Origin of the sequence: Halalkalibacter akibai JCM 9157 (genome assembly GCF_000513135.1) — a bacterium.
GTDB classification, from domain to species: Bacteria; Bacillota; Bacilli; order Bacillales; family Bacillaceae_D; genus Halalkalibacter; species Halalkalibacter akibai.
In genome coordinates, this window is sequence record NZ_BAUV01000004.1 from 1 (window position 1) to 57,671 (window position 57,671).

Annotated in this window: 58 protein-coding genes and 6 pseudogenes (1 of these 64 running past the window's edge); 47 read left to right on the forward strand and 17 right to left on the reverse strand. The window is 36.6% G+C overall.

The annotated features are described in order from the left end of the window. The 4 genes from JCM9157_RS03600 to JCM9157_RS03615 all read left to right on the forward strand — a co-directional run. Window positions 1–257, forward strand: a 257-nt coding sequence (locus JCM9157_RS03600) for a CheR family methyltransferase (RefSeq protein WP_035662279.1), incomplete at its 5' end; no start/stop codon positions are given. A gap of 57 nt (window positions 258–314) precedes the next feature. After that, window positions 315–1,862 (forward strand): response regulator, encoded by a 1,548-nt coding sequence (locus tag JCM9157_RS03605; protein WP_035662280.1) that lies wholly within the window; start codon window positions 315–317, stop codon window positions 1,860–1,862. Between the two features lie 70 nt (window positions 1,863–1,932). Then, entirely contained in the window at window positions 1,933–2,160 is a 228-nt protein-coding gene (locus JCM9157_RS03610) for a YozQ family protein (RefSeq protein ID WP_035662282.1), read from the forward strand. A 232-nt stretch (window positions 2,161–2,392) separates the two neighbouring features. After that, window positions 2,393–2,689, forward strand: a complete 297-nt coding sequence (locus tag JCM9157_RS03615; RefSeq protein ID WP_052012931.1) for a YckD family protein — start codon at window positions 2,393–2,395, stop codon at window positions 2,687–2,689. A gap of 48 nt (window positions 2,690–2,737) precedes the next feature. On the opposite strand, the gene JCM9157_RS24860 is transcribed toward JCM9157_RS03615, so the two are convergent. Further along, entirely contained in the window at window positions 2,738–2,881 is a 144-nt protein-coding gene (locus JCM9157_RS24860; protein WP_162831749.1) for a hypothetical protein, read from the reverse strand. A 119-nt stretch (window positions 2,882–3,000) separates the two neighbouring features. Here JCM9157_RS24860 and JCM9157_RS03620 point away from each other — a divergent pair, with 119 nt between their 5' ends. The 11 genes from JCM9157_RS03620 (at window position 3,001) to JCM9157_RS03665 (ending at window position 12,791) form a co-directional block, all read left to right on the forward strand. Continuing rightward, window positions 3,001–3,237, forward strand: coding sequence for a YtxH domain-containing protein (locus JCM9157_RS03620; protein WP_035662284.1), 237 nt, complete (start codon window positions 3,001–3,003; stop codon window positions 3,235–3,237). A gap of 95 nt (window positions 3,238–3,332) precedes the next feature. Then, on the forward strand, window positions 3,333–4,478 hold the full coding sequence (locus JCM9157_RS03625) for a mechanosensitive ion channel family protein (RefSeq protein WP_035662287.1): 1,146 nt from the start codon (window positions 3,333–3,335) through the stop codon (window positions 4,476–4,478). A 112-nt stretch (window positions 4,479–4,590) separates the two neighbouring features. Then, window positions 4,591–6,084, forward strand: a complete 1,494-nt coding sequence (locus tag JCM9157_RS03630) for a glycine betaine uptake BCCT transporter (RefSeq protein ID WP_035662288.1) — start codon at window positions 4,591–4,593, stop codon at window positions 6,082–6,084. 147 nt (window positions 6,085–6,231) lie between these two features. Further along, entirely contained in the window at window positions 6,232–6,771 is a 540-nt protein-coding gene (locus JCM9157_RS03635) for a hypothetical protein (RefSeq protein WP_148296801.1), read from the forward strand. Window positions 6,772–7,044: 273 nt separating this feature from the next. Further along, window positions 7,045–8,337, forward strand: coding sequence for an isocitrate lyase (gene aceA / locus JCM9157_RS03640; RefSeq protein ID WP_035662291.1), 1,293 nt, complete (start codon window positions 7,045–7,047; stop codon window positions 8,335–8,337). A gap of 243 nt (window positions 8,338–8,580) precedes the next feature. Beyond that, window positions 8,581–8,907, forward strand: a complete 327-nt coding sequence (locus JCM9157_RS25970) for an AEC family transporter (RefSeq protein WP_052012932.1) — start codon at window positions 8,581–8,583, stop codon at window positions 8,905–8,907. Window positions 8,908–8,969: 62 nt separating this feature from the next. Further along, a complete protein-coding gene (locus JCM9157_RS25975) occupies window positions 8,970–9,134 on the forward strand; it encodes a hypothetical protein (RefSeq protein ID WP_156321470.1) in 165 nt (54 codons plus the stop codon). 100 nt (window positions 9,135–9,234) lie between these two features. Beyond that, window positions 9,235–9,957 carry a 2,3,4,5-tetrahydropyridine-2,6-dicarboxylate N-acetyltransferase gene (dapD, locus tag JCM9157_RS03650; protein ID WP_035662293.1) on the forward strand — a complete coding sequence of 241 codons (723 nt, stop codon included), beginning with the start codon at window positions 9,235–9,237 and terminating at the stop codon, window positions 9,955–9,957. An 81-nt stretch (window positions 9,958–10,038) separates the two neighbouring features. Beyond that, a complete protein-coding gene (locus JCM9157_RS03655) occupies window positions 10,039–11,256 on the forward strand; it encodes an aspartate aminotransferase family protein (protein ID WP_081734031.1) in 1,218 nt (405 codons plus the stop codon). Further along, on the forward strand, window positions 11,243–12,367 hold the full coding sequence (locus JCM9157_RS03660; protein ID WP_035662296.1) for an N-acetyldiaminopimelate deacetylase: 1,125 nt from the start codon (window positions 11,243–11,245) through the stop codon (window positions 12,365–12,367). The genes JCM9157_RS03655 and JCM9157_RS03660 overlap by 14 nt, the downstream gene beginning before the upstream one ends. A gap of 178 nt (window positions 12,368–12,545) precedes the next feature. Further along, complete coding sequence (locus JCM9157_RS03665) at window positions 12,546–12,791, forward strand: YkuS family protein (protein ID WP_035662298.1); 246 nt, start codon at window positions 12,546–12,548, stop codon at window positions 12,789–12,791. A gap of 50 nt (window positions 12,792–12,841) precedes the next feature. Here JCM9157_RS03665 and JCM9157_RS03670 read toward each other — a convergent pair whose 3' ends face one another. Further along, a complete protein-coding gene (locus JCM9157_RS03670; protein WP_035662301.1) occupies window positions 12,842–13,681 on the reverse strand; it encodes a mechanosensitive ion channel family protein in 840 nt (279 codons plus the stop codon). A gap of 342 nt (window positions 13,682–14,023) precedes the next feature. Between JCM9157_RS03670 and JCM9157_RS03675 the strand changes: the two genes are divergently transcribed. The 4 genes from JCM9157_RS03675 (at window position 14,024) to JCM9157_RS03690 (ending at window position 18,578) form a co-directional block, all read left to right on the forward strand. Then, a complete protein-coding gene (locus JCM9157_RS03675; RefSeq protein WP_035662304.1) occupies window positions 14,024–14,569 on the forward strand; it encodes a peroxiredoxin in 546 nt (181 codons plus the stop codon). An 82-nt stretch (window positions 14,570–14,651) separates the two neighbouring features. Next, window positions 14,652–15,104: a TlpA disulfide reductase family protein gene (locus JCM9157_RS03680; protein WP_035662308.1), complete on the forward strand. Its 453-nt coding sequence runs from the start codon at window positions 14,652–14,654 to the stop codon at window positions 15,102–15,104. 95 nt (window positions 15,105–15,199) lie between these two features. Further along, window positions 15,200–16,435 (forward strand): peptidoglycan recognition protein family protein, encoded by a 1,236-nt coding sequence (locus JCM9157_RS23225; protein WP_052012933.1) that lies wholly within the window; start codon window positions 15,200–15,202, stop codon window positions 16,433–16,435. A 160-nt stretch (window positions 16,436–16,595) separates the two neighbouring features. Then, the gene (locus tag JCM9157_RS03690) at window positions 16,596–18,578 is read left to right on the forward strand and encodes an electron transport protein (protein ID WP_052012934.1); all 1,983 of its coding nucleotides are present in this window, start codon (window positions 16,596–16,598) and stop codon (window positions 18,576–18,578) included. Between the two features lie 64 nt (window positions 18,579–18,642). On the opposite strand, the gene rnjA is transcribed toward JCM9157_RS03690, so the two are convergent. From rnjA to JCM9157_RS25170, 4 genes and pseudogenes are all read right to left on the reverse strand, one after another. Further along, on the reverse strand, window positions 18,643–20,310 hold the full coding sequence (gene rnjA, locus JCM9157_RS03695; protein ID WP_035662309.1) for a ribonuclease J1: 1,668 nt from the start codon (window positions 20,308–20,310) through the stop codon (window positions 18,643–18,645). A gap of 3 nt (window positions 20,311–20,313) precedes the next feature. Then, window positions 20,314–20,526, reverse strand: coding sequence for a DNA-dependent RNA polymerase subunit epsilon (locus JCM9157_RS03700; RefSeq protein WP_035662310.1), 213 nt, complete (start codon window positions 20,524–20,526; stop codon window positions 20,314–20,316). A gap of 421 nt (window positions 20,527–20,947) precedes the next feature. Beyond that, window positions 20,948–21,487 (reverse strand): peptide deformylase, encoded by a 540-nt coding sequence (gene def, locus JCM9157_RS03705; protein WP_035662313.1) that lies wholly within the window; start codon window positions 21,485–21,487, stop codon window positions 20,948–20,950. A gap of 235 nt (window positions 21,488–21,722) precedes the next feature. Beyond that, window positions 21,723–21,800 (reverse strand): annotated as a pseudogene (locus tag JCM9157_RS25170) (YjcZ family sporulation protein); the annotation flags it as partial. Window positions 21,801–22,181: 381 nt separating this feature from the next. On the opposite strand from JCM9157_RS25170, the gene JCM9157_RS03715 reads away from it, so the two are divergent. The 5 genes and pseudogenes from JCM9157_RS03715 to lpdA all read left to right on the forward strand — a co-directional run bounded on the left by JCM9157_RS03715 (window position 22,182) and on the right by lpdA (window position 28,108). Next, window positions 22,182–22,829: a YkyA family protein gene (locus JCM9157_RS03715; protein WP_158318611.1), complete on the forward strand. Its 648-nt coding sequence runs from the start codon at window positions 22,182–22,184 to the stop codon at window positions 22,827–22,829. A 409-nt stretch (window positions 22,830–23,238) separates the two neighbouring features. Then, window positions 23,239–24,324 carry a pyruvate dehydrogenase (acetyl-transferring) E1 component subunit alpha gene (gene pdhA, locus JCM9157_RS03720; RefSeq protein WP_035662318.1) on the forward strand — a complete coding sequence of 362 codons (1,086 nt, stop codon included), beginning with the start codon at window positions 23,239–23,241 and terminating at the stop codon, window positions 24,322–24,324. A gap of 3 nt (window positions 24,325–24,327) precedes the next feature. Continuing rightward, complete coding sequence (locus JCM9157_RS03725; RefSeq protein ID WP_035662320.1) at window positions 24,328–25,305, forward strand: alpha-ketoacid dehydrogenase subunit beta; 978 nt, start codon at window positions 24,328–24,330, stop codon at window positions 25,303–25,305. Window positions 25,306–25,397: 92 nt separating this feature from the next. Then, window positions 25,398–26,696, forward strand: coding sequence for a dihydrolipoamide acetyltransferase family protein (locus JCM9157_RS03730; protein WP_035662322.1), 1,299 nt, complete (start codon window positions 25,398–25,400; stop codon window positions 26,694–26,696). Window positions 26,697–26,699: 3 nt separating this feature from the next. Beyond that, window positions 26,700–28,108 (forward strand): annotated as a pseudogene (gene lpdA, locus JCM9157_RS03735) (dihydrolipoyl dehydrogenase). Window positions 28,109–28,182: 74 nt separating this feature from the next. On the opposite strand, the gene JCM9157_RS03740 reads toward lpdA, so the two are convergent. The 3 genes from JCM9157_RS03740 to JCM9157_RS03750 all read right to left on the reverse strand — a co-directional run bounded on the left by JCM9157_RS03740 (window position 28,183) and on the right by JCM9157_RS03750 (window position 31,503). Next, window positions 28,183–28,608 carry a hypothetical protein gene (locus JCM9157_RS03740; RefSeq protein WP_035662323.1) on the reverse strand — a complete coding sequence of 142 codons (426 nt, stop codon included), beginning with the start codon at window positions 28,606–28,608 and terminating at the stop codon, window positions 28,183–28,185. Window positions 28,609–28,752: 144 nt separating this feature from the next. After that, window positions 28,753–30,369: a glycine betaine uptake BCCT transporter gene (locus tag JCM9157_RS03745; RefSeq protein ID WP_035662326.1), complete on the reverse strand. Its 1,617-nt coding sequence runs from the start codon at window positions 30,367–30,369 to the stop codon at window positions 28,753–28,755. Between the two features lie 87 nt (window positions 30,370–30,456). Continuing rightward, on the reverse strand, window positions 30,457–31,503 hold the full coding sequence (locus JCM9157_RS03750) for an FUSC family protein (RefSeq protein WP_035662327.1): 1,047 nt from the start codon (window positions 31,501–31,503) through the stop codon (window positions 30,457–30,459). A gap of 121 nt (window positions 31,504–31,624) precedes the next feature. Between JCM9157_RS03750 and JCM9157_RS03755 the strand changes: the two genes are divergently transcribed. The 4 genes from JCM9157_RS03755 to JCM9157_RS23830 all read left to right on the forward strand — a co-directional run bounded on the left by JCM9157_RS03755 (window position 31,625) and on the right by JCM9157_RS23830 (window position 34,532). Next, window positions 31,625–32,467, forward strand: a complete 843-nt coding sequence (locus tag JCM9157_RS03755; RefSeq protein ID WP_035662328.1) for a polysaccharide deacetylase family protein — start codon at window positions 31,625–31,627, stop codon at window positions 32,465–32,467. A 132-nt stretch (window positions 32,468–32,599) separates the two neighbouring features. Further along, on the forward strand, window positions 32,600–33,673 hold the full coding sequence (locus tag JCM9157_RS03760; RefSeq protein WP_035662330.1) for a M23 family metallopeptidase: 1,074 nt from the start codon (window positions 32,600–32,602) through the stop codon (window positions 33,671–33,673). A 108-nt stretch (window positions 33,674–33,781) separates the two neighbouring features. Next, complete coding sequence (locus JCM9157_RS03765) at window positions 33,782–34,240, forward strand: hypothetical protein (protein WP_035662332.1); 459 nt, start codon at window positions 33,782–33,784, stop codon at window positions 34,238–34,240. A 172-nt stretch (window positions 34,241–34,412) separates the two neighbouring features. Continuing rightward, on the forward strand, window positions 34,413–34,532 hold the full coding sequence (locus tag JCM9157_RS23830) for a GapA-binding peptide SR1P (RefSeq protein ID WP_081734032.1): 120 nt from the start codon (window positions 34,413–34,415) through the stop codon (window positions 34,530–34,532). Between the two features lie 55 nt (window positions 34,533–34,587). Here JCM9157_RS23830 and JCM9157_RS03770 read toward each other — a convergent pair. Beyond that, window positions 34,588–36,062: pseudogene (locus tag JCM9157_RS03770) on the reverse strand (aminotransferase class I/II-fold pyridoxal phosphate-dependent enzyme). 172 nt (window positions 36,063–36,234) lie between these two features. Here JCM9157_RS03770 and JCM9157_RS03775 point away from each other — a divergent pair. Together JCM9157_RS03775 and JCM9157_RS03780 are read left to right on the forward strand one after the other, a co-directional pair. Then, entirely contained in the window at window positions 36,235–37,188 is a 954-nt protein-coding gene (locus tag JCM9157_RS03775) for an NAD(P)H-dependent flavin oxidoreductase (protein WP_035662334.1), read from the forward strand. Window positions 37,189–37,203: 15 nt separating this feature from the next. Next, the gene (locus tag JCM9157_RS03780; protein WP_035662336.1) at window positions 37,204–37,470 is read left to right on the forward strand and encodes a UPF0223 family protein; all 267 of its coding nucleotides are present in this window, start codon (window positions 37,204–37,206) and stop codon (window positions 37,468–37,470) included. 95 nt (window positions 37,471–37,565) lie between these two features. Here JCM9157_RS03780 and JCM9157_RS03785 read toward each other — a convergent pair. Beyond that, window positions 37,566–38,188, reverse strand: a pseudogene (locus JCM9157_RS03785) (YktB family protein). Between the two features lie 264 nt (window positions 38,189–38,452). On the opposite strand from JCM9157_RS03785, the gene JCM9157_RS03790 reads away from it, so the two are divergent. The 3 genes from JCM9157_RS03790 (at window position 38,453) to JCM9157_RS03800 (ending at window position 40,583) form a co-directional block, all read left to right on the forward strand. After that, window positions 38,453–38,641: a YkzI domain-containing protein gene (locus JCM9157_RS03790; protein WP_035662339.1), complete on the forward strand. Its 189-nt coding sequence runs from the start codon at window positions 38,453–38,455 to the stop codon at window positions 38,639–38,641. Between the two features lie 250 nt (window positions 38,642–38,891). After that, window positions 38,892–39,692, forward strand: a complete 801-nt coding sequence (locus tag JCM9157_RS03795) for an inositol monophosphatase family protein (RefSeq protein ID WP_035662340.1) — start codon at window positions 38,892–38,894, stop codon at window positions 39,690–39,692. A gap of 3 nt (window positions 39,693–39,695) precedes the next feature. Continuing rightward, the gene (locus JCM9157_RS03800; protein ID WP_035662342.1) at window positions 39,696–40,583 is read left to right on the forward strand and encodes an NAD(P)-dependent oxidoreductase; all 888 of its coding nucleotides are present in this window, start codon (window positions 39,696–39,698) and stop codon (window positions 40,581–40,583) included. An 82-nt stretch (window positions 40,584–40,665) separates the two neighbouring features. Here the strand turns inward: JCM9157_RS03800 and JCM9157_RS03805 are convergent, their stop codons facing one another. After that, window positions 40,666–40,851 (reverse strand): DUF5325 family protein, encoded by a 186-nt coding sequence (locus JCM9157_RS03805; RefSeq protein WP_035662345.1) that lies wholly within the window; start codon window positions 40,849–40,851, stop codon window positions 40,666–40,668. A 251-nt stretch (window positions 40,852–41,102) separates the two neighbouring features. Between JCM9157_RS03805 and typA the strand changes: the two are divergent. Together typA and JCM9157_RS03815 are read left to right on the forward strand one after the other, a co-directional pair. After that, window positions 41,103–42,937 (forward strand): annotated as a pseudogene (gene typA / locus JCM9157_RS03810) (translational GTPase TypA). Window positions 42,938–42,950: 13 nt separating this feature from the next. Next, window positions 42,951–43,283 (forward strand): YlaH-like family protein, encoded by a 333-nt coding sequence (locus JCM9157_RS03815; protein WP_035662347.1) that lies wholly within the window; start codon window positions 42,951–42,953, stop codon window positions 43,281–43,283. A gap of 39 nt (window positions 43,284–43,322) precedes the next feature. Here the strand turns inward: JCM9157_RS03815 and JCM9157_RS03820 are convergent, their stop codons facing one another. Beyond that, window positions 43,323–43,526, reverse strand: a complete 204-nt coding sequence (locus JCM9157_RS03820; protein ID WP_035662350.1) for a YlaI family protein — start codon at window positions 43,524–43,526, stop codon at window positions 43,323–43,325. A gap of 152 nt (window positions 43,527–43,678) precedes the next feature. Here JCM9157_RS03820 and JCM9157_RS03825 point away from each other — a divergent pair, with 152 nt between their 5' ends. Together JCM9157_RS03825 and JCM9157_RS03830 are read left to right on the forward strand one after the other, a co-directional pair. Continuing rightward, window positions 43,679–44,134, forward strand: coding sequence for a pyridoxamine 5'-phosphate oxidase family protein (locus JCM9157_RS03825; RefSeq protein ID WP_035662352.1), 456 nt, complete (start codon window positions 43,679–43,681; stop codon window positions 44,132–44,134). A gap of 176 nt (window positions 44,135–44,310) precedes the next feature. Further along, window positions 44,311–45,642 carry a PhoH family protein gene (locus JCM9157_RS03830; protein ID WP_035662355.1) on the forward strand — a complete coding sequence of 444 codons (1,332 nt, stop codon included), beginning with the start codon at window positions 44,311–44,313 and terminating at the stop codon, window positions 45,640–45,642. A gap of 53 nt (window positions 45,643–45,695) precedes the next feature. Here JCM9157_RS03830 and JCM9157_RS03835 read toward each other — a convergent pair whose 3' ends face one another. Beyond that, window positions 45,696–46,211, reverse strand: coding sequence for a hypothetical protein (locus JCM9157_RS03835; protein ID WP_035662358.1), 516 nt, complete (start codon window positions 46,209–46,211; stop codon window positions 45,696–45,698). 157 nt (window positions 46,212–46,368) lie between these two features. On the opposite strand from JCM9157_RS03835, the pseudogene glsA reads away from it, so the two are divergent. Together glsA and JCM9157_RS03845 are read left to right on the forward strand one after the other, a co-directional pair. Beyond that, window positions 46,369–47,297, forward strand: a pseudogene (gene glsA / locus JCM9157_RS03840) (glutaminase A). Between the two features lie 101 nt (window positions 47,298–47,398). Then, complete coding sequence (locus JCM9157_RS03845) at window positions 47,399–47,680, forward strand: Fpa/YlaN family protein (protein ID WP_035662366.1); 282 nt, start codon at window positions 47,399–47,401, stop codon at window positions 47,678–47,680. A gap of 155 nt (window positions 47,681–47,835) precedes the next feature. On the opposite strand, the gene JCM9157_RS03850 is transcribed toward JCM9157_RS03845, so the two are convergent. After that, the gene (locus tag JCM9157_RS03850; protein WP_035662369.1) at window positions 47,836–48,732 is read right to left on the reverse strand and encodes a COX15/CtaA family protein; all 897 of its coding nucleotides are present in this window, start codon (window positions 48,730–48,732) and stop codon (window positions 47,836–47,838) included. 295 nt (window positions 48,733–49,027) lie between these two features. Here JCM9157_RS03850 and cyoE point away from each other — a divergent pair, with 295 nt between their 5' ends. From cyoE to JCM9157_RS23230, 7 genes are all read left to right on the forward strand, one after another. Beyond that, window positions 49,028–49,963 carry a heme o synthase gene (gene cyoE / locus JCM9157_RS03855; RefSeq protein ID WP_035662370.1) on the forward strand — a complete coding sequence of 312 codons (936 nt, stop codon included), beginning with the start codon at window positions 49,028–49,030 and terminating at the stop codon, window positions 49,961–49,963. 86 nt (window positions 49,964–50,049) lie between these two features. Then, the gene (coxB, locus tag JCM9157_RS03860) at window positions 50,050–51,075 is read left to right on the forward strand and encodes a cytochrome c oxidase subunit II (protein ID WP_035662371.1); all 1,026 of its coding nucleotides are present in this window, start codon (window positions 50,050–50,052) and stop codon (window positions 51,073–51,075) included. Window positions 51,076–51,104: 29 nt separating this feature from the next. Continuing rightward, window positions 51,105–52,973, forward strand: a complete 1,869-nt coding sequence (gene ctaD / locus JCM9157_RS03865; RefSeq protein ID WP_035662373.1) for a cytochrome c oxidase subunit I — start codon at window positions 51,105–51,107, stop codon at window positions 52,971–52,973. A 3-nt stretch (window positions 52,974–52,976) separates the two neighbouring features. Beyond that, window positions 52,977–53,597, forward strand: coding sequence for a cytochrome (ubi)quinol oxidase subunit III (locus JCM9157_RS03870; RefSeq protein ID WP_035662374.1), 621 nt, complete (start codon window positions 52,977–52,979; stop codon window positions 53,595–53,597). A 1-nt stretch (window position 53,598) separates the two neighbouring features. After that, window positions 53,599–53,943: a cytochrome C oxidase subunit IV family protein gene (locus tag JCM9157_RS03875; RefSeq protein ID WP_035662375.1), complete on the forward strand. Its 345-nt coding sequence runs from the start codon at window positions 53,599–53,601 to the stop codon at window positions 53,941–53,943. A gap of 165 nt (window positions 53,944–54,108) precedes the next feature. Further along, entirely contained in the window at window positions 54,109–54,663 is a 555-nt protein-coding gene (locus JCM9157_RS03880; protein WP_035662376.1) for a DUF420 domain-containing protein, read from the forward strand. Between the two features lie 245 nt (window positions 54,664–54,908). Next, window positions 54,909–55,652 (forward strand): FixH family protein, encoded by a 744-nt coding sequence (locus JCM9157_RS23230; RefSeq protein WP_052012936.1) that lies wholly within the window; start codon window positions 54,909–54,911, stop codon window positions 55,650–55,652. Window positions 55,653–55,696: 44 nt separating this feature from the next. Here the strand turns inward: JCM9157_RS23230 and ytvI are convergent, their stop codons facing one another. Beyond that, window positions 55,697–56,755: a sporulation integral membrane protein YtvI gene (gene ytvI, locus JCM9157_RS03890; protein ID WP_035662377.1), complete on the reverse strand. Its 1,059-nt coding sequence runs from the start codon at window positions 56,753–56,755 to the stop codon at window positions 55,697–55,699. Between the two features lie 163 nt (window positions 56,756–56,918). Here ytvI and JCM9157_RS03895 point away from each other — a divergent pair, with 163 nt between their 5' ends. Beyond that, a complete protein-coding gene (locus JCM9157_RS03895; RefSeq protein WP_035662378.1) occupies window positions 56,919–57,362 on the forward strand; it encodes a TcaA NTF2-like domain-containing protein in 444 nt (147 codons plus the stop codon). 32 nt (window positions 57,363–57,394) lie between these two features. Here JCM9157_RS03895 and JCM9157_RS03900 read toward each other — a convergent pair whose 3' ends face one another. Continuing rightward, on the reverse strand, window positions 57,395–57,671 hold the 3' portion of the coding sequence (locus JCM9157_RS03900) for a YugN family protein (RefSeq protein ID WP_035662379.1). 74 nt of this gene lie beyond the right edge of the window; the window shows 277 of its 351 coding nt (coding positions 75–351); its start codon lies off the right edge, out of view; the stop codon is at window positions 57,395–57,397.

Here is a 57,671-nt window from a genome sequence, read left to right on the forward strand (position 1 = left end):
AGAAAAATATCATTTTTGCTCATCATAATTTAGTGACAGACCACTCTTTTAATGAATTTCAAGTAATTATTTGTAGAAATGTACTAATTTATTTTAATAAACAGTTAACCAACAGAGTATATGATCTGTTTTATGATAGTCTGAGTGACAATGGGTATTTAGGGTTAGGGAGTAAGGAATCAATAAATTTATACAATTCTTCGAATACATATCAAGAAATAGATCTTGTTGAGAGAATTTACAAAAAGATTAAATAAGATAAACTTTATTCTTTCTTTACATGAAGTAGGACAGAACAGATTGAGGGGATTTTGATGAAACAAAAGAATAAGGTGAATATTCTTATCGTTGATGATCGACCAGAGAATATAATGGCTTTGGAGGCTGTTTTAGATTTTAAAGATTATAATCTATTTGCTGCTTACTCTGGAGAAGAAGCGCTTAAGTATGTGTTACAGCATGAATTTGCTGTTATTTTATTGGATGTACAAATGCCAGGATTAAATGGTTTTGAGACAGCAGAGATTATCAAAAAGAGGAAACAGTCGAGCCATACACCAATTATATTTGTAACAGCGTTAAGTAAGGCAACTGAGCATGTTTCTACTGGTTATTCAACAGGAGCAATTGATTATATCTTTAAGCCATACAACCCGATTGTACTAAGAAGTAAAGTTGAGGCGTTTGTACAAATTTATAAAAAGCAAATTGAAATAAATCAAAAAAATCAATTACTAGAGAAACAAGCAACAGAGTTAAAAGAAAAACAAAATAACTTAGAGTTAATTGTGAAAGAAAAAACAGCGGAATTAGTAAAGAAAAATTCAGAACTTCAAATTTCTGAAGAAAGATTCAAAAAGATATTTAGGTATAGTCCAAATTTAATGGCCATTAGAATGCTAAAAGATAAGAAGTACATAGCGGTTAATGAGACTTGGACTTTGCTGACTGGTTACACTAGTCAAGATTTAGAGAACTTACCAGAAGACATTTTACATATAAGAGAAACAAATCATTCAACAAATTTACCCTACACAATCCCATATGATTTGAGGATTGGGGTTTATAATGTAGAAATTACATATGAAACAAAGAATCAAGAAGTTAGATCAGGGTTGATTTCTACTGAAACAGCCAACATTAATGGTGAAGACTGCATTATCAGTACAATTACAGATGTGACTGAACGTGTACAACTAGAAAAAGAAATCACCCGGCTAGATCGTCTAAATCTTGTTGGTGAAATGGCGGCGGGTATTGCTCACGAAATTCGTAATCCGATGACAACTGTACTTGGTTTTCTGCAATTAGCCAAAAATCAGAAAACACCTCAACCTGAAGAGTATATCAATTTAATGATTGATGAATTGCACAGGGCTAATGGAATTATTACAGAGTTTCTGACGTTAGCAAAAGATAAAGCAAATGATAGAAGGCAAAAAGACCTTAATTCAATTATTAACACATTGCATCCTTTACTAAGAGCAGAAGCGCTGTTAGACAGCAAAGAAGTTAAATTACAGTTAGAAGATTGTCCTCTTTTATACTTAGATGAGAAAGAGATCAGACAACTTATATTAAATATTGGGTTAAATGGTCTAGAAGCCATGAATCCTGGTGGAGTTTTACTCATTCGCACTTACGTTAAGGAAGAACGTGTCGTTTTAGACATTAAAGATGAGGGCCCTGGTATTAGCAAAGAAATCATAAATAATATTGGGACTCCTTTCTTTACAACAAAAGAAAAAGGGACTGGATTAGGGTTAGCTATTTGTTATAGTATCGTCGCAAGACATTCTGCCCATATTGACATTGAGACAAGTGAACAAGGAACTTCATTTATCATTCAATTTAAATATTAAAGAAGTTTTAAACCCTCTTATAATTTTGCTGTAAATGTAAATAATAACCGCAGTAAAGGAGGGTTTGTAAATGACAAACAAAAAGACACCAAAAGCAAATGAAGTTGCTGAACAGTCGTATCAGCCAGAGGATTACCAAAGTACCAATGAAGTAGAAAAAGGCCTAGCTACTACACATGAACAAGTGAGTGACGTGTATGTAGAAGGAACAATTGACGGTAAAATTGATGATTATGAGGGAGAAGATGTTGCACTCCCTAGAGGTAATTATGAGAAAGATGTTTTTAAAGAGAAATAAATAGATCGGAAATTAGTTCCTATTGTTAGTTATAAGGCCCCTGAAAAGGTTCTCACCTTTTTCAGGGGCCTTGGTATTAGTAGTAAGAGAGCATCAAATTGTAGGCAGATTTTGTTGCTCTGTTTTTTCTTACTATAAACAATTGTTATGATAATCTCTTGGTTTTAATAGATTTATGGATAAAATGGAGTTCTTCGTTCACACTATAAAAATGATTAAAAGGAGTGAAGACATGAAGAAATTTAGTTTAATGATCATTCTTGTAACAGCTTTTATGTGTTTACCTACTTTTATTTTGGCAGAAGAGACTGAAATTAAGTTAACTGACGAACAAAGACAGGAAATGGCTCAGCTACATATGGAAGTAATGAAGAAAAAGAAAGAGATCATAACAAAGTACGTAGATTACGGAGTATTTACACCTGAAAAGGCAGATAAAATCAACGCAATGATTGATAAGCACTTTGAAAAATTAGAGGAAAACAATTTTATTCCAAAATGGGATGACCAAAAAAAGCACAAACATTAAGAAGGTGAGCTTAAAGGGGAGTTCCTCCTTTAAGCTCACTTCTGTACTTTATTTAAACCATTTCCTAATTGCTTTTCCTGATGTGCGTCCAACAATCCGACGACCGATCCGTTTTCCTGCTCGACCTTTTCTAATAGCATCTATGTCATTCCATATTCTGAGTATTTTATAAATTTTTGATTTTACACTCAAACAAAACCCTCCTTCTACCCACTTCATTAGTATGCATTATTCTCTATATTCTATTTTGTCATTTCATACATAAAATTTGGAAAAGCTTCAAAAGGTATATGATAAATAGGGGGGATTAAATGTTTAAAAATAAATTTATTATAAGCACAGTTATCGGCGGAGTTGTTGGAGCAGCCGGGGTCTATTTTCTAATTTCGGAGCAAGGAATTAAAACACGAGCGGAATTTTTAAGTAAGTTTCAGTCTGTTGAAGGAGCTAAGGTAATGCAACTTCTAGCAGATATAAGTAAGGATTGGACGGAATTCAGCGATGTCCTAAAGATTCAAACAAATTCAACTAAAAATTCAAACGGGTAAATCTGATAAATGGAAGAACCTCAATTAAAGGGGGTTTTTTCTATTATGTTTGTCCTACCTATGGTAAAATATGAAGGTGAAAAGGTGGGATTTACATGGAAATAAATAACTGGAAATGGGATGCATTCGTCCATTCTTTAAGTCGGCTAGAATGGAGTCATATCGGAATTGCAATAGCGATATTCTCTGTCTTTCTTCTCTTCCGAAAAATTTTCACTACATATATCTTTAAAATTGTTCTTGCAATGCTTCGTAAAACACCGACTGAACTATTCACTAATATATTATTATCATTTGAACGTCCGATCCGCACTTTTTGGATAGTACTTGGTACATACTTAGCTCTTGTTTATTTGCCATTTCATTTTACAACGATTTCATTTGTGGATGATCTTTATAGATCAATTATTATTATTTTAATTGGTTGGGGTTTATATAATTACACTTCTGCTCATTCTGTAGCATTTTTTCGATTTATGCGCGATTCAGAAATAGATGCACATAGTATGTTGATTCCGTTTGTGTCGAAAATACTCCGTTTTGTTATTGTGGCATTAACAATTGTCGTGATTGCTAGTGAATGGGGCTATGAAATTAGTGGCTTTATAGCCGGTCTAGGTTTAGGTGGTTTGGCTTTTGCGTTAGCGGCTCAAGATACAATTGGTAATTTCTTTGGTGGTATTATCATCATTACAGAGAAACCTTTTAAAAAGGGTGATTGGATTCAAACTCCATCTGTGGAGGGGACTGTTGAGGATATTAACTTTAGGAGTACACAGATCCGTACATTTGCTGACTCGGTAGTAACTATTCCTAACTCGACATTAGCTAATGAACCGATCACAAATTGGTCTGAGATGGGGAAGCGTCGCGTCTCGTTTTCTATCGGTCTAATGTATTCTACACCACAGGAGAAAGTAGAAAAATGCGCTAGAAGAATTGAAGAAATTTTACGTTCTCATGACGAAATTGATCAAGAACTAATTATGGTCCGTTTCAATGAATTTAATAGTTCAAGTCTTGATATTTTTGTTTATTTCTTTACAAAGACCATCGCATGGACAGAATGGTTCAGAATTAAAGAAGATATAAACTTTAAGGTCATGAAAATACTTGAAGAAGAAAATGTAACAATTGCATTCCCAAGTAGAAGTATTTACTTAGAAAACAAACAGGCTGAGGAACTGAGTCAAGAGTATAATGAAAATAGTAATTCTGCTGCTAATTTTTCAAACAATTAAAACAATCGAGAATGTCTAAAAGGTCGAAAATCTTTTAGACATTCTTTTTTTGTTAGGATAAATAATTAGCTTAGATTTGCTACAACCTATAGAAACAGGGAGGGGCTCAGTGATGAAAAACTTAACAATAACGTTTAAGATATCGGTCATTATGGCTCTTGTATTTGTTTTATGGGGATCTTTTTTTCCTGAACAACTTGGAGCAATAATGACGGTGGCACAAGAATTTTTTCTAAATGCATTCGGTTGGTTTTATAATTTATCAGCCACATTCTTTTTGCTTTTTTCGATATTTTTAATATTTAGCAAGTACGGAAGGATTAAACTTGGAAAAGACACTGATAAGCCAGAGTTTAGTCGTGTAACTTGGTTTGCGATGTTGTTTAGTGCAGGTATGGGCATTGGTCTCTTATTTTATGGTGTTTCTGAACCAGTCTCTCACTATGCTTCCCCACCAGTAGGTGAAGGAGGAACAAGAGAATCAGCTTTGCTTGCTCTTCGTTACACTTATCTTCATTGGGGGTTTCATGCGTGGGCTATATACGCAGTTGTAGCTCTTGCACTTGCTTATTTTAAATTTCGGAAGGGTGCACCTGGTCTAATGAGTTCTACCCTATATCCCATTCTGGGCGAGAAAGTTAAAGGACCTTTGGGCTATACGATAGATATAGTAGCTGTATTTGCAACGATTTTTGGTGTATGTGCGTCCCTAGGGCTTGGATCACAGCAGATAAACGCTGGTCTTAGCTATTTATTTGGTTTACCAGTTAATTTTACGGTCCAGGTTTCAATAATTTTAATTATTACTGTTTTATTTATTTTATCTGCAAGTACTGGAATAAAGCGTGGAATTAAGTATTTAAGTAATACGAATATGATTTTAGCTACTCTATTGTTAGTCTCAATGTTAATTTTAGGTCCAACTTTGTTTTTGTTAAATTTATTTACTCATACACTCGGTGAATATATTCAAAACTTACCTCAAATGGGATTACGAATATTTCCTTTTGATCAAGACCGTGCAGCTTGGACTCGAGGGTGGACAATATTTTATTGGGCTTGGTGGATTTCTTGGTCTCCTTTTGTCGGGATGTTTATTGCGCGAGTTTCTAAAGGTCGTTCGGTCCGAGAATTTACCATTGCTGTTTTAATTGCTCCAACGCTTGTTTGTGCATTCTGGTTCTGTGTATTTGGAGGTACAGGAATTAACTTGGATCTACTTCATGGGATCGACGTAGCTAGTCAAAGTTTAGAAACAGGTTTATTTTATGTTTATGATCATTTACCACTTGGTGGGTTATTATCAGTTATAACCGTTTTACTAATTAGTACATTCTTTATAACTTCAGCCGATTCAGCTACATTTGTGCTTGGAATGCAAACGACAAACGGCGATATCAACCCTTCTAATTTTATAAAAATTACGTGGGGGCTTATTTTATCAGCTTCGGCAATTGTACTAATGGCCTCTGGTGGACTGCATGCACTGCAAACAGCGATAATAGTGAGCGCATTCCCACTTACGATTATTTTAATTATCATGAGTATAGGATTGGTGAAAATATTTAGTAAAGATATTGGTGTCGGTAAGATTAAATCTAAATAATTGTCAAAAGAGGACGAATAAAGGAATATCACCTTTTGTTCGTCCTCTTTATTGGTCCTTCGTAAATTTATAAGCAGGATTATTTTAGTATGATGCGAATAGATAAGAGAGAAAAAGTCAAGATTGGTTATTAGAGAATGGAAAGAGGTGGGAGTAATCTTACATAGGTTTTTAACATTCGTTATGTTTGTTTTTATTTTGTTTGGTTGTGAAGATGTTTCGGTAGAAAAAGATTCCCAAGCTAGAGGAGATTTTGACGTTACTTCGGTTTTTTCACAAGATAACCCATTCCTTTCTTTTAGTTGGATTGAAAAAGGCTATAGTGGGATTTTTGCTCCCATAGATACAGAATTAGGTATAGGTGAAATGGGGATTAGAAACTTGTTAGGTCAGCCAACGAAGGAAGGTTATTACGAGGGAGGGAGATTTTTAGACTATAGTGATCGAACTTTTTTTATTAATCCGGAGACTAATAAAAGTGTTGCTATGGCAATTGATGTCAAGAGCTATCACCTTAAAAAAGATGATTTAAAGCGAACACTCGGCACACCAGATGAAAGTGAATTTAATGAAATGGATGGCCTGTGGATGTTTGTGTATAAGCTCGAAGATTACGAATTAATGTTTGAGGCGGAAACAGAAGATGGTATATTGTCTCATGCATGGTTAAGAAATAAACGGCAGTAAAAGAAAAAGAGTCAAATGCTCAAGCATTTGACTCTTTTTCTTTACTTCTAATAAATTTACCAAAAACATGAAAAAAATGGTTGCAACATCATTTTATCTGTTATATTATAAACTTGTAAAAGTTAAACTGTAATAATACAGACTGGTAAACGGAGGGGAGAGCAGTAACAAAGCGCTTGAATGAATCTATGAAGTTAGCATCTTTGGTGTACAAAGGAGAGAAGTACTACTATCGGTTTAAAAATTTGAATATTGAAAAAGGGGAGAAGAGAGATGACAAAAGAATCTAGGCAAAGACAAGCGAGACAATTAGAGGAACAATGGGCAAACGATGAAAGATGGAACGGAATTGAAAGACCTTATACTGGAGAAGATGTAGTTCGGTTAAGAGGTTCAGTGCAAATTGAGCATACACTTGCTCGCAAGGGAGCAGAAAAATTATGGCGTCTTATTAATCAAGAAGATTACGTAAATGCTTTAGGAGCCTTAACTGGAAATCAAGCTGTTCAGCAAGTGAAAGCTGGTTTAAAGGCCATTTACTTAAGTGGCTGGCAAGTGGCTGCCGATGCGAATTTAGCTGGACAAATGTATCCAGATCAAAGCTTATATCCTGCAAATAGTGTTCCGAGTGTAGTAAAAAGAATCAATCAAGCTCTACAACGTGCTGATCAGATTCAACATATGGAAGGCGAAGGTGATGTTGACTATTTTGCTCCTATAGTTGCTGATGCTGAGGCTGGCTTTGGTGGGCAATTGAATGTATTTGAATTAATGAAAGGTATGATTGAGTCGGGTGCATCGGGAGTACATTTCGAAGATCAATTAGCCTCTGAAAAGAAATGTGGACATTTAGGAGGAAAAGTATTAATCCCAACGCAAACGGCAGTTCGAAATCTAACGGCAGCAAGACTTGCGGCTGATGTGAGTGGAGTACCAACATTAATTATTGCAAGAACAGATGCTGATGCAGCTGACTTAATTACAAGTGACATTGATCCGGTTGATCGTCCTTTTATTACTGGTGAACGAACGCCAGAAGGCTTCTACCGAACAAATGCTGGAATTGATCAAGCTATTGCAAGAGGTCTGGCTTATGCTCCTTATGCTGATCTCATTTGGTGTGAAACGTCAAAACCATCTTTAGAAGAAGCTAAGCAATTTGCTGATGCAATTCATGCAGAATTTCCTGGCAAGATGCTAGCGTATAACTGCTCTCCATCTTTTAATTGGGAAGCTAATCTAGATAAAGATACAATTGAAACATACCAAATTGAATTAGGAAAGATGGGTTATAAATTTCAATTTGTTACTCTTGCAGGGTTCCATGCACTCAATCATAGCATGTTCGAACTTGCTCATGGCTATAAAACGAGAGGAATGGGAGCGTATTCAGAGTTACAACAAGCTGAATTTGATAGTGAATCAAAAGGCTATACTGCAACAAGACATCAACGTGAAGTTGGAACAGGTTATTTTGATGAAATTTCCCAAGTTGTTTCTGGAGGAACATCTTCTACAACCGCACTTAGAGGCTCTACTGAAGAGGCACAGTTTCAAAAACAATAAGATGAAAACAGACTCTACATTTTTTTGTAGAGTCTGTTATATTACAGTTGGACTTTGGTTATTTTGATATATTACATACTATTGTGCCTTAAACGTTGTATTCACTTTCTATTCAACTCTTAGTCAACTAGGCTTAACTAATATACAGAGAAGCTACTTTACAACAGAAGTGCGCTATAGAGTTGTGGACTTATATTATCAACGGCTTTTATGAACGCGGGGAATTACGGAGCTCCCATTATATTGTTTGCATACGGAGAAGAAGCTTTTGCTTACTCTATTATGTTCTTAGTTCTACAATCAGTCATAATGAATTGTTTCGGAGTATATTACGCAGCAAGAGGAGAAACAGGCTTAAAAATGGCTCTTAGAGCTGTAGTGAAGATGCCAGCAACTTGCTGTATAGTAATGAAAGTCTTTTCAATTTCTATGCCTAGTAATTTGATGTTAACAATAGAAGTATTTGCAGAAGCAGCAATCCCAACTGTTCTAATTATTTTGGGAATGCAATTAGCTAAGATTGAGTGGAGGAATTTTGAATGGGGCAAGGTGACGATGCTTCAGGAGTGAGGTTAATTTTATCTCCCGTAATAGCATGATCGTTAACATATGTTCTGCCATTAGACCCTTTAATGGCGAAAGTTTTAATTGTTTCTGCAGCAATGCCGTCAGCAGCAACTATCGTTATGTATGCTGTTCAATTTGATTCACAACCAAGGTTAGTTTCAAGCGTTACCTTAATAACGACTTTGTTTATTGTCCTTACGATAACATTGTTATTGGTCTTGCTTCGTTAAACGATTTTTGTCGAAAAAATCTTTCTTTCTGATTGCATTTTTGTTTTTTAATCTTTATCATAATGAAGGAGATTGTTTTATAAAGTAGGAGGAATAAAAGATGAAAATGATGGATGCAAACGAGATTATTCAATTTATCTCAAAAAGTGAAAAGAAAACACCAGTAAAAGTACATATTAAAGGTGATTTAGAAGGACTAGACTTTGGTTCAGGAACGAAAGCATTTATTACTGGTTCTGTAGGCGTTTTATTTGGAGAATGGAGTGTTATTGAACCAATCTTAACAGAAAACGAAGCGAAGATTGAAGATGTTGTCGTTGAAAACGACCGTCGTAACTCTGCAATCCCACTTCTTGATATGAAAAATATTAAAGCAAGAATTGAGCCAGGCGCAATCATTCGTGATCAAGTTGAAATTGGTGACAACGCAGTTATTATGATGGGAGCTAGTATTAACATTGGTGCAGTCATTGGGGAAGGAACAATGATTGATATGAATGTAGTATTAGGTGGCCGTGCGACAGTAGGAAAGAATTGTCACATTGGTGCTGGTACTGTATTAGCTGGTGTTATTGAGCCACCTTCTGCAAAACCTGTTGTAGTTGAAGATGATGTTGTAATTGGTGCAAATTGTGTTGTACTAGAAGGTGTAACGGTTGGTAAAGGTGCTGTTGTAGCAGCAGGAGCGGTAGTAATTGAAGATGTTCCTGCTAATACGGTAGTAGCTGGTACTCCGGCTCGCGTTATTAAGGAAATTGATGAAAAAACAAAAGGTAAAACAGAAATTAAGCATGAATTAAGACGCTTAAATGAAGATAACTAATAAAGAGCAGGACAAGCAGCTTTGTTGAGAGGGTTTCCCCTTCCGGCAAAGCTCTTTCCTTACATTGAGAGGGGTAGCACTGTGTTAAATTGGATGGAACGAGATCAGGAAGTCATTATGTCCACTTACGGACGTCTCCCAATCGTTATTGAGCGTGGCGAGGGTAACTACTTATACGATGAGGATGGAAAGAAATACTTGGATTTATTTACGGGGTTAGCTGTGAATATTTTAGGACATTCACATCCAGATATTTTAAAAGCATTAACAGATCAGGCATCCAAATTCCTTCATATTTCTAATTATTTTTATAATAAACCAGCTATTGCTCTAGCAGAAAATTTAATCGCAAGTTCGATAAAAGGTAAAGTATTTTTTGCGAATTCAGGTGCAGAAGCTACAGAAGCGGCTTTGAAATTTGTTCATAAATGGGCTAAAGAGCAAAAGGAAAAGAAACAAGGTGTTGTCGTTTTAAAAAATAGTTTTCATGGACGGACTCTTGGAGCGCTAAAACTTACAAGACAAGCTGGAGTGTATCAAGATTTTCCTGTTACTGATGTACCTGTTTATGAAGTTGAACCACATGATGTTGAGGCACTAGAGAATGTGTTTAAACAATTTTCACCTGCTGCAATTGTCGTTGAACCTGTTCTTGGATCTGGGGGAATTGTGACGCTTAAACAAGACTACTTGAGAGATATAGCAAGTCTGTGTAAGACCTATGGTGTGTTATGTTGTATGGACGAAATCCAAACAGGCGTTGGTCGTACAGGTACGTTTTTTGCTTACCAACAAGCTGGTATTGAACCGGATGTCATCTTATTTGCGAAAGGGATCGGGGGAGGACTCCCACTAGGTGGTATTATTGTGGCAGAACGATACGCGCATGTATTTAAGCCTGGTGATCACGGAACAACTTTTGGACCTTCGCCGTTAAGTGCAGCTTTAGGAAACGCTGTGTTTGATGTTTTAATGAAGCAAGGTCAGCTTGAAAAAGGAAAGTTAGTGGCAGATGAATTACATGAACAAATGAATGTTTTAATGGAGAAATACTCAGAAATCATAACTGAAGTACGTGGAATGGGAATGATGCTCGGTCTTGTTATGAATGTTGATGCTGGATCGGTTAAGGAAATTCAACGTCAACTATTAGAAGATGGTATTATGGTTGATGTAACGCAACAAACGATCATTCGCTTATTACCACCGCTAACATTGACAGCAGATGAAGTAAAATGGTTTCATACTAAGCTTGAAGAGAAAATTCAAACTGTGGTGAACAATAATGTTAAAAGCTGAAGAATTAATTAATATCAGACGAGAATTACACCAAATACCAGAACTTGGATATCAAGAGGTAAAGACTCAACGATACTTGCTTGATCAGATTCATCTACTTCCCCAACAATTTTTAACAGTAGAAACTTGGAAAACGGGAATTTTTGTTTTTGTTAAAGGTTTGAATTCTTCTGAAACGATTGGGTATAGAGCAGACATAGACGGATTACCGATTGAAGAACAAACATCATATCAAAATTTCAAGTCGTTACACGCTGGTGCGATGCATGCATGCGGGCATGATTTACATATGACGATTGCGCTAGGAGTCTTATCTTATTTTGCATCCAATCAACCTAAACAAAATTGTTTGTTCATTTTTCAACCTGCAGAAGAAGGTCCTGGTGGAGCAAAGCAGATGTTAGAATCAGAGCAGCTCAAGAAATGGAAACTTGATAAAATCATTGCACTTCACATAGCTCCTGAACTTCCAGTAGGAACGATTGCAACTAAAACAGGTATGCTTTTTGCCAACACATCAGAGTTATTTATAACGCTGAAAGGCAAAGGGGGCCATGCCGCTTATCCACATACAGCCAATGATATGGTTGTCGCTTCAAGTCATCTAGTTACGCAATTACAAACGATTATCGCTAGAAATGTTAATCCTTTAGATGCAGGTGTTATAACAATCGGTGTTATAAAAGGAGGGACAAAGCAAAATATCATTGCAGAAACAGCGACGATTGAAGGGACAATTAGAACTAGGTCGATAGAAACTATGAAGAAAATCAAAGAGCGAATTGAAGCACTTGTGCGAGGGTTAGAGGTTGGATTTGACTGTTCGATATCAATTGATTATGGGGCAAATTATTGCCAGGTTTATAATGATGAAAAAGAAACAACTAGTTTTATTGATTTTGCTACTAACAAAGAGTCCATCAATCTTTTGATTTGTGATGAAGCGATGACAGGAGAAGACTTTGGCTATTTCTTAGAGGAGATTCCTGGTTTTATGTTCTGGCTCGGGGTTGACAGTGCTTACGGATTACACGACGCTCGTTTAGAACCAAATGAACAAGCCATACCTTTTGCTGTTGATACCATAATTGAATATATAAAAGAACTGTAATAACAGGCTACCTGCAAGCGGGTGGCCTTTTTTGGTATTTATCTGAAGGTAACTGTTAAAATTGTTGTTCAGGCAAAAATTCGAGATATGGGGTATTTTCAATCGTAACGTATAATTACCAAATTCTTGGGGATTTTAAAAGTGAAATACATTAACTTTATAATGGAGGTACTAAAAAATGCCAAGAATCGGTGTTGAACAATCATTAACAGATGTACAACAAGGGCTACAATCTATGGGATACGAAGTCGTTCAATTAAAACAAGAGCAAGATGCGCAAGGTTGTGACTGTTGCGTAATTACAGGGCAAGATCAAAATGTGATGGGGATTCAAGATGCGGCAATCAGAGGATCTGTTATAAACGCGCATGGAATGACATCGGAAGAAATTTGCAGACAAGTTGAAGAAAAAGTTGGTCAATAATTAATTTAAAAAGAAGGTGAGTGATTCTCACCTTCTTTTTACGTAACTAATTATTGTTCCTTTTTTTCGATATAAACTTGATGCGGGAACGGGATTTCAATATTGTTAGCGTCCAGCGCTTCTTTTAATACTTTGCGAAGTTTCCGCTCAACTGCCCATTGTTGCATGTTTTCTGTTTTGGCAATCACACGAATAACTACATCAGAGTCACCTAAACTTTGAACTCCTACTACATTTGGACCTTCTTTAATCGCTTCTTCCTCTAAAGCAACCTGATCGCAAGCCGTTTGCAAAACAGCGATAGCCTCATCAATGTTGTCGTTATATGAAATGCTCATATCAACTAACGCTCTCATATTCCCACGTGAGTGATTACTAACATTTCCAATTGCACGGTTAGGTACGAAATGTAATGTTCCATCAAAGCCTCTAATTTGAGTGTTCCGTAAACCAACCTGTTCTACGATTCCGTCTACTCCTCCAGCTGTTACATAATCGTCCACATCTACTTGTTTTTCTAGTAGTAGAAAGAAACCAGTGACGACATCGCTAACAAGACCTTGAGCTCCAAAACCAATAGCTAGGCCAACTACACCTGCACCTGCAATTAAGCCTGTTGCATCCAACCCAAAGATACTAATCAAAATGGTTATAAACACAAATATTAACACATAGGAAAACGCATTAACCGTAAGCTTTTCTAATGTCTTTACTCTGCCTGGAGACATTCCTCTTTGAGACTCCATCTTTTGAAAGCTTCCACTAATAAGTCTTTTCCCAATTGAACGAGCAACTAAGAATGCTATAACTGCAATAACGATTTGTCCGATGCTTGTTGCTATTTCTAAAAAGAAGTTTCCATCAAAATATTGGTTCCACCATTGTTCCATCTAATCACTCCAAGTCATTTTCTCTTTAAGAGCTAAAGGGATGATAATGAAATAACCATACACTTTTTCGGGCTCTCTTTTAAAGTACTATCCTAGCATAAATAAGATACTCTCTCAAATATCTTGACTACTAAAAGAGAATTCTGGGCATTTTTGTCGCTTTCTCTTTTTAATCTTGCTATAATTGGAAAGTAGCTCCGTTTAGAAGATTTATATGTGGATATAATACATATGTAAATTAAAAAAATGTTATTTGTTTTAATTATTACTTAATATTGACTAGCAATAAATCTTCTTTTATAATGACGGCTGTATATTAAAAATTTGTAGGAGGTTATACATATGACAGACAAGCGTATGGTAGCAAAGCAAGCACCACGTTTTGAAATGGATGCGGTTATGCCTAATAAAGAATTTGGAAAGGTGAGTCTTGAGGAGAACATGAAGAACGATAAATGGACAGTTCTTTACTTCTATCCAATGGATTTCACTTTTGTATGTCCGACTGAAATCACTTCTTTAAGTGATCGTTATGACGAATTTGAAGATTTAGATGCTGAGGTAATTGGAGTTTCAACAGATACGGTTCATACACATAAAGCATGGATTAACACTTCTCGCGATGATAATGGTCTTGGTGAGTTAAAGTACCCACTTGCAGCTGATACAAATCACGTTGTGTCACGTGAATATGGTGTTCTTATTGAAGAAGAGGGTATTGCTCTTCGTGGTTTATTCATAATTAGTCCTGAAGGTGAGCTTATGTACTCTGTTGTTAATCACAATAACATTGGACGTGACGTAGAAGAGACACTTCGCGTACTTCAAGCGCTTCAAACTGGTGGTCTTTGCCCAGCGAACTGGAAGCCAGGACAAGCTACACTATAAGTGTAAATTAAAATGCAAATTGAGGTCTAGCAGCAATGTTAGACTTTTTTTATCTAACGTTATGAAAGAGAGGATGGTCAATATGGCACTAAAACTAAGATCTCAAATGCCTGAATTAGAAGGTGCTTCTACTTGGTTAAATGGTGAAGTAACGAAGCAAGAACTAGTAGGTGATAAGCCGACATTGATTCATTTTTGGTCAATTAGTTGTGGATTATGTAAAGAAGCTATGCCAAATGTAAACGAGTTTCGTGATCAGTATAAAGATAAGTTAAACGTGATTGCTGTGCATATGCCTAGATCAGAAAAAGATTTGAATTTGGAAGAAATAAAAAAAGTAGCTGAAGAACATGAAATTAATCAACCTATTTTTGTTGATGATCATCATAAGTTAACGGATGCATTTGAGAATGAGTATGTTCCTGCGTACTATGTTTTTGACGAAGAAGGTCAGTTGCGTCATTTCCAAGCTGGTGGCGGCGGAATGAAAATGTTAACAAAGCGTGTGAATCGCGTCTTAGGTATAAAGGAATAAAAGTGGGAAGGGACTGAGTAAAATCAGTTCCTTTTTTTCAGTTAGAATATCAACAAATGCCTTGATTGCATATATATGTATATTGAGGTGATAGGATGAACATTATTGATAAACGAAATGTCCTTGCATCAAGCAACACGAGATCGTATCGCAGAAGAGCGAGAAGTGCAATTAGAAACATAGCCATACATCATAGTGCAACGACTTCTGGAAGTGCTGAAGCATTTGCTCGTTATCATGTTAACAACCTTGGATGGCCTGGAATTGGTTATCATTATGTTGTTGACAGAGATGGTTCTATAAGTAGATGTCATGATTTAGAAGTAGTTAGCTATCATGTTGGAAACAGTAATAGTTTTGCTGTTGGAATTTGTATGGTTGGAGATTTTAGAACGCAATCATTAACTGATGCTCAAAGGCAAGCTACACTAGATTTAACAAGAAGTTTAATGAGTGAATTAAACATACCCGTAGAAAATGTATGGGGCCATATCGAGTTCCCTGGTTATGCGTGGAAGCCATGTCCATCGATAAGTATGGGGACGTTTAGAAACTGGTTAAGAGAAGAAGGAGCCGAATTAACAGGACGTCCAGCACCTACTGCTACTTACGTTGCTGGAGTTAGGCAGCGATCTATATTAAATCGTGGAGATCAAGGTGACGATGTGAGAGCTCTACAAGAACGCTTGGAAGAACTTGGTTTTCATCCTGGTCCAATAGATGGCATTTATGGCTCTCAAACGGCTGATGCAGTGATGCGCTTTCAACGAACAGCGCGCATTACGGTAGATGGTATAGTTGGACCAGAGACAAGAGCTGCCCTTAGGGATTTTGAACAAGTAGCAGAACAACCCGAGCATGCTTCTCCAACAGATGAACCAGATCACCGAGAGGAGTTGTACCAGAGCGAAACGAGACGAATGCTTAGGTTGCTATCTCCAATGATGCGAGGGTCTGATGTGCAAGAAGTTCAGGAAAAAGTTGGCGCGGTAGCCGATGGAATTTTTGGACCTGAGACAGCGGAGCGAGTAAGAGCATTTCAAAGAAGAGAAGGAATCGCAGTAGACGGGATAGTAGGACCGCAAACTTGGAGAGCGCTCGATCAATCTCAGGTGAACACTGGAGTCGGCTATCAGCGGTTACTATCTGTTCAGTCACCATTTATCAGGGGGGCAGATGTGCAAAGAGTACAGCGGGCGCTGAATGTTCAAGTGGATGGAATGTATGGCCCCCTTACGGAGAGGGCGGTTCGTAATTTCCAACGAAGAGAAGGGATTACAATAGATGGCATAGTTGGACCACAAACATGGCGTCGGTTATTTAATGAATAATTATGGGTTTGAGTGACTGAAGAAGTTATGACAAAACTTCTTCAGTCACTCTTTTTTTGTTTTGCTAAGCTGAGTTACTTTGAATGTTTAATAGCATTTCAAGGAATAGTGCTTGGGCTTTTGTTCATCCTATTCTTATAGGTAAAAGGAGGTTATTAATTTGAGACGCCGCTTTTTGATTGGAGTTGGAGTTGCGATTTTGGGCTTAGCCATTTATAGTGGTTTGTATTTATTCGAGCCAGGCTATGCCGTAAATCCTTCATCCCAACTATCATTAAATCATCCACTTGATCATAAAATGAATGATATTTTGGGTTATGACGTTTGGGGTTTATCTATATCAGATGAAGAAGCATCTGCGAATACCGATTCTGAATTTTTATCGTTGCATAACGGTGCTGTAAAAGTTGATGAAGAGTTTATTGAATTTGGAAGAGATTTGTTTTATGAAGAGACATTCAATAATGAAGAGTATATTACAGATGTACTAGGAATATTGGATGGACCTTTATCTATTATAAATATAGGTAAAGCGGTTCTTCAGGCTAGAAAAGAAGGAACTGATAATTTAAAAGTTGCGTTAGCTGAAGATGCTGTAATTGGTGGTAAAGAATTTAAAAAAGGAGAAATGATTGAAACGGGGTTAGATGTTCCGAAGGGGGCTTTTGCACCTTTAGGAATGCCCATTAAATTAAAAGCTGGACGTTTAAAAGCTGGTATTTCTTGTGCTGCGTGTCATGCGACCGTTGACCGAGATACTGGTCTGGTAATAGAAGGTGCTCCGAACCTTAATTTTGATGCCGGTTTAATGCTAGCTTTAGCATCGAATTCAACAGCTTACTTTACTAATACAGATGTTGATTCGAAGGTCATTAAACAGTTTATTAGCAAACAAGAATGGATGAAGGAAAAAGAAAGTAATGGGGATTATATTGCCATGCCTGACGCTTATGATTTAGAAAATGAAGTTGATCGAAATTTAATGCAGTGGCCAAAAGGAAACTTTGATTCAACGATGGATTTAGTTAATAATCCAAGTCAAATACCAGATTCTTTTACCTTGGGAGATCATCCGTATGGTTGGAATGGTTTTGCTTCAGTTGGTCCGTTTAAAGGGTTAACAGCTTTAAATAATAATGTACATGCGCAAAACTCAGATTTATTAGCTCAAGCAGATCAAAGTAAAGAGTTGTTTGACATTGATAAAGAGCGTTACATTGGCATTCTTTTGCAAAGAGCTCCGAATAAACGTTACAGATATCAAGCTAGTTCCCAAGAGTTACCTTCAACTTTCTTAGAAAAGATTGATCATAATGAAACGGTACCTGGATTTAACGACATGTTTCGTCCTCCGACATATCCATACTTATCATTATTTACGCCAAATGGAACCGTTATTGGGTCGGAGGGGCATCAAGTACTTGAAGAATTGAACGCAATTTCTGCTTATCAAAACGCTTTAAAGCCACCATCGGAAACAAATTCTTATAGTTCAGAGGAATTAGCAGGGAGACAGGTATTTGAAAAAGCGGGTTGTATTTCCTGTCATGCTGGAGAAGCTAGAACAAATAACAGAATTATACCAAATGAAATAGTCCGAGCTGAGGGGTCACGTGCAAAAGCATTTCAAGACACTGAGGATATAAAGATGGAGCCGTGGTTTTATCCACTAGATACACCAATCCCTATACCAGAAGATGCAGAACGAATTAAAATTCCTACTAATCATCTTGAGAAAAGCCAAGTTGAGCTTGCTCTAGCTTATAACTCAAATGGAGGATACAAAGTGAAAGGTTTAGTAGGACTAGCCTTTTCTGCTCCTTATTTACATGATGGAGGAGTGGCAGTAGGACCAGATGATCGTTCTCAATTTGGGTTAGCTGGAACCTTAATGAAAGGAGTAACTCCAGACCCATATAATAGTTTAAAGGCTCTTCTAGACCGAGAATTAAGAGAAAAAGTAATAGCTGCTAACAAAACTACAACCGAATTACAAGATGCGCATGTTACCGGAGAAGGTCATGAAAATTGGGTGGATCGAGCTAGTGGATTTTCAGAACAAGAGCAAGATGCATTAATTAAATATTTGCTGTCCATTGATTTAGAAAAGGAAAAGAGGCAAATGGCAACTCTCAATAATTGATATTTGTTTCAAAACACAATAAAAAGAAAGGTCGCTATATAAAATAGCGACCTTTCTTCGTAAATTAAACTTCCATTATAATAGGTAAAATCATTGGTTTACGCTTTGTTCTTTCATATAAAAATGGTCCAAGTAAATCAGTAATCTCATTTTTAATTTCTGACCACTGAGTAGTTTTGCGTTCCATCACGTGATTTAAATGATTAGCCAATAATTTTTGGGCTTCATGAATTAGATCACTTGATTCTCTCATATAAACAAAACCTCGTGAAATTAAATCTGGTCCTGCAGTAACCTTAAATTCTTTCATATTTAAGCTGACAACAACGACAACAAGACCTTCTTCTGATAAGATACGACGATCTCGTAGTACGATATTACCAATATCACCAATTCCATTTCCGTCCACATATACAGAGCCAGAAGGTACTTTTCCAACGACACCAGCTTCATCAGGGTGGAGTGCTAATACATCACCATTATCCATAATGAAACTGTTCTCCGGTGGAACCCCGCAATCTTCAGCTAGTTTCATATGCATCTTAAGCATACGATATTCTCCATGAATTGGCATGAAATATTGAGGTTTCATAAGACGAAGCATCAGTTTTTGTTCTTCTTGTCCGCCGTGTCCCGAAGTATGAATATCATTTAAGGAACCATGAATGACGTCCGCGCCAGCTCTGTATAGTTGGTTAATCGTCTTACTAACACTCAGGGTATTTCCAGGAATTGGCGATGAAGAAAATACGACAGTGTCTCCTGGAATAATTTGGATTTGACGATGAGTACCATTAGCTATTCTTGACAAAGCAGCCATTGGTTCTCCTTGGCTTCCTGTACAAAGAATGGTTACTTGATTATCAGGTAGTTTATTAATATGAGAAGGTTCAATAAAAGTACTCTTTGGTGCATTAATATAACCTAATTCTTGCCCTATATTCAGTGCATTTTCCATACTGCGACCGAAAACAGCTACTTTCCTATTGTTTTGTACGGCTGCATCAACAACTTGTTGAAGTCTATGAATATTAGACGCAAAGGTTGCAAAAATTACTCGTCCTTCGACTTTACGAAAAATACTACTAATGCTTTCTCCAACTTTTCTTTCAGACATCGTAAATTCAGGGATTTCACTATTGGTACTATCTGAAAGAAGGCAAAGTACGCCTTCGTCACCGATTTTAGCCATTTTAGTTAAGTTTGCAGGTTCACCCACAGGTGTGAAATCAAATTTGAAATCTCCTGTATGCACGATATTCCCTGGTGGAGTTTTTACGACGATTCCAAAAGCTTCAGGAATACTGTGAGTTGTTCTATAAAACGAAACGGACGTTTTGGTGAATTTTACAACCTGATCTTCATGTACTTCATGTAATTTTGTTTTACGTAATAAACCGTGCTCTTCTAATTTGCCTTTTAAAAGACCAAGAGCCAACTTTCCTCCATAAATAGGGACATTAACAGCTCTAAGTAAATAAGGGATCCCACCTATGTGATCTTCGTGTCCATGTGTGATAAAAAGGCCTTTAATTTTATCTTCATTTTTTACTAAATACGTATAATCTGGAATTACATAATCAATACCAAGAAGCTCGTCCTCTGGAAACTTTATTCCGGCATCAATTAAAATAATTTCATCTTGAAACTGCACCGCGTACGTATTTTTACCAATTTCACCTAAACCGCCTAACGCGAAAACAGCAGTTTGGTTATTTTTAACTTGTTTCATGAATTACAATGTCTCCACTTGAAAAGCTTCATTTGATTGTTCATACTCAAGGTACGCTCCAGAGACTTGAGTAACAAATTCAATATTATACTTTCTTGGAGCAAGCTTTTTACGAACATCAGATTCGCTTTCGCCTTCCACATAAATCGTTTCTGTGAACTCTCTCACAGGAACTTGGTCTAAATTCTTTTGAAAAAACACTTTGAAAATCTTCATACTACCTCTCCTTAACATTGGTTATTATTTCATTATAAAGCAAAAGCCACCGGTTTTCATGTTTTTCTTCACATTCTTTTTATGTAAAGAACGTTTTAGGATAATGTAAACGATAATTATTGACCGGTAAGGTAATGCTTAAACCTCAATTAAACGATTTTTAGGAAGAAGATTTCTGCATCCTTTAACAATACGTTTTCTCCATCTACGTAACATCATTTCAACCCCTTTTTTAAAATTGTAATCTAATTATCCAGGTGAGTGTTGTTACGTATAGTATGTGTTGGAAATAAAACGACTGTTCAAGGTAAAAAATGTTAAAAAACCCTCAAATAGATCTTTGCTAGATGAGCTTTTTAAAAAGGGTGGATGAGACCTTTTTCAATACCTTATCTAGCGCTGATTATTAAGGGTTTATTAACTAATTCAATTCTTTTTTTAATTTATCAGTGAAGCCTTCGATGCGATCGTAAAACATAATCCCATTCAGATGATCAAGCTCGTGTTGAAAAACAATTGAGACTAAACCTTTTAATCTTAAGGTAACTTCTTCACCTTCCAAATTAGTTCCTTTTACAGTAATGCGAGAATATCTTGGAACTAGCCCTGGAATATCTCTATCTACAGATAAACATCCTTCCCCGCCGTCAAGGTGTGTTTCTTCTATCGAATGGCTAACCACCTTAGGGTTAAAAAGACCCATGCTGTAAAGTTGACCGTTCTCGTCCTCAACATGTATAGCAAACATTCTTTTGGATATACCAATTTGAGGTGCTGCGACACCTACCCCAGGCCGCAGTTGATATTTTTCAGCGATTTCTGGATCTTGACTATTAATAACAAAATCGAGCATGTCTTGTAACGTTTTTTTATCACTGTCACTAGCAGGAAGAGAAACTTCCTCGGCAACTTTTCGAAGAACAGGATCTCCTTCTCTGACGATATCTTTCATGGTTAGCATATGTATCCACTCCTTTTGCACTTATGTTAACTTTATGAAGAATTAAATAAAATATCAAGTAGTATTCCATAATTCTTCTTTAACATGATTAAAAATTAACGTTTTTTTAGACGGAATGTTGTTAGTCGGGACCGAGTCAGTCCGAGTATTAAAAACAGTTCTAAAGCAACAATCCTTACGAAAATAACAAAATAAAAAGAAGTAAGGCTCGATGCCTTACTTCTTTCGTGTCATCTTAGCAGTGACCAAATTTAGAAGCACCAACAATGATTAACAGGATGAAAAGAACTACGATTAACGCAAAACCTCTTCCTGCACCTGGAGCTGGAGCGTAAGCGCCAGCAACTACTGGAGCACCATAACCATATCCACAAGGATCTGTACAACCGTAACCTGCACCATAACCTGCACCATAACCATATCCAAACATTTTTGCATTCCTCCTTTTGTCTTGGCACCGCAATTGCCTGCGATTCACTAATTACTTTATGCAGAATCTATAGTGGTGTTTGGATGAATGCCCATTTTAGTTTGTTTTTTTTATTTATTTGCTGGGACAGGCTCATATTAGCTTTAATGGCCTCATATACTATTTCAAAGGTATTAATAAATTTCAAAATGATTGTCATTTGGTTTTTTTTGGATTAGTGTAATGGATGTAGTTGGAAAGAAGTTGGGAATGGGGGAAGCAATATTGAGTATCAAAAGATGGGCGATAGCTGTATTTGCTATAGGAATCCTAACAGGTTGTGGAGAGCGACCTGTTGAAACTGTATATCATCATTTAGAAGCAGCAGTGGAATTGGAGATTCCCTTTGAAAAGCAACAGGAACCTATGCAAAAAGCCGAGCTAAAAGAAAATGAGATATTTGATCAGATTATTTCACTTGGATTAAGTGACTTTGAGGAAATTGTTTCTCTCGCTGAAGAAGCCATTATTTCTATAGAATCTAGAGAAGCGATGATTCAAAAAGAAAAACAAAGTATAGATGAAAGCTATAATGAATTTTTAAACATTAAAGAACAAGTAGATAAAATTAATAAGGATGAACTTATAACCATGCTTCAAGAATTGGAAGATAGTATGAATACTAGGTATTCAAATTATAACGAGTTAAACGAGTTATACGTTCAAACGCTAACTGAAGATCGTACTTTGTTTGAATTACTGAAAAAAGAAGAGTTAACGTTGGAGGACTTACAAGATCAAATTAATATAGTAAATGAATTATATGAGAAAGTAGAGAGTAAAAAGGAAGATTTCAACACTTCGACGGATACGTACAATCAACTGAAAAGACAATTTTATGAAATGGCAGAACTTAACGTACAGTATGAATAGTGCGTTAAGTTTTTTTTTGCATTAAAAAAATAAAACTGTACTAATATTGTTTTGGTTTGTGATATAACACAATTACCAATTTATAAAATGAAAAAAATTAAACTTCACATAAAAGAGTTAAGCAAAAGGATTGACGTAATTTAGGCATGTGAGGTAGACTTAGTTTCGTAAGCATTGTTGTATTACTTTGTAGGTTAATTGACTAATACAGATAAAATTAAATTTTTATCGAAGTAAATCTTCAAGTGTGTTTCTTACATAGACGCTTATCTAAATTACTTTACAGTGTTATGGATGAGAATAGTTTGGGTATCCTATTTGTGAGATTTGTCATAATTATTTCATTCATAGTTGTCAATAGCGATTATGTTAAGGTCATTTTTTTATTCGAAAGGAAGAGGTGAAGGTAGTGAGTACAAAAACGTTAGCGCAAGTTGAAGAGCAATTTGAAACTTTCCAAATTCTAAATGAGGAAGGGGAAGTTGTTAACGAAGCTGCAATGCCTGAGTTAAGTGATGAAGAGTTACAAGAATTAATGAGAAGAATGGTTTATACACGTATTTGGGACCAACGTGCGATTTCTTTAAATCGTCAAGGGCGCCTAGGATTCTACGCACCAGTTGCTGGACAAGAAGCTTCAATGCTAGGAAGCCAGTTCGCGTTAGATAAAGATGATTGGATCTTACCTGGTTACCGTGATATTCCTCAAATCGTTTTTCACGGATTACCATTACACCAAGCATTTTTGTGGTCTAGAGGACATTTTGCAGGAAGTCAATTCCCGGATGGATTAAATGTATTATTCCCACAAATCATTATTGGAGCACAAATTATTCAAACTGCCGGAGTAGCTCTTGGCTTAAAACGTAAAAACAAAAATAACATTGCTATTACGTATACAGGTGATGGTGGAGCGTCACAAGGTGATTTCTATGAAGGAATGAACTTTGCGGGTGCTTATAATGCTCCTGCAGTATTTATTGTTCAGAATAACCGATTTGCCATTTCTGTACCGGTTGAAAAGCAATCTGCAGCAAAAACAATTGCTCAAAAAGCAGTTGCTGCTGGTATTGAAGGAATTCAAGTTGACGGAATGGATGTTTTGGCTGTTTATTCAGCAACGAAACAGGCACGTGATCGTGCATTAGCTGGAGATGGGCCAACGTTAATCGAGACAATGACATATCGTTACGGTCCACATACAATGGCTGGTGATGACCCAACACGTTATCGTTCTTCTGATTTAGACGATGAATGGACGAAAAAAGATCCACTTGTTCGTTTCCGTAAGTTTCTAGAAGCTAAGAATTTATGGACTGAAGAAAAAGAAAACGAAGTTGTAGATCAAGCGAAAGAAGATATTAAAGCAGCTATGAAAGAAGCGGACGGTGCACCTAAGCAAAAAGTAACTGATTTAATTAGCTTTATGTTTGAAGATCTACCACGTAATCTTCGTGAACAAATGGAAGAATACACAGCAAAGGAGTCGAAGTAACTCATGGCACAAATGACAATGATTCAAGCGATTACGGATGCAATGCGTAATGAGCTTAAGAATAATGAAGATGTACTTGTGTTTGGTGAAGACGTTGGTCAAAACGGCGGTGTATTCCGTGCGACTGAGGGCTTACAGAAAGAATTTGGTGAAGAGCGTGTATTCGATACACCACTTGCAGAATCTGGTATCGGTGGTTTAGCTATTGGCTTAGGCTTAACAGGCTTCCGTCCAGTAATGGAAATTCAATTCTTTGGTTTCCTTTTTGAAGTATTTGACTCACTTGCTGGTCAAATGAACCGCATGCGTTACCGTACAGGAGGTAAATTAACATCTCCAATCACGGTTCGTTCTCCGTTTGGTGGTGGCGTAAAAACACCTGAAATGCATGCCGATAGTTTAGAAGGGCTCGTTGCACAAACACCTGGTTTAAAGGTAGTAATCCCTTCAACTCCTTATGACGCGAAAGGACTATTAATTTCTGCAATCCGTGATAATGATCCGGTTGTGTTCCTTGAGCATATGAAGTTATACCGTTCATTCCGTGCTGAAGTACCGGAAGAAGAATATACAATCCCACTAGGGAAAGCTGATATTAAGCGCGAAGGGAAAGATTTAACTATTGTTACATATGGTGCAATGGTACATTCTTCACTTAAAGCAGCGGAAGAGTTAGAAAAAGAGGGAATTGATGTTGAAGTCATTGACTTAATGACAATCAGCCCTCTTGATATTGACACAATCATTACATCTATAGAAAAAACAAACCGTGCAATTGTTGTACAAGAAGCACAAAAACAGGCTGGTATTGGTGCGAATGTTGTAGCAGAAATCATGGAGCGCGCTATTCTAAGTCTTGAAGCACCAGTTCTACGAGTTGCTGCTCCAGATACGATTTATCCATTTGCAGCTGCTGAAGACGCTTGGTTACCGGACTACAAAGGTATTATTGAAACAGCAAAGAAAGTAATCAATTTTTAATTAGCTCTGTTTATATAGAAAAGTATGGAAAGGGAAGATAATTATCTTTCCTTTTCAACTAATTAATTGTTATTTAAAAGGAGGCACTTCAAGTGGCATATGAGTTTAAACTGCCTGATATTGGTGAAGGTATTCACGAGGGTGAAATTGTAAAATGGTTTGTTAAACCTGGTGATGAAATTAAAGAAGATGATATTATTCTTGAAGTTCAAAATGATAAAGCGGTTGTTGAGATTCCATCTCCTGTAGATGGTAAAGTACTTGAAATTAAAGTAGAAGAAGGTACTGTTAGCATCGTAGGTGATGTTCTTTTAACAATTGATGCTGGAGATGCAAATCCTGCAGAAGAGGAAAGTGCTCCTGCTGAGGAAGCGCAAGCAGAGCCGGCAAAAGAAGAAGCGATAGCAAAAACTTCTGAACCTGCTCCCGATACAGCTAATGATGAGATTGACAATGATGCTCGTGTTATTGCAATGCCTTCAGTACGTAAATATGCACGTGATAAAGGAGTTGCGATTCAGAAAGTAACTGCTACGGGTAAAAATGGTCGCGTATTAAAAGCAGATATTGATGCATTCCTTAACGGAGGATCTGTTAACGAGGAAACTCCGGCTCCGGCTGAAACTCAACAAGAAACGCCTGCACAAGCTCCAACTAAGAAAGCTGAGCCAGTTGCAATTCCGGTTGGTGAACTTGAAGAGCGCGTTCCACTTAAAGGTGTACGTAAAGCTATTGCAAAAGCGATGGTCAACTCTAAGCACACTGCACCACATGTAACACATATGGATGAGATTGAGGTTTCTAATTTAGTTGCACACCGTAAAGAATACAAAGCGATTGCAGCAGAGCAAGGGACAAAACTAACATACTTACCGTATGTAGTTAAAGCTCTTACGTCTGCATTACGCAAATTCCCAACTTTGAATGCTTCAATTGATGATGCTAATGAAGAAATTGTTTACAAAAAGTACTTTAACATTGGTATTGCTGCTGATACGGAGCATGGTTTATTTGTACCAGTTGTTAAAGATGCAGACCGTAAATCAATTTTTACGCTTGCTGATGAAATTAATGAGTTGGCAGCAAAAGCTCGTGATGGTAAACTTAGTGGTGCAGAAATGAAGGGCGGATCAGCCACCATCTCTAATGTTGGTTCTGCTCGTGGACTTTGGTTTACACCAGTTATCAATCACCCAGAAGTTGCTATTTTAGGTATTGGTCGTATTGAAGAAAAGCCAGTTGTGAAGAATGGTGAGATTGTAGCTGCTCCTGTACTTGCTCTATCTTTAAGTTATGATCACCGTCTCATTGATGGCGTTACAGCTCAGAATGCTTTAAACCACGTGAAACGACTGTTAAACGATCCGCAATTATTATTAATGGAGGGGTAATACATGGTTGTAGGAGATTTCGCACATGAAGTAGATACACTTGTCATTGGTTCAGGTCCTGGAGGATATGTTGCAGCTATTCGTGCAGCGCAACTAGGACAAAAAGTAACGATTGTTGAAAAAGGAGAAATGGGCGGCGTTTGTTTAAACGTTGGTTGTATTCCTTCGAAAGCATTAATTTCGGCTGGCCATCGTTTTCATAATGCTAAGCATTCTGAAGACATGGGAATCATTGCAGAAAAAGTTTCTATTAACTTTGAAAAAGTTCAAGAATGGAAAGCTTCAGTAGTTAAAAAATTAACTGGTGGGGTTGAAGGTTTACTTAAAGGTAACAAAGTAGAAATCGTTCGTGGAGAAGCTTACTTTGCTTCTGAGAACTCTGTTCGTATCATGGATGAAAAGAGCGCACAAACATACAACTTTAAAAATTGTATCATTGCGACTGGATCTCGTCCCATTGAAATTCCTGCATTTAAATATACTGATCGAGTAATCAATTCAACTGGTGCTCTTGCTCTTAAAGAAGTACCGAAGAAAATGGTTGTAATTGGTGGAGGTTATATCGGAATCGAATTAGCTGGAGCTTACTCTAACATGGGAACTGAAGTTGTCGTTCTTGAAGGTAGTAAGCAAATCTTAGGCGGTTTTGAAAAGCAAATGGCTAAAGTGGTTGAGCGCCGTCTAAAGAAAAACGGTGTTGATTTCAAGATGGAGCTCTTGCTAAAGGTGTAGAAGAATCTGATTCTGGCGTGAAAGTAACAGCCGAAGTAAAAGGCAAAGAAGAAGTATTTGAGGCAGATTACTGTTTAGTAACAGTTGGTCGTAAGCCAAATACTGATGAACTTGGTCTTGAACAAATTGGAGTTGAACTTACAGATCGTGGTGTTGTTAAAGTAGATAAGCAATGCCGTACGAATCTTTCTAACATTTATGCAATTGGGGATATCATTGCTGGACCTCCACTAGCTCACAAAGCTTCTTATGAAGGTAAAATAGCAGCGGAAGCAATTGCTGGAGAAAAGTCTGAAGTAGACTACTTAGCTATTCCTGCTGTTGTATTCTCTGAACCAGAACTAGCAAGTGTTGGTTATAATGAGGCTGAAGCAAAAGAAGCTGGTTTTGATGTTATCGCATCTAAGTTCCCGTTTGCTGCAAATGGACGTGCACTATCTCTAAACGAGACAGATGGCTTTATGAAATTAGTTACTCGTAAAGAGGATGGATTAGTAATTGGAGCTCAAATTGCTGGTCCTGGAGCATCTGACATGATTGCAGAATTAGGCTTAGCTATTGAAACTGGTATGACTGCTGAGGATATCGCATTAACAATTCACGCGCATCCTACATTAGGTGAAATAACAATGGAAGCTGCCGAAGTTGCACTTGGTACTCCAATTCATATCGTAAAATAATAAAAAGACAGCCATTTGGCTGTCTTTTTTATATGTTTGGACAGATCTAACAATTAGAAAAGCATATGTAGCAATCACATTAAATAATAGGCAAACATTGAATTTGGTAAAGCTACTTCCTTCTCTGATTTGAAGAGCTCTAATAAATGAGCTAATATTTCGTCTTTTGTGAATGTTCCTTCCATTCTTAAATTCTCTTTTTCGCCAGTTAAAACAATCATTGTAGGGAATTGCTGAATGTTAAAGTATCTAATTGCATCTCTTTCATTTGCGTCAATAATAAGTAATGCAGGAACATTGCCGGGATAATGCTGTTTTAATTCCAATAATGCATCGTAATAAGTTTTTTCATCTTGTATTTTAGAGGAATCAGAAAAGAGAACAGTAATGGTTTCCTCTTCATGTTGTTGCAAAGGGCTTTCTACCGATGAAGTTGTTTGGAAACACGAACTTAATAGTAAAATCGAGCCTATAATCATCAATTCGATATACTTGTCCATTACAATTCACTTCCTTGTTTTTACATATGTTCCTTCATTTTATCACGCATTTTTTCTCATGGAATATGTAAAAGGGAATTGTAATCAAATAGAAATATAAAATAATAATGCGTAGCCCGTTAAAACAGACTACGCATTATCTTGTTAATTTTTTTTCTTAAGTTCATTTTTTTCTTTCTTAAACGCACTTTTTTCTGCTTTTAACTTTTCTCTTTCTTTCTTTAGCTCATAACGTTCCAGGATGATTCTTTCTCTTTCAGATGCTAAAGTTGGCTTCTCGGACTGTAATGATTTCATTAAGGAAAAAATCATCATAATCATGATAATGGTAAACGGCAGGGCCGCAATAATCGCTGCAGTTTGTAAGGCTCCGAGTCCCTTATCCGTTGAAAGTAAAACAGCAGCAGTAGCAGAGATGATAAGCCCCCAAACGAATTTCACTGAATTTGGTGGATTTAGATCTCCATTAGTAGTTTGCATACCTAACACGACTGTAGCTGAATCTGCCGATGTTACAAAGAAAGACGATATTAGAAACACAGCTATAATTGAAAGAAGCAATCCGAGTGGGAATTGTTCTAATACTGCAAATAAAGCAATCTCCATTCCACCTTCAGACATCATTCCCATCACATCCGCAGTTCCTTGGCGTTGCAATTGGATTCCAGTTCCTCCAAATACAGCAAACCAAAATGCACCAAAGATTGAAGGGACAGCGAGAACTCCTATGATGAATTCACGAATCGTCCTTCCTTTTGAGACACGAGCGATAAAAGTACCAACAAATGGTGCCCAAGAAATCCACCAGGCCCAATAGAAAATGGTCCAGCCTTCAACCCAAGTTGTTTCGGGATTGTAAATATCTAATCGAAAGCTCATACCAGCTAAATTCTGTAGGTAACTTCCTACCCCTTGAGTAAAAACACCCATAATGTAGCTTGTCGGACCGAATAATAAAACAAATAGCATTAGTGATATAGCTAAGTAGACGTTTGTTTTACTTAAGATGCGAATTCCTTTGTCTAACCCTGTTTGTGCCGATACCATAAATAAAACAGTTACAACAATAATAACAATGAGTTGAAGTACTTTTTCGTTCATCCCTTGAAGACCAGGTACAAGATTTCCTAACCCGGCCGAGATTTGAGCAGCTCCAAATCCAAGTGATGTTGCAACACCGAAAATAGTTGCAAAAACGACAAGTACATTGATAGCTGTTCCCACTCCACCATTAGAGCGGTCTCCAATAAGAGGATTTAGGACTGCGCTCATTACAGCTGGGGATTCCTTTCTAAATCTAAAATAAGCAAGTGATAAAGCTACAACTGAATAAATAGCCCATGGATGAAGTCCCCAGTGAAAGAAAGCATATCTCATAGCTTCTCCAGCTGCTTGGTTTGTTCCTGACTCTGCTGTGGGAGGATCAAAGAAATGGTAAAGTGGTTCTGCTACTCCCCAGAAGACGAGTCCAATACCCATTCCGGCAGTGAAAAGGAATGCAAACCATGTTAAGTAATTATAATCAGGTTTATCTTCAGGCTTTCCAAGTTTAATTTTTCCATAAGGACTAAATATGAGATAGATACAAAAAATCAAAAAAGCTGTAGCGGCTAATAGATAAAACCAGCCTAATTCATGTGTGATGAAACTCTGAATCTGTGTTGTGACTGTTTCTAAATGTCCTGGAGCAATAAGGCCCCATAAAATAAAAGCTAATGCTATTGCGACTGAAATATAAAACACAGGTGTAACTTTTCTCATAATCAACTACCTCTCTTTAAAAAACAACTTATAGATTACCATATAAATCCGTTATCTTGCAAATGATATGAATATTATCTATGATGATTAATCATAAAGTAGTTGCTTCTTAAATATATAAGTTGGGTATTTCTTTTCTTCCATCGAAAACCTGCGTTCATCAGTCGTAATTTGAGACAACTCCGCCGTCACTTCATGAAGGGAGACTAGTTCATGGCAGATTTGCGCTACAAATGTGTCAGGTTTTTTTTGCTGGTTTCTTACCTGCTTTAGATTTTCCACAGTTATATAGTGATTTGTCGTCATTTGATGATAGGGATCCTGATAAACTTCAGAAAAAGATTCAATCGATTGCTCAATGATTTTTTGTTCATTCTCGGATAAAGCTTGGTTAACTCTTAAGTGACATATTTTTCCTATATGGAACAATATAAGGTGTAAATAATCTAATTTCTTCTGAAGATAACCAAAGGAACGGCGTTCGAACTCACACGAACGTCTATAACGCCATTCATCATGCTGGAATTGTGTCAATTGATAGGCCTTAGTTAACTCTTCATGTAAATGGCGATAATAGATGGTTCGATCGTGAGAATTAGGATCATCATGCAAATAGGACTGTAATATACTTGTTAAATTTCTTGCTGATTTGTTAAATAGTTCATCTACCTTAGTAACAAGGATAGGGCCAAATTTCGGAGGTAAAATTAGAAAATTGACAAAGGTAGAAACAATAATTCCAATTGAAGTACCTGATATCCTCGTACTAAAATCAAATAAAACATGATCAGTTGTTCCAGGTATCATAGCAACAGCGGTCAAAGTTGCAACTAATGTTCCTGTATCTAATTTTAACTTTGAGCAAACAATGATCGTAAGCATGGCAACAAGTGCGTAAGTAAGAGCGCTCTGTCCAATAACAAAATCTACGGCTATGGCAAAACTGGCCCCAAGAGCAGCTGCTGGTAATCTAATCATACCTTTTTTTAAAGAATCGGCAGCAGTTGGTTCAGTTGTTACAATAGCAGTAATCACTGCGTAAGTAGGCGGAAGTTTTAATAAATGGCATATTAATGCTGTAATAAAAACAGCTACACCAGTTTTTATCACTCTAGGGCCAATCCAGCTTTTCATTTTATAATTAGCTCCTTCATTTATAGAGGATTTAACTTTTTTATCATTTAATAGTATTGTGTAAATATAGTCTACATATACACTTCCTTCCATCAGTATATATAGAAAGGATGTCTACAACTTGAGATCATTTATCGTTTTCCTTACTGTGTTTATTTTCTTGACAGGCTGTCAAGTTAAAGAAGATAGTATGAACGAAAATAAGGGACAAGAACAATCATTTGTTTATGAGAACAATCAGTCTAAAGAAGAAAAAATTGAAATTGAGGAGGAAGATTTAAAGGAAACAGAGCGTTTTAGTGAAATAGAAGAAACATTACTAGTAGTTGAAGAGAAATATCAGATCGATTCAGATAATTGGAAAGTAAAGCCATTAAAAGATGGTCAAAATGATAAAATTGTACTTTTGACAATTGATGACGCACCAGACCGTTATAGTGTTGACATGGCTAAAACGTTAAAGGAACTTGAAGCCGGAGCAATCTTTTTTGTAAATGGTCACTTTTTGCAAACGGAAGAAGATAAGCAGAAATTAAAAACATTACATCAATTGGGTTTTGAAATTGGAAACCATACAATGAATCATCCAAATATGAGTCAGATCACAGCAGAAGAACAAAGAAGAGAAATAGTAGAATTAAATGATTTAGTTGAGGAAATTATTGGTGAAAGGCCGAGATTCTATCGGGCGCCATTTGGTGTTAATACAACTACTTCTAAGGAAGTTATTGAAGAAGAAAATATGCTTGCGATGAACTGGACTTATGGTTATGACTGGGAGAAAGAATATCAGGAGGCAAAACAATTAGCTGAAATCATGATTAATACCGAGTTGTTAAGCAATGGAGCAAATATTCTTATGCATGACAGAAGCTGGACTTTACATGCTTTAGAGGATATTGTAACTGGTTTAAGAAAGAAGGGGTATGAACCAGTTGACCCTAAGGAAATAACAATAAAATAAGTAAAAGGAGCTGTACTCCTTTTACTTTCCTTTCTTTTGATCGTTTTCTGAATTTTCAATTTTGTATGTCTTTATGTGAATTGGTCAATAAAGATAAGAAAAGTTGAAAATAGGAAAGAAAGGTATCTGGGGATGAAAAAATATAGTATTTTAATGGGTATTTTATTGTTAGCGATGTTTAGTATTTTTTATCAGCAAGAAGCATCGCAAAAAGACCAAGGTCAATTGACATCAATGAATGAGGAAAATTCAATTATTTTATTGCCGATCAAAGCTATTGAAAAAGAAACGCATTTTTTGCTAGATGATTTTATTAACCTCGTTGGAGGAACTTATGATTATAATTCTGTTCATCGTACACTTGATCTTCGTGTTAATGGAGACACATTTTATTTCGTCGATGGAGTTCCAGTCGTACAAAAAAACGGAGAATACCTCGTAACTGATGCAGTTAAAATGACTATAAATGAACAGGAACATATTTATCTACCAGTTTCATTTATTGAAGTTGCTTTAGGAAGTCCCGTTACATCTCAGGAGAATACCATTTCTTTTCGCCATCAAGAGGAGGCAAAGCAAGTAGCTAGTTATGTCCATTCAATAGACATCGAAAATTGGGATGTCGAAAAAATGGTAGAGTATTTAGCTTTCCTCGAAAAACCAATAAAGGGAGCTGAGGTCAGTAAAATACCGAGTCATCTACCTGGAGCCCCTCGTGCTTATCGTAATGGTTTTCATGAAGGTATTGATTGGTATGACTTTGCTTCAGGTGGAGGAATTTCAACCAATACACCTGTTTATGCAATGGGAGAAGGGGTTGTGGTTAGGGCAGATCAGCAATACGAGGAATACGCTTCAAGTGAGGATAGAAATCAAGATTTAACTTATACAGCGGCAATCGGTGAAACACCAGAATTTATATTTGACCGCTTAAGAGGTAGACAAGTTTGGGTGCAGTATGAAGGAGGAGTAATGAATCGCTTCGCTCACCTTCATGCGATTCCCGAAAATATACAAGTGGGTACAAAGGTAGACTCAGAAACAGTTATTGGCTATGTTGGCAACTCCGGTACAAGTGACGCTGTTGAACAAAATTACAGCGCAGGACTTCACCTGCACCAGGATCTTTTAATATATGGAGAGTTATTTTGGAAGTATTTGAGTCAAGAAGAAGTTTTGGAAGTCCTTGAAAGAATATGGGAGTAAGATAAACACATCGACAATACTTGTCTGAATAAAACAATTTTCGACATAACTTTTTATGGTAAGCTGTAGGTAAGGTTAATCGATTTTGCAGTGATGGAGGTCGCTTCAATGGATAAGTCAAATTTACTTGATGAATTGCGCCTTGAAATTGGACTTGTACGAGATCAAGTTGAAACTTTATCTAGCTTTTATATTGGTATTACACGGAAATTTGCTAATCTAATGCAGGATCGTTGGTCTTCAGTCGCCATTTACGAGACGACAAGTAACGCATTCATAATGAAAGTGTGTGCCGGGCCTTGTTATTTAGAGAGGTTAATCCCTTTTGGTGAAAGTATTCTGAGTACAGTTGCTATTAGAGGAGAGCTATTATTCCAAGAAGAAGCAAATTTACAGAAAGTCTTCTTACCCTTCTACAAAGACCATCATTTATTGGGGATCATTACAGGACATATACCAAAGGAAAGTTATGAGATAACGGAAGAAGATTTTTCTTTTGTTAAAGAGGTAGGTAGATTTATTGAAGTTCAACACGAAATATTTTACCCATCAAACTATAGAGGTTAGCTTTTTGGTTGTTAACAATTAGGTTATACCCAAAGAGGCTTATCCTCTTTTTTTATTGTTATCTTTTTGAAATGTGACACACAATAACGTATTGACTCTTTTATTAGTGTGTTATATTATGGGTTTAAGAAAACTTAAAACGCTTACAAAAATGCATAAAGGGGAGAATAATATGGGAACGATTATTTGTCAACAGTGTAACAAGACGATCAGTGTGTTTGAAGGTGAGAAAGTTACAACACTTTATGCGAAAGGGAATTGTGAGCATTGCAAAAATAACAAAGAGAAATAAAAAAATGTCATAGTTGACAGTTAAAAAGGACTCTAAACGAGTCCTTTTTTCAGTATTACTTGATAGCTCTGTGTTCTTTAATTACGCGGATGGTTTGAAACGATTCATCTTCTGGCCCTTGAACTGGCAAACCGCTTTTCAAGTTTTCTTGTATATAAGAGAGATTATCCTCTGTTATAATTTCTCCTGGTATTAAAATTGGTATTCCAGGAGGATAGACCATAATAAACTCGGCAATTATTCTTCCAGCAGACTCTTCAAAAGGGACCACTTCAGTCTCGGCATAAAATGCATCACGTGGGGAAAGAGCAAGAATCGGAATATCTGGTACATTAACAGAAGATATTTTGTTTTCTCTAATATTATCTGCGTGTTCGTTTCCAAGATGAGTGAGTGCATCTAATAGAATGTCCATTTTTTCTTGGGTGTCACCTAATGTAACAATACAAAGAATGTTATACAAATCAGACATCTCAACTTCGATTGAATAATGTTTACGAAGCCACATTTCAACTTCATGCCCGTTAATTCCTAAATCCTTGACCGTAATAATTAATTTAGTAGGATCAATATCATAAGTAGCCTTCGTACCTAGAATTTCTCTTCCAACACAAGATAAACCAGAAATTTGATTGATTCGGACTCTCGTTTCTTCCGCGAGGCCAATTACATTTGAGATGAGCTCTTTGCCCTTTGTTGCGAGTTGTTTCCTTGCTACGTCAAGTGATGAAAGTAACAAGTAAGAAGTAGAAGTTGTCGTTAACATACTGATAATGGATTGAACACGTTTTGGTGAGACGAAGCCTTCTTTGACATTTAGAATGGAGCTTTGAGTCATAGATCCACCTAATTTATGAACACTTGTCGCAGCCATATCAGCTCCTGCTTGCATGCTGATACTGGTAACTCATCGTGAAAATGAATGTGAACACCATGCGCTTCATCAACTAAGACAGGAATGTCATGAGCATGTGCAAGCTCTACAATTTTTTTTAGATTTCCAGATATTCCAAAGTAAGTAGGATTGATAACCAGAAGACCTTTTGCATCCGGATGTGCTTGAATTGCTTTTTCTACTGAATCAATTGTAATTCCATGTGAAATCCCTAAATTCGGGTCAATTTCTGGATGAATAAAGATTGGAGTTGCTCCCGACAAAATAATGGCTGACATAATAGACTTATGAACATTTCTAGGAACAATGATTTTATCTCCAGGGCCACAGACTGACATGATCATTGTCATGATTGCTCCGCTTGTTCCTTGTACAGAAAAGAACGTATAATCGGCCCCGAAAGCTTCAGCAGCAAGCTCTTGAGCTTCTTTTATAATACCATGTGGATGATGAAGGTCATCTAGTGGTTCTATATTTATAAGGTCAATGGAAAGGGCATTTTCGCCAATGAATTCTCTGAACTCAGGATCCATTCCTTTCCCTTGTTTGTGACCAGGAATATGAAATTGAATGGGTTGTTTTTCAGCGTGCTTACGCACACCAGTGAACAACGGAGTAAGATGTTGTCGTGACAACTGGTTCACCTCTTTTTGAGTATTGACTATTGTGTTTATAAAACAAATTTGAGTATATCAAAAAACAAACGGAAAGCAAAGATTCAAATGAATGTGAATTTTAGTAATTTCCCTAACTTTGTAATTCTATAGTCATGTTACGATAATAAAAAAAGGTTTAGGAGGCAAATGGATGAGAACAAGAATAACTGATTTACTGAATATCGACTTTCCTATTATACAAGGTGGCTTAGCTTACTTGGCTTATTCCAATTTAGCTGTAGCAGTATCGGAAGCAGGAGGTTTAGGTCAAATTACTGCGATGTCTCTATCGTCTCCTGAGGAGCTAAGACATGAAATTAAATTAGTAAAAGAAATGACTTCTAAACCATTTGGCGTAAATTTTGCAATCGGACAACATGGAAGGTCATATGAGGATATGTTAGAGGTAGCGATTGAAGAAAATGTACCTGCGATTTCAATGACGGGTGGCAACCCGAGTCCAATTTTAGAAAGGCTCAAGGACACTTCAATAAAAAAGCTTGTGTTAGTTGCTGCCAAAAGACAAGCTGTGAAAGCAGAGCAGTTAGGAGCTGATGCAGTGATGGTTGTGGGTCACGAAGGAGGAGGTCATTTAGGCCGAGCGGATACGGGGACCATTGTATTAGTCCCTCAAGTAGTTGATGCAGTTTCAATCCCTGTTATTGCCTCTGGTGGTATTGGTGATGGGAGAGGGTTAATGGCAGCGCTCGCGTTAGGAGCTGAGGGAGTAGAAATGGGGACTAGGTTTATTGCCACTAAAGAATGTATACATGCGCACCCTCTTTATAAGGAACAAATTATTGCTGCTTCAGAAGAAGACACAACGGTGATAAAGCGCTCTCTAGGAACGCCCGCTAGAGCTATTAGTAATGAGTGGACAAAAAAAATACTTGAAATTGAAAAAGAAAACCCAACCTATGATTCGCTTAAAACGTATATAAGCGGCAAAGCAAACAAAAATTATATTCATTGCGGAAAGGACTCGGAAGGATTTGGTTGGGCAGGTCAGATTGTAGGAAGAATACAAGAAGAGTTGTCAGTTAATGAATTAATTAATACAATAATGGAGGAAGCTGAGCAAATTCGGATGAGATGGAACAGCTAGAAGGGAAGAGGACAGATGGAGTCTAAATGGCAAATATCACTTGATTGGAGTACGGAAGAGGTTGTATGTGTAATTGAATTCTTTGAAGTAGTTGAAAAAGCCTATAAAGGTGGAGTAGACAGGGAAAAAGTACTTGCGCTCTATCGACGTTTTAAAGAGATTGTTCCAAGCAAAAGTGAGGAAAAACAATTATTTAAGCAATATGATGAAGAATTAGGAATTTCAAGTTACAAGGTCATTAAAAAAGCGCGGGAAGAAACATCTACAAAAATAAAAATGTAACAAAAAATAAAGCCCCAACTGATGGTTCCCCCTAAAGTTAGAGTAGAAAATCTAACTTTAGGGGGGCGATACCGCTTGAAGGGGCTTTTATTTTATTACGACATCGACAATCGGTATAGAGGAAGTAACTGTTCATACGTTTCTCTTGTGAAATTGGCTAAAGCCTGTCCATCTTTCAGAATTGGATCATTTGGTTGAAGATGACGCCCAACTAAAAATTCAGCTTTTTTCACATCTCTTAAGCGTTGTAAGTCAGCCTTAACATCTTCCTTGCTTTTTTCCGCTAAAGGTGTAGCATCCTTTTTCATGTGATCTAACGAAATAACGAAGTTTGCTGGTAAATCCGTTATTAGATTTAAGTTATCTAATAACGAATGGGCAATAGCCGTTTTGTTAGGTGCTTCATAAATTAATGCGAACCATATGAATACATGATCATCAAATAAACCTAATTGAAAATGAGGGTGCTTTTTATAGCCGCGTTTATCATGCAAATTGCCATCCATGTGTCCTTAGGAGGATTGACTGTTCTTCTTGCATGCTTTGCAATATGAAGGTACATTTCATTTCCTAGTAGTATGGAAAGGTCATGCGTTAACTGCTCACCTAAACTCTTGAATGTTGGTTGTATACGTGTTTTTATCGCTTCCATTCTCTCATCTAAACCTTCAATAGTAAAAACATCAAAATCTGATTGTGTGAAACCTTTCAAACTCATGTAAATAACCTCGCTTTTTCATTTATACTCGTATTTTATCATAAATCATCTTTTTTACGCGAATTTACAAACCCGGTATACCGATAAAATAAATAACAAAAAAACCATATGTGGTAAGGATTAAGTTAAAAATAATTAATTATGCGTTTGACGTTTTCTTATTTTAAGTCCTATGCTATAATAAAATTAGTTAAAATAACAGAAAATTTAGTTTTATACCGATTGGTTAGTTATTTGTCAATTACAAAAGAGGAGTGAAGCTATATGGAACAAGTCATGCAAACGTTTATTCGGAAAGACGGAGAAATGAGAATTCCTGTATTACGCCTTGAAATTGACTATGAGCTCGCAACTCTACATGATGCAATGCTAGATGAAGATTTAGTGTTAATGAAGCAAACGAAACATCGTCTTGAAAAGCTTAGACTAGAGTTGATCCAATTAGAGGTATAAGAAGCTTTTGTAAAGTAAAGTGACTCAGGAACCAGGTTACCTGCTGATGTATAATCTGTAGCTAACAGAACTGGTGCTGAGTCTCTTTTTTGTTTTCAGAGTTTGATTGTTGTTTTGGAATGGGAGCTCTTGGTTAGCGTAATGGAACGAACACGGTACAAGACATTTTTAGTTCCTTGTATTTTTCTATTTGGAAAATGTATGTCATAATGGTAAAGGAATTGAAGTTGTAAATTAGGAGGTCGTGTTAATGGCGGAGGACTGGTTAGAGCTTGAGAAAAAAGCAAGAGAATGGACTTATGAAGCAGCTAATTTGGTTAAAGAATCATTAGCGAACCCTATACATATTGAATCTAAGTCTAATCCAAATGATTTAGTAACAGAGGTTGACAGGGCAATTGAGTCTTTTTTCTTTCATAAAATTCAAAATGAATATCCAGAACACTTCTTTTTAGGTGAAGAGGGTATTGCAGACGAGCTTGAATCCCTAGGGGGGACCGTTTGGATTATAGATCCGATTGATGGAACAATGAACTTTGTTCATCAAAAGTATAATTTTTCGATTTCGGTTGCTATTTATCATGAAAGCCAAGGAATGGTCGGACTTGTATATGATGTTATGAATGATGAACTATTCCATGCCGTTCGCGGACACGGAGCTTATTTGAACAACGAAGAATTTTTGCCAGTTAAAGAAAGACCTTTACATGAATCAATTATTGGTTTAAATGCTAAGTGGTTAGTACAAGAGAAAAACGCTTATAGAAATCCATTAAGAGCTCTTGTTCGCGATGTAAGGAGTATTCGCTCTTATGGGTCTGCAGCACTTGAAATTGCTTATGTAGCGGCTGATCGACTTGATGGATATATTAGTGTCAATCTCTCACCTTGGGATTACGCTGCAGGACTTGTTCTTTTAGAGGAAGTGGGATGCAAAGCTTCCACATTTAGAGGTGAGCCATTAGATTTCATGAAACCAAGTACTGTAATAGTGGGAAAACCCCAGCTTCATAAAGAGATGGTTTCCTCATATGTGGGGGAGGAACTTTAAACGATGAAAAAAGTTGGTTTTATTGGATTAGGTACAATGGGATTACCGATGACCAAGCATCTGGTCGAAGCTGGGTTTGAAACTTATGTAGTTAGTCGCAGTAGGGGGCCAATTGAACAAGCTCTATCATTTGGTGCTTTTGAAGCTAAAACACCGAGAGACCTTATGGAGACGGTTGATATAGTAATGACTTGCTTACCTACTCCACAAACTATTATAGATGTGTATGAGGGAGAGGACGGTTTAATAGCAGGAGCAACTGAAGGCAAGATCATAATAGATCATTCAACTGTTAATCGGGAAACAAACCTTCATGTTTCTAGGCTTTTAGCTGCAAAGAAAGCGCACTTTTTAGATGCACCAATTAGTGGTGGGCCAATGGGAGCTCAAGCTGGGGCATTAACCATTATGTGTGGAGGCGAGTCACAGGTATTTGAAATAGCAAAACCCGTGATGCAGGCGTTTGGAGAATACATTGTTTTAGTTGGACCCACAGGAAGTGGAACGGTCGTAAAGTTATTAAACAATATGTTAATTGGAGTTCACCAAGCAGCTTTAGCTGAATGCTATGTAATGGCTGAAAAAGCCGGTGTTGATCCAGCGATTGCCTACGACTTAATTAAAAGAAGCGCAGGTTTTTCCAAAAGTATGGATTGGTCAGTTGATGCGATCCTTGACCGTTCTTTTGAAGCTCGGTTCTCCATTAATTTACTACATAAAGATATCCGATTAGCCTTAGAGCTCGCAGATCAAGTAGAAATGCCTTTAGATCTAGTTGCTTTAGGTGAAAGAAAAGTTGCAGAAGCAAAGGAAAAATTTGGTGATCAAGATGTTTGTGCCATCGTACGTCCTCTTGAAGAAAAAACGCGAACTTTCTTGAAAAGAAAATAAAAAATGCGTACAATGCTTAATCTAATGTTTTTGAGCGAAAAAGAAAGGTACCATAAAGCTTAAAGCCTTTATGGTACCTTTTTTATACTTCGTTTGACTCTCTGACTTTTTTACGTAGTGTAAATCCTAGACCAGTAGCAATGACAACTCCTGCTATAGCAAGGATTGCAATTAAAAGACTTCTCTCGGCTATTGCTACACCAATACTCATAATGCAAATAACACTAATAATGGCAAGTAACAAAAATAATACGTTCTCTTTTTTCATATAAGAGCCCCCTAACGAACTTTCACATTTAATAGTGTAACTCGAATTGAAAAAAAGAAAAACCCTAACAATGTGACAAATAAAGTAAACATCTTGGAAATAGTATAATCTCTAAATGTGATAAAAGGGTTTAGGCAATGCTATTACATATAAAGAAAAATAAAAATATGTTGTTGCTGTCGATATTTGTATCTTTAAAATCATTTTATGATATACTTGTACAGTTAATGAACGAATAAGGAGAGAAAAAAATGAAAACTCGTAACGATATACGTAATATCGCGATTATTGCTCACGTTGACCACGGAAAAACAACTCTTGTAGACCAGTTGCTTAAACAATCTGGTACTTTCCGAGAAAATGAGCAGGTAGCAGAACGCGCAATGGATTCTAATGCATTGGAGAAAGAGCGTGGAATTACAATTTTAGCTAAAAATACGGCAATTAACTATAACGATAAACGAATTAATATTATGGATACACCAGGACATGCCGATTTTGGTGGTGAAGTTGAACGAATCATGAAAATGGTTGACGGTGTATTATTAGTCGTTGATGCTTACGAAGCTGTATGCCTCAAACTCGTTTTGTTCTTAAAAAAGCTTTAGAGCAAAATTTAATCCCAATTGTTGTAGTAAATAAGATTGACCGTGATTTTGCTCGTCCTGCTGAAGTAGTAGATGAGGTTATTGATCTTTTTATTGACTTAGGAGCAAATGAAGATCAATTAGAATTCCCAGTTGTTTACGCTTCTGCTATCAACGGTACTTCTAGTATGAATGCTGATCAACAAGATGAAAACATGAGTTCATTATTTGATACGATTATTGAAACGATTCCAGCTCCTATTGATAATAGTGAAGAGCCACTTCAGTTCCAAGTTACAATGCTTGATTACAACGATTATGTTGGTCGTATTGGAATCGGTCGTGTATTTAGAGGAACAATGAAAGTTGGGCAACAAGTTGCTCTAATGAAACTTGATGGTTCTGTAAAGCAATTCCGTGTTACTAAAATGTTTGGGTTTCTAGGCCTAAAGCGTACAGAGATTCAAGAAGCTCAAGCTGGTGACTTAATCGCTGTTTCAGGAATGGAAGAGATCAACGTAGGGGAAACAGTGTGTCCTGTTGATCATCAAGAAGCATTACCAATTCTACGTATTGATGAGCCTACTCTTCAAATGACTTTCCTTGTTAATAACAGTCCTTTTGCTGGCCGTGAAGGGAAGTTTGTCACAAGTAGAAAGTTAGAAGAGCGTTTGAAATCAGAATTAGAAACAGATGTAAGTCTTCGAGTTGAAAACACGGATTCTCCAGATGTGTGGATTGTTTCAGGTCGTGGAGAGTTACATTTATCTATCTTAATTGAAAATATGCGTCGTCAAGGCTTTGAATTACAAGTTTCTAAACCAGAAGTTATTATTCGAGAAATTGATGGCGTGAAATCCGAACCAATGGAGCGCGTTCAAATTGATGTTCCTGAAGAGTACACTGGATCTGTAATGGAATCAATTGGTGAACGTAAAGGTGAAATGATCAATATGACTAATAACGGTAGTGGACAAGTTCGTCTTGAATTCTTAGTTCCTGCTCGTGGTCTAATTGGTTATACAACTGAATTTTTATCGCAAACACGCGGTTACGGTATTATTAATCACTCCTTTGACAGCTATGCACCTATGGCTCCTGGACAAGTTGGTGGACGTCGTCAAGGTGTTCTTGTTTCAATGGAAACAGGAAAGGCGACTCAGTATGGAATTATGGGAGTCGAAGATCGAGGTACTATTTTTGTTGAACCAGGTACAGAGATCTATGAAGGAATGATTGTTGGTGAACACACTCGTGATAATGATTTATCTGTGAATATTACGAAAATGAAACAACAAACGAATGTTCGTTCTGCAAATAAAGATTTCACTGTAACAATGAAGAAACCTCGTATCATGACACTTGAAGAAGCGCTTGAGTATTTGAATGAAGATGAATACTGTGAGCTTACACCAGAGTCGATTCGATTACGCAAAAAAATTCTTAATAAATCAGAACGGGAACGTGAAGAAAAGCGTAGAAAGTTAGCGGCAAAATAAGAAGGTGATATTAATGAACAACGGGCAGGTAACAGAACAAGAGCTAGAGGGTCTTACATGGCTGATGCGAGCTTCGTTAGAAAATCCTTGGATTGGTTTGTATTCTTTTCTTGCTGTTGTAGTTCTAACTGTTATAGTTTTTAATTTAGGTTTTGCAAGGAAATTACCTGTTTTAAAAAGAGTGGTTATTTATCTTTTGCTTGTAATAGGTAGTTTTGTAATGTGGTTTTTGGAATTTGCTTTTGGAGCCCCGATTATGGCTGTATTGATTATTTCGGGTGTTATCCTTGGTTTATATAGGTTCCGGCTGCATCGTCACAGAAAAGAAAAAGACCAAGCGTCTTAATCTGTTAGACACGGTCTAATAAAGAAGAGAGCAAGTGGGTTATTCCCATTCGCTCTCTTCTTTTTTTTCAAATGCTAAATGAAAAGATTCAGCCTCTTTTCGGGCTTCTGTTCTTTCCTTAATACGTTCGTTACAAGAATCACACATATAAGTATGAATAGGCCGATTGCGTAAGCGCTTAGCCAGCGGAAGGTGATCATCCAATTTATCAATTTTATCGCACAAAACACATTTAACTCTCATAATCTTATCAACACTCCAATCTCTTTATTATTGTAAGCAAAATAGATTGAAAAAGCCATCTCTTTACAAGCAAACTTAAACCTACATTTTAATCAAGAGTTAAAATATGGTATAATATATTAAATTAAGTGCGTCAAGAATGGAGGAATATAATGGCCAATCGAATTGAATCAGGGCTAACTGACGAGATTTTACCACTTCTCCAAAAAGAACAATACGTATTACTTTCTACTATTGATTTTGAATTAGGTACGCCAAATGTCAATGCAATTTCTTGGATTTACGCTCCCGACGCCCAAACGATTCGCTTTACGATTGATAATCGTTCACGCATTATCCAGAACATTAAAGCGAATGAGGGTGTAGTACTCACATTAATTGCAAATGGATCCACTTATTCAATTGCTGGTACTGCCCAAATTATCGTTGAAAAATTAGAAGATGTCCCATTAAAATTAGCTTTGTTAGAATTGGATGTAAAGGAAGTTAGGGATGTAATGTTCTATGGGGCAAAAATGTCTACTCAACCAAAATATGAAAAAACATATGATGCACAAGCTGCTGCGAAACTAGATCATCAGGTTATGCAAGCAATGAAAAGGGGTTAACTCATTATTTGAGTTGTCCTCTTTTTTTCTTATTTAAATTGATTTGTGATTCGTTCGTCTATCTTCAATAACTTAGACATACATTCATATTAAGGAGTTATTGAACAAACTTAGAAAATTTGCATAACTTGTAAGTAAGCAGTTGTTGACAAACGATTCTTAAGTCAGGAGGCGGAATGTTGAAAAAAATCTACGTATTGGACACGAACGTACTCTTACAGGATCCTTACTCTATCAATTCATTTCAGGATAATCAAGTGGTGATACCAGCAGTCGTACTTGAAGAGGTAGATTCTAAGAAAAGAAATATGGACGAGATAGGTAGAAATGCTCGTCAATTTTCAAAAATAATAGATAACCTTAGAGGGTTGGGGAAGCTACATGAGGGTGTTCCAATAGAATCTGGAGGCACATTACGAGTTGAGTTAAATCATAGATCTTTCCTTAGGTTAAAAGATTCTTTTGCAGAAATGACAAATGATAATCGCATTATTGCTGTAGCATTAAATTTGATGCTTGAGGAGCAAGAGAAAATAGATGGGAGACAAGTTATTTTAGTTAGTAAGGATGCTCTTGTAAGGGTAAAGGCAGATGCGTTAGGTTTACCTGCAGAAGACTTTCTTAGTGACAGAGTCGTAGAATTTGATCACGTATATCCAGGTTACGTTGAAATATATGTTGATGCTGATGTGATGAAGAAATTTTATGCAAATGGAGAGATTGCCATTTCAGAGCTTACGAAGCACCCGTTTTATCCTCATCAGTTTATCATTATGAAAGATGCACTAGGAAGTTCTAGTTCAGCACTTGGAAAAGTAGAACCAGATGGAAAAAAGGTAAAAAAATTCGTTAGTGAGCCAGATCATGTATGGGGAATTAGATCTCGTAATGTTCAACAAAGAATGGCTTTTGAGCTTTTATTAAGGGATGATATTAGTTTAGTGACGATGATTGGTAAGGCAGGGACAGGTAAAACTCTTTTATCGTTAGCGGCAGGATTGATGCAAACAGAAGACTTAGGAAAATATAAAAAATTAGTCGTTGCTAGACCAGTTGTTCCATTAGGCAAGGATATTGGCTTTTTACCAGGAGAAAAGGAAGAAAAGCTTAGGCCATGGATGCAACCTATCTATGATAACTTAGAGTTTCTGTTTGATACTAAGAAGCCTGGTGAACTAGATAATATATTGGCTGGAATGGGTTCCATTCAAGTGGAAGCTTTGACGTATATAAGAGGAAGAAGCATTCCAGATCAATTTATTATAATTGATGAAGCTCAAAATCTAACTAAACATGAAGTGAAAACCATTTTAACAAGGGTTGGTGAGCGAAGTAAACTAGTGTTAATGGGAGATCCTCAACAAATAGATCATCCTTATCTAGACGAATACAACAATGGATTAACGTATGTTGTTGAAAAATTCAAAGACCAAACGGTTAGTGGACATGTTAAATTAGTTAAAGGAGAAAGATCCGGATTAGCTCAATTAGCTGCTGATTTGTTATAAAAGAAAGAGGTTATCAATGGTCAAGCTCGTGACCATCTGATAACCTCTTTTTTTTATGAAAGATGAAGAATAAATTTAACGACATTTGTAATGGGTTTGTCTTTATTTGATCCATCACCTAAATAGAAATGAATCGGTCCATTTTCTTTCAATGGCTTTCCTTTAAAAGAAAAACCAGCTATTCCTGCTAGTGCGACTTTATAATCGAAAAAATGACTTTCGCCATTTTTTTGTTTAATTTCAACTTTGGATACGCCTTCAATCGGTTCAGAATTAATTAGGAACGGTTTAAGAGGCATACCGAAAGAGCCTTGCATTAGTTTTTGTTTATCATATTTTATTTTGTTATCATTTGAATCTGGTCTTGGTGGCTCTGACCCTTCTGTAATTTCTTTATCCCATTGAGCAGAAATCGCTTTTTTATACTTTGTTTCTTCGTCCTCGGCTGTGTCTAACTGATCAAAATATGTATCCAAGTCAACCTTTCTTTCATCAAATATCCAGACCGTAGGATCAATGGTTAAAGGATGATTTACATCACCATCTATAAAAAAAACAAACTCTTGCATAAAATTCCCTCCTAAATGCACATTCCTATAAAGTATAAAGGCTTTCAATGTTTTTGTCACTTGTGGTGAGTAGATAAATCTGTTGTTTTTAATGTGTCTTGATTATACTAAACAGGACAACTATTATGGAACGTTAAGAATGATTGGAGTGGTGTAATTGGTTTGTCGTTACGGAGACGATTTGAAAATGATGGTAGAACAGGTTAAACAATATACGAGCGAAGGGAAAGTGGCTGACTACATACCAGCTTTATCGGTGGCTGATCCGTCTAAAGTTGCTGTTGCCATTTATGATGGAAATGATACGTGTTTTAGCGAGGGGAACTTTAATGAAAAATTCACTTTGCAAAGCATTTCAAAAGTTCTTACACTTGCTTTGGCTCTGATGGATCATGGTGAAAAATATGTCTTCAGTAAGGTAGGGATGGAACCAACAGGAGATCCTTTTAATTCTATCTCAAAACTTGAAACGCAAATACCATCTAAACCACTTAATCCTATGATAAATGCAGGCGCTTTAGCTGTAAGCTCTTTGATCAAAGGTTCTTCCAATGAAGAAAAATTAGAAAGGTTATTGCAATTTGTACGAGATTTAAGCGGGAATGATCAAATTAGTTATAATAAGGAAGTGGCTCAGTCTGAGTTTGAAACAGCGGATCTAAACCGAGCACTTTCTTATTTTATGAAGCAACATGGCGTACTCACTGGAGATGTCGATGAGCTACTTGATTTTTATACAAAGCAATGTGCCATTGAAGTGAATTGTGAAGATTTAGCAAAATAGGGTTTGCTTTAGCGAATCAAGGAAAACACCCGCTCCAGAAAAATGATATTATTCCGGCCGAAATTGCTAGATTAGTTAAAACTTTTATGGTAACTTGCGGAATGTATAATGCTTCAGGAGAGTTTGCGATAAGAGTTGGAATTCCTGCTAAGAGTGGGGTATCTGGTGGGATTGTTGGTGCTGTCCCCGGCAATATTGGCATCGGAATTTACGGGCCGGCTCTTGATAAAAAGGGAAATAGTGTTGCTGGCATGAGACTTTTAGAGCTCCTTTCTAGCAAATATCATTTAAGTATTTTTTAATCAGAAAGTTCTTATTTATACTTCATGTGAAAATCGTTGCAATTTTTAGTTGAAACAGCTACTATTAAGACAAGGATATTTCACATGAAGGAGTGGTCAACTTGTCAGCAGAAATGATGACTGGAGATAAAGAAAAAGCCATTGCCCTTCTGAAGTCAGATGCGGATAAAATTCGGCAGCTCATTGAAGTTCAGTTGGAAAACTTAACGATGCCCCAATGTCCTCTTTATGAAGAGGTTCTCGATACACAAATGTTTGGTTTATCAAGAGAAATTGACTTTGCAGTTCGTTTAGGCTTAGTTATTGAAGAAGATGGTAAACAAATATTAGGTGAGTTACAGCGCAAGCTAGATGATTTGCATGAGGCATCTGTTCGAAAATAAAGAACAAGCTATTTAATAATAGCTTGTTCTTTTTTAGTGTTCTTCAATTTATAGGTAACAGTTCTATTTATGTAAAACAATTCGTACGTATAGACAGAGTTGAAATAGGACATAAATGAAAAATGACAGCATAGACTGTCATTTTTTCATTTGAACTATTGTGGCTTTCGCAGTAAAATCATCGCCATGTAACTTAAAACAGAGAATAAAATCGAGATTATTAGAGCATGTGCAAGTCCAACACTAAGTAACTCGTTTTGTGTAAATATAACGGAGATACCAGAAACTGCTTGAAGTATGATGAGAATAAATGCAATAACACTTGTCCAGACAAGAACAATTTCCTGCTTGAAACGAGCAATTGTCCAAATCATCAGAATCAGTAGTAGAATTAATAAGGCAATCCCTGCTAATCGGTGCAGAAAATGAACACCTATTGGGCCAGCAAAGCCTGGGAATATTTGTCCATTACACGTAGGGAAACCAGCGCAAGCTAATGTGGCTTGCATATGTTTTACATAGGCTCCGGTATAAATAACCATGTAACAATAAGTAATTACGAAAAAGAAAAAGGTTTTATACGCTTTAGAAACACGAGCAACAATTTTATATGGTTTGCCGTCTTCAAAAGCTAGAATGGTTAAAAGAACGACCGAGGCCAGTGACATAGCCGATATTCCAAAATGCAGCGCTAAAATGGCTTTTGATTGACCAAATACCACTGCACCCGCACCTAATAAACCTTGAAAAATAATTAATAATACAGCAGCTACAGACATGAACCTTGCTTCTTTTACATGTTTCAATTGTTTCCAAGACCAAATGGCAAGAATGATTACTAATGCTCCAACTAATCCAGATACAATTCGATGACTGTATTCTATAATTGTTTCTATTGCTGGACTAGTCGGAATAACTTCTCCAAAACATAGTGGCCAAGTTGCACCACATCCTTCTCCAGATCCAGTTTTGGTAACAAGGGCTCCTTGTAAAAGGACTATAGTTAACCCAATAGAGGTTAGAATGCCGTAGATTTTTAATCTTTTATGCATTCAATTCACCTTTCCTTCTATAAAATTATGAAGATTTGTGCTAGAGTAAGCAATGGACTACGACTTACTTATATGATCTTAAGAACAAACGATTAAAAAGTCAATTTTACTAGAGTGAATATTTTATGGACATCTCTAAATGTGAAGATAATGTGAAACTCACGAATTTAATGAAACAAAATAGATTTTAAGATATAATGTGACTTGTAGCACATTAGGTGACAGAAAAACACCTAATTTATTTTTTGTGAGATGTGCTTGTTTTGATTGACTCTATAATGGGGGTGAAGAATTGATGAATAAGACTAATACAGCGTTTGAGGCTACAGAGGTAATATCTAGTCATGATTCATCAGTTTCTGCTAATCAGCAGAAATCATGGAAAGATTATCTTGTGCTTGCTAAGCAGGGGATTGTAACGTCAAACTTGATTACCACTTTTGCCGGTATCTATTTAGCTGCCGTTTATACAAGTACTGGTATTGGAGCACATATCGGAACAATGTTTTTTGCTTTAATAGGTGCTGCACTCGTAATGGCCGGTGGATGTACGTTAAATAACTACATTGACCGTGATATTGATCATATTATGGAAAGAACAAAGGAGCGTCCAACCGTAACAGGACGTTTTACTGCTAATCATGTTCTTTTAGTAGGTTTGTTCCAGGCTGCAGCCGGTATAGCATTTCTTGCACTTACTACTGCTACAGCAGCTGTAATAGGACTAATTGGTTTGTTTATTTACGTCGTGCTTTACACAATGTGGACAAAGCGTACTACGACATTAAATACAATTGTAGGTAGTTTCTCTGGAGCAGTTCCTCCACTTATTGGGTGGGCAGCGATTGATGGAGGCTTACACACTTATGCTTGGGTTTTATTCTTTATTATGTTTTTCTGGCAGCCTCCACATTTCCTTGCACTAGCAATGAAACGTGTTGAAGAATATCGTGCTGCTGGAATACCAATGTTACCAGTCGTTGCAGGGTTTGAAGTGACTAAACGTCAAATGGTTGTTTACGTTATTGCTTTATTACCTGTATCACTAATGCTTTATCCTTTTGGATTAGTTTATACGATTGTTGCAGCGGTGTTAGGTTTAGGTTGGGTTGTCCTAGGTTTTGCAGGCTTTAAAATGAAGGATGACATTAAATGGGCAAGGTTAATGTTTGTATACTCGCTCAATTATTTAACTATTTTATTTGTTCTTATGGTTATTGTTCATATATAAACGGTTTTAACCGATATGAACAATGATTGTAGATATATTTATTAGTAGTATAATACTACGTTATGAAAGTGAGGTTGGATTGTCAGATGAAACTTTGGAAAACTGCATGGCGTTTTCTACCTCTTTCATTGCTCTTATTTTTAACGGGCTGTTTGGGAGAGACGAACTTAACTGCCCTTGATCCAAAGGGACCACAATCACAATGGTTATTCGACAACATGCTTTTATCATTGTATGTCATGGCCTTAGTGACAATTGTCGTATTTGCAATCTTTTTCATTATACTTGCTAAATTCCGTCGCGCTCCTGGAGACGATGAAATTCCTAAACAAGTACACGGAAATACGGCATTAGAAATTACTTGGACTGTTATCCCTATTATCTTGTTAACTATTTTAGCTGTTCCAACAATTACTGGACAATTTATGTTAGCTGATACTGAGCCTGATCCTGAGGTTGGAGAAGATACAGTCTATATCAAGGTAATTGGTCATCAATTTTGGTGGCAGTTTGATTACGAAGATGAAGGATTCACTGCTGGTCAAGAAGTTTATATCCCAGTAGGAGAAAAAGTTATTTTTGAATTACACGCACAAGATGTACAGCATTCATTTTGGGTTCCGGCATTAGGTGGTAAGGTAGATACTATACCTGGAATTACCAACCATCTTTGGTTAGAAGCGGATGAACCAGGAGTCTTTAAAGGGAAGTGTGCAGAGCTTTGTGGACCTGCTCATGCTTTAATGGACTTTAAAGTGATCGCGCTTGAGCGTAATGATTATGATGCTTGGGTTGCTGGAATGCAAGCTGAAGTAGAAGAGCCAACTGAAACATTAGCAGCGCAAGGCCGTCAGGTGTTTGAAGCTAATGGATGTATCGGTTGTCATGCTATTGGTGGAATGGGAACTGCTGCAGGTCCTGCTTTATCCGATTATGCAAACCGTACAGTAGTAGCTGGTTATTTAGAAAATACGGATGAAAATTTAGAAGCATGGATTCGTGATCCAGAATCATTAAAGCAAGGTAATAACATGCTTGCTTACCCTGATATGAGCGACGCAGATATGGAAGCTCTTATTGCTTATTTACGTTCTTTAGATGTACAGAATTAATTAATTGATGGAAAAAGGAGGTAAACCCTTTGGCTGCACAAAAACAGGAAAAAAGCGTTGTTTGGGATTGGTTAACAACTGTTGACCATAAAAAGCTTGGAATCATGTATTTGATTGCAGGGACGCTTTTCTTTGTAAAAGCTGGTGTCATGGCGCTATTTATGCGTATCCAACTTATGTATCCAGAGATGAATTTCTTAAGTGGGCAAACATTTAATGAATTTATCACGATGCATGGTACGATTATGTTATTTTTAGCGGCTACACCGTTATTATTTGCATTCATGAACTACGTCATACCTTTGCAAATAGGAGCACGTGACGTTGCGTTTCCATTTGTAAACGCACTCGGATTTTGGATCTTTTTTGCGGGTGGATTATTATTAAGTATGAGTTGGTTCTTTGGCGGAGGTCCAGACGCTGGATGGACAGCATATGTTCCACTTTCAAGTCGTGACTACGCTGGAGTTGGACTTGATTTCTATGTACTAGGTTTACAGGTTTCTGGTATTGGTACATTAATTTCTGCAATTAACTTTCTTGTAACGATTATTAACATGCGCGCACCTGGTATGACAATGATGCGTTTGCCACTATTTGTGTGGACGTCATTCATTTCTTCAACTTTAATTTTATTTGCTTTTACACCACTAGCTGCAGGACTTGCTCTTCTTATGCTAGACCGTATATTTGGAGCTCAATTCTTTATCCCTAGCATGGGTGGTAACACAGTTTTATGGCAACATATTTTCTGGATCTTCGGGCATCCAGAAGTTTATATTCTTGTTTTACCTGCATTTGGTATTATTTCTGAGGTTATTCCAGCATTCTCTAGAAAGCGTCTTTTCGGATACACAGCAATGGTATTTGCGACTATGATTATTGCTTTCTTAGGATTCATGGTTTGGGCTCACCATATGTTTACTGTAGGTATGGGACCAGTAGCTAACTCTATTTTCGCGATTGCGACAATGACGATTGCGGTTCCGACCGGTATCAAGATCTTTAACTGGCTATTTACAATGTGGGGCGGAAAAATTACATTTAATACAGCAATGTTATTTGCTTCCTCATTCGTACCAACATTTGTACTTGGTGGGGTAACTGGGGTTATGCTTGCAATGGCACCTGTTGACTATCTTTACCATGATACGTACTTTGTTGTTGCTCACTTCCACTACATTATTGTTGGTGGTATCGTATTAGGATTATTTGCTGGACTTTTCTATTGGTACCCTAAAATGTTTGGCCATATGTTAAATGAAACGTTAGGTAAGTTATTCTTCTGGGTATTTTATATCGGTTTCCATTTAACATTCTTTGTACAACATTTATTAGGTTTAATGGGGATGCCACGTCGTGTTTACACATATCTTGGCGACCAAGGCTTAGATACTTTTAACTTTATCAGTACAATCGGTACATTCTTTATGTCTGCAGGGGTAATCTTACTTGTAATCAATGTAATTTACTCTGCATTTAAAGGCGAACGTGTAACAGTAGCGGATCCTTGGGATGCTCGTACACTTGAGTGGGCTGTTCCTACTCCAGTTCCAGAGTATAACTTTGCTCAAACTCCTCAAGTACGTTCGTTAGATCCATTGTTCTACGAAAAAATTCATGGTGATGGTACGATGAAACCAGCTGAGCCTGTTGAAGCTATTCACATGCCGAACGGTTCAATTCTTCCGTTAATTATGTCTGTAGGACTTTTCTTTGCAGGTTTTGGGTTTATTATGATGAACATGGAAAATCCTATTATTAACCCTTGGATAGTTGCTATAGGTGGTTTAGTTATTACATTTGGAGCAATGTTTGTTCGTTCAGTTAAAGAAGATCATGGCTATTACGTTCCAGTTGAACAAGTGAAAGCTGATCTTAAGAAAGGAGGAAACTAAGAAATGGCGGGTCATGTAGATACTTCAAAAGGGCTTCCTTCTCATCCGGAGAGAGCTACATTAGAAGGAAAAAACAAATTTCTCGGTTTCTGGTTCTTCCTTGGTGGTGAAACAATTCTATTTGCGACATTCTTTGGTACTTATCTAGGTCTTCGTAATGGAATTGCTGATGGTCCTAGTTCTCAAGAAATGTTCCATCTACCACTTGTTTTTATTATGACAATGATTCTACTAACAAGTAGTTTAACAAGTGTATTAGCAATGTTTGCTATGAAGAAAAATAATTTCCGTACATTCAAAGTTTGGATGTGGATAACGGTTTTACTTGGAGTTTCATTCTTAGGTTTTGAAATTTACGAGTTTTACGAGTATGTTCACCAAGGCTTTGGATTTACAACAAGCGCATTTTCTTCTGCATTCTTTTCACTTGTTGGATTACATGGAGCTCACGTTGCTTTTGGTTTAAGTTGGATTACGGTCTTACTTATTCGTTATAGAAAAAGTGGGATTACTTTAACAAATGCTCCTAAGTTCTATGTTGCTAGTTTATACTGGCACTTCATTGACGTAGTGTGGGTATTTATCTTCACTGTCGTTTATCTTATGGGAGTAGGAGGTCATTAATATGGCAGATAACTTAAGTCAACCATTTGATAAAAGTGCTATGACCGAGGAAGAGAAGCGTCAGGTTAGCAAAGAAATTCGTAAGCAGATTGTTGTATTTGCTTTAATGATCTTTTTAACGATCATGTCTTTCTTAGCTGTTGGTGCTGATATTATTCCGAGATCATTTGCTATTCCGTTTATTTTATTATTAGCGGTCATTCAGTTCGCGCTGCAGTTGATTTTCTTTATGCACTTAAAAGATAAAGATCATGGCTGGGCAACTGCATTTATGATTTCTGGTATTTTCATTACGGTTCCAACAATCGCAGCATTAATGTTGTTAATTGGTGTTGTAAAATACTAGTTATCTGATTGCTTGAAACTCCTTAAGAAGGTAATTGAAGGTCAAATATGACTTTTCGATTACCTTCTTTTTTGTTCATAAGTTTGTAAGAGCTTGTTTGATTAAAGTGTCTCTTTATGTTGTATAATGTAGTAGATTTGAATATGTTGAAAAGGAGTGGAGACATTGAATCAAGATCAAAATGTCTTACAACAAACACATAGAAAACGTAATTATAAACCTGCTATTATAATTATTACGATTATAATTAATGGTTTAGTTGCTTTATTAGCAGGTTTACCTGGAGTAGATAATTTTACTGCTTTTGATGTAAAAATACTTCCTATGTTAAATGCAATATTTAATACTTTTACGTTTTTATTTTTAGTAGGAGCACTTGTAGCGATACTGAAGAAAAATGTTACAGTACATCGTCGCTTTATCTATGCAGCGTTTATTACAACTACGTTATTTCTAGTGACGTACGTGGGCCATCACTTTTTATCGGAATCAACTGCGTATGGAGGTACAGGCTTTATTGCTGGTGTTTATTACTTTATTCTAATAACACATATTATCTTAGCGGCAATCATTGTTCCACTAGCTTTGACGTCTGTTGCTAGAGCTTGGAATATGGAAAATGAAAGACATCGCAAAATTGCACGTTGGACTATGCCGATATGGTTATACGTCAGCTTAACAGGTGTAATTGTTTATATCATGATTTCACCTTATTATTAATTTAAGAGGTTCTTTTTACGGCTATGTTAACTCCGTATGTTGTTCGATTGCGCTCCAGCCAGTCGGTTTGCGCAAAAGTCGAGTGATTTCCGCTCCATTTCACTACGAGGAAAACATCATTATAGCAACAATCTTTACGAAAGCAGTTAAAAAGACTAAATTCAATCCAAGGAGTTTAGTCTTTTGCTTTGAATATTTGTGGATTATTACAAAGAATGAGGTGGACTAATGGTTATAAAAAATAAATGGATACTGAGTGTGTTGGTATCTACCTTGCTATTACTGCATGTGGTAATGAGCCTGAGATACATATAGAAGAGAGTGAAAATGGGGTAATCGCACCTATTGATGTTGAGTTGAATTTACCTGAAACAGCTGAAGTAGGAGAAACAGTAACCTTTGTAAGTGTAGTTACACAAGCTGACGAACAAGTTGATGATGCTAACGAGGTAGTTTATGAAATTTGGCTAGAAGGTCAGAAGGAATTAAGTGAATTAATTGAAATTGAAAATCAAGATGGAAATTCTTATTATCTTGATTATACATTTTCAAAAGAGGGGTTGTATCATGTTCAATCACATGTAACGGCAAGAGGTTTGCATCGAATGCCAACTGGACAAGTTCTAGTAGGTACAGATGCGGAAGCTAGCCATAAGCATGAAGAAGAACATAATGACACGGAGCACGAGCACGACCATGTTCACGACCATCAGCATCAGCATGCTAACGTTCATATTGATTCGAAGCTTGAGTCAAATCGTTTGATTATGGAAATTGAAGTAGATGGAGAACCTTTTACGGGTGGTAGAGTGACACTTGAAATGCGTAATACTACAGAAGAAAATGTACATTGGCTTGATATGGAGGAAATTGGAAATGGTAGTTATGAATTGTCTACAATAACTGAGTACAACGGAACATATTCAACTATAGTCCATATTGAGGACGAAGAAATTCATGAACATATTAAAATGGAGATACAGTTTTAGTTTTAAAGCACAGAGAAAGCACGCTCAAATATGAGCGTGCTTTTTTAGATTTTAAAGTTGAGTTTAATAATACCTGCTTCTTTTGCTGAGGTAAAAGCAATAACTATGAGAGGTCCTATTATGAAACCCATGATCCCAAATAGCATTAAACCTAAATACATTGCTATTAAAGTAGCTAATGGTGACAATCCAATCTGTTGTCCCATTACTTTAGGTTCTACTGTACGACGAATAATTAACAGGACTGCTGCGAGAATTAATAATTGAGTTCCTGTATTAACATTTCCAGCTATTAATTGAAAAATCGCCCATGGCGCTAAAATAGCTATTGAACCGATCAGTGGGATGAAATCAATAAGCCAAATGATAAATGCCATTAATAGGGCATATTCTGGGACAATAAGCAGTAGCCCTATTAAAGAGACAATAAATATGATGATACTAACTAAAAACTGAGCCTTGAAAAATCCCCATATTACGAAGCTTAATCTAGAAGTCATGAAGTTTACTTTCTCTTTTGTACGATCCGAAAGATATGAGAAAGCCTTTTTCTTTAATGAAGGTAGCTCAAGTAGAAAAAGAAATAAAGCAATTAAATAAACGATGAACGTAACTAGATAACCTGGGATACTTGTAATAATGGAAGCTACATCATTAATTAAATTTCGTTCAGCTATCGTTGTTCGAACTGTAACTAGAGTCTGGGAAACATGGTTATTTATTTCTTTTACAAGATCTGGAGGCAACATTTCATACTCTGCTTCAAGATTTCTCTGGAAATTCCACCAAGCACGATTGATATCATTTATATATTGAGGTAAATTTTCAACAATTTGTGTACCTTGTGTTATTACCTGGGTGGTCACGTAATAGCCAGTTAAGCCAATAAAAAAAACAAAAATAGTGAAAACAATCATAACGGCTATATTTCTTTTTATTTTAGCGCGTTTATGTAACGCATTTACAGCTGGTGATAAAACTAAAGCTGTAATAAAAGCTGCAATTAGCGGAAGAGATATAGGTAGTATAAAGTAAGCTAATAAAACTATTGCAATGATAGTTAGTAGAATTATGAATGTTCTTTTTGAAATTAAAGCGGCCAATTTGAGACTCCTCTCATAAAAAAATGCTACATCTATTATAGTACGAACTAAGCATAATGAACAGGCAAATGCCATAATATCCTTCAGACGTTCACACATAACAAGAGAGTTTATGATATAATCATGCGTAGTTTAAAGAAGTTGCATGATAAGGAGCGTTCTAATGAAGCGAATTTTTGTAGTCATTCTTTTTTTTATGCTTGCTGGTTGTGGGGCAGATCCTGATCAATTCACAGTAGTAGAGGGAACTGAAGCTGAAGAGGTAGAAGAATTTGTTAAGAAGTACAAGCAAAAAATGGTAGAGGCCTTTAATACTGGTGATTTTAATGAACTTGAAGCTTATCTAATAACGAATAACAGCTTCTACCATTCATTAAGACGTTATATTAGTGACTCTCATAGTGAAGGTACAACAAAGGTGTTAAATGATTTTATTGTAGAAACCGTTTATAAAGATGAAATAGATGAATATCATGTTGACGTAAAAGAAAGCGTGACTTTAATAGAATACGGTCAAGAAAAGATCGTTGAGAGAGATGTTCGTTTTGAGGTGATACGTGGTGGTACCGGTACATTACGTATTGTGACGATAAGACAAAGAAAATAAGACAGCAGGGCGTAAGCCCAACTGTCTTATTTTTATTTTACTTCTAAGTTCTTTTTCAGTAACTCTAGTTTTTTTGTACATTTATCAACGATTGCTTTAGGGAAATCTTCTCCCTCATACTCGACACCATGAGGATAATAATGTTTTCCGAGCATTGGTGTTAATAATTTTACAATGGTGTCATCTTTAGGAATATCACCTTTAACCGCAGAAGCTGGTACACGAAGGTAATAAATATCCCCTTGATTTACAATTTTGTAATCAAATGTGACTCTAGAATAATCCCATTGTCCTGCATGAATAAAACCG

What these genes read in the sequence shown, in the direction of transcription:
- JCM9157_RS03780 (WP_035662336.1), top strand. Translation starts at nt 37,204, where the DNA reads ATGGAGTCTAAATGGCAAATATCACTTGATTGGAGTACGGAAGAGGTT.
- def (WP_035662313.1), bottom strand. Translation starts at nt 21,487, where the DNA reads ATGCTAACCATGAAAGATATCGTCAGAGAAGGAGATCCTGTTCTTCGA.
- JCM9157_RS03790 (WP_035662339.1), top strand. Translation starts at nt 38,453, where the DNA reads ATGGAACAAGTCATGCAAACGTTTATTCGGAAAGACGGAGAAATGAGA.
- rnjA (WP_035662309.1), bottom strand. Translation starts at nt 20,310, where the DNA reads ATGAAACAAGTTAAAAATAACCAAACTGCTGTTTTCGCGTTAGGCGGT.
- JCM9157_RS03675 (WP_035662304.1), top strand. Translation starts at nt 14,024, where the DNA reads ATGACAGACAAGCGTATGGTAGCAAAGCAAGCACCACGTTTTGAAATG.
- JCM9157_RS03825 (WP_035662352.1), top strand. Translation starts at nt 43,679, where the DNA reads ATGGCCAATCGAATTGAATCAGGGCTAACTGACGAGATTTTACCACTT.
- JCM9157_RS03750 (WP_035662327.1), bottom strand. Translation starts at nt 31,503, where the DNA reads ATGAAAAGCTGGATTGGCCCTAGAGTGATAAAAACTGGTGTAGCTGTT.
- aceA (WP_035662291.1), top strand. Translation starts at nt 7,045, where the DNA reads ATGACAAAAGAATCTAGGCAAAGACAAGCGAGACAATTAGAGGAACAA.
- JCM9157_RS03670 (WP_035662301.1), bottom strand. Translation starts at nt 13,681, where the DNA reads ATGGAACAATGGTGGAACCAATATTTTGATGGAAACTTCTTTTTAGAA.
- JCM9157_RS03625 (WP_035662287.1), top strand. Translation starts at nt 3,333, where the DNA reads ATGGAAATAAATAACTGGAAATGGGATGCATTCGTCCATTCTTTAAGT.
- JCM9157_RS03795 (WP_035662340.1), top strand. Translation starts at nt 38,892, where the DNA reads ATGGCGGAGGACTGGTTAGAGCTTGAGAAAAAAGCAAGAGAATGGACT.
- JCM9157_RS03605 (WP_035662280.1), top strand. Translation starts at nt 315, where the DNA reads ATGAAACAAAAGAATAAGGTGAATATTCTTATCGTTGATGATCGACCA.
- JCM9157_RS03875 (WP_035662375.1), top strand. Translation starts at nt 53,599, where the DNA reads ATGGCAGATAACTTAAGTCAACCATTTGATAAAAGTGCTATGACCGAG.
- JCM9157_RS03630 (WP_035662288.1), top strand. Translation starts at nt 4,591, where the DNA reads ATGAAAAACTTAACAATAACGTTTAAGATATCGGTCATTATGGCTCTT.
- JCM9157_RS03765 (WP_035662332.1), top strand. Translation starts at nt 33,782, where the DNA reads ATGGATAAGTCAAATTTACTTGATGAATTGCGCCTTGAAATTGGACTT.
- JCM9157_RS03805 (WP_035662345.1), bottom strand. Translation starts at nt 40,851, where the DNA reads ATGAAAAAAGAGAACGTATTATTTTTGTTACTTGCCATTATTAGTGTT.
- JCM9157_RS03815 (WP_035662347.1), top strand. Translation starts at nt 42,951, where the DNA reads ATGAACAACGGGCAGGTAACAGAACAAGAGCTAGAGGGTCTTACATGG.
- JCM9157_RS03870 (WP_035662374.1), top strand. Translation starts at nt 52,977, where the DNA reads ATGGCGGGTCATGTAGATACTTCAAAAGGGCTTCCTTCTCATCCGGAG.
- JCM9157_RS03680 (WP_035662308.1), top strand. Translation starts at nt 14,652, where the DNA reads ATGGCACTAAAACTAAGATCTCAAATGCCTGAATTAGAAGGTGCTTCT.
- JCM9157_RS03615 (WP_052012931.1), top strand. Translation starts at nt 2,393, where the DNA reads ATGAAGAAATTTAGTTTAATGATCATTCTTGTAACAGCTTTTATGTGT.
- JCM9157_RS03660 (WP_035662296.1), top strand. Translation starts at nt 11,243, where the DNA reads ATGTTAAAAGCTGAAGAATTAATTAATATCAGACGAGAATTACACCAA.
- JCM9157_RS03700 (WP_035662310.1), bottom strand. Translation starts at nt 20,526, where the DNA reads ATGAAGATTTTCAAAGTGTTTTTTCAAAAGAATTTAGACCAAGTTCCT.
- cyoE (WP_035662370.1), top strand. Translation starts at nt 49,028, where the DNA reads ATGAATAAGACTAATACAGCGTTTGAGGCTACAGAGGTAATATCTAGT.
- JCM9157_RS25975 (WP_156321470.1), top strand. Translation starts at nt 8,970, where the DNA reads ATGGCGAAAGTTTTAATTGTTTCTGCAGCAATGCCGTCAGCAGCAACT.
- JCM9157_RS03760 (WP_035662330.1), top strand. Translation starts at nt 32,600, where the DNA reads ATGAAAAAATATAGTATTTTAATGGGTATTTTATTGTTAGCGATGTTT.
- JCM9157_RS03610 (WP_035662282.1), top strand. Translation starts at nt 1,933, where the DNA reads ATGACAAACAAAAAGACACCAAAAGCAAATGAAGTTGCTGAACAGTCG.
- JCM9157_RS03740 (WP_035662323.1), bottom strand. Translation starts at nt 28,608, where the DNA reads ATGGACAAGTATATCGAATTGATGATTATAGGCTCGATTTTACTATTA.
- JCM9157_RS03820 (WP_035662350.1), bottom strand. Translation starts at nt 43,526, where the DNA reads ATGAGAGTTAAATGTGTTTTGTGCGATAAAATTGATAAATTGGATGAT.
- JCM9157_RS23225 (WP_052012933.1), top strand. Translation starts at nt 15,200, where the DNA reads ATGAACATTATTGATAAACGAAATGTCCTTGCATCAAGCAACACGAGA.
- JCM9157_RS23830 (WP_081734032.1), top strand. Translation starts at nt 34,413, where the DNA reads ATGGGAACGATTATTTGTCAACAGTGTAACAAGACGATCAGTGTGTTT.
- coxB (WP_035662371.1), top strand. Translation starts at nt 50,050, where the DNA reads ATGAAACTTTGGAAAACTGCATGGCGTTTTCTACCTCTTTCATTGCTC.
- JCM9157_RS03800 (WP_035662342.1), top strand. Translation starts at nt 39,696, where the DNA reads ATGAAAAAAGTTGGTTTTATTGGATTAGGTACAATGGGATTACCGATG.
- JCM9157_RS03620 (WP_035662284.1), top strand. Translation starts at nt 3,001, where the DNA reads ATGTTTAAAAATAAATTTATTATAAGCACAGTTATCGGCGGAGTTGTT.
- JCM9157_RS03850 (WP_035662369.1), bottom strand. Translation starts at nt 48,732, where the DNA reads ATGCATAAAAGATTAAAAATCTACGGCATTCTAACCTCTATTGGGTTA.
- JCM9157_RS03835 (WP_035662358.1), bottom strand. Translation starts at nt 46,211, where the DNA reads ATGCAAGAGTTTGTTTTTTTTATAGATGGTGATGTAAATCATCCTTTA.
- JCM9157_RS03830 (WP_035662355.1), top strand. Translation starts at nt 44,311, where the DNA reads ATGTTGAAAAAAATCTACGTATTGGACACGAACGTACTCTTACAGGAT.
- JCM9157_RS03775 (WP_035662334.1), top strand. Translation starts at nt 36,235, where the DNA reads ATGAGAACAAGAATAACTGATTTACTGAATATCGACTTTCCTATTATA.
- JCM9157_RS03665 (WP_035662298.1), top strand. Translation starts at nt 12,546, where the DNA reads ATGCCAAGAATCGGTGTTGAACAATCATTAACAGATGTACAACAAGGG.
- JCM9157_RS03745 (WP_035662326.1), bottom strand. Translation starts at nt 30,369, where the DNA reads ATGAGAAAAGTTACACCTGTGTTTTATATTTCAGTCGCAATAGCATTA.
- JCM9157_RS23230 (WP_052012936.1), top strand. Translation starts at nt 54,909, where the DNA reads ATGGATACTGAGTGTGTTGGTATCTACCTTGCTATTACTGCATGTGGT.
- JCM9157_RS03725 (WP_035662320.1), top strand. Translation starts at nt 24,328, where the DNA reads ATGGCACAAATGACAATGATTCAAGCGATTACGGATGCAATGCGTAAT.
- dapD (WP_035662293.1), top strand. Translation starts at nt 9,235, where the DNA reads ATGAAAATGATGGATGCAAACGAGATTATTCAATTTATCTCAAAAAGT.
- JCM9157_RS03895 (WP_035662378.1), top strand. Translation starts at nt 56,919, where the DNA reads ATGAAGCGAATTTTTGTAGTCATTCTTTTTTTTATGCTTGCTGGTTGT.